Here is a 51,801-nt window from a genome sequence, read left to right on the forward strand (position 1 = left end):
GTCCGCTGTCCGGGCCCGGTGCGGTCCGGTGCGGTGTGGCTGCCCGGCCCGGTGCGGTCCGGCGCGGCGTGGCTGCCCGGTGCGGGGACGGCGGCCGGGTGACCGCGGTCGCCGCGCTGCGCCGCGAGTACCTGCGCCTCGGCGTCGGCGAGCTCGCCGCCGCAGCGGTGTTCGCGGCGGTCGCGGTCCCGGTGGCCGGGCGCCTCGCGACCGGCCCGGCGCTGGCGGCCGCGCTCGCCGGGCTGCTCGCGGTGCTGCTGCACGCCGGGACGTACTGGCTGCTCGCCCGCCGGCGGATCCCCGGGGGCCGGATGCGGCCCCGGGAGGCGGCAGCACACCGCGCGGTCCGCGCGACCAGCGCGCTGCTGCTCGTGCTCGGCCTCGCCGGGATCGCGCTGTGGTGGCCGCCGGGCCCGGGGGCGGCGCTGCTGTGCCTGGCGGTGTGGCTGTTCGGCGTCGCCGAGTACGTCAACTACCACCTGGTGCGGCTGGCCCACCCGCCGCACCGGTGGCTCGACGGGATCCGCCGCTGCAGGTCGCCGCGCCTGCGCCGCGACCTGCAGCGGGTCAGATCTTGACCGGGTAGGTGGGCGTCGGGACGTCCGGCACGATCCGGCGCTCGACGAAGATGCCGTGCCAGATCAGGAACACCAGCACCGCCCAGATCCGCCGGGAGTGGTCCACCGGACCCTCCCGGTGCGCGTCCAGCATGCGGTGCACGGCCTGCAGGTCGATCAGGTGCCCGGCACCGGAGTTCTGCAGGATGTCCCGCGCCCAGGCGTACATCTCGTCGCGCAGCCAGTGCCGGATCGGCACCGGGAAGCCCAGCTTCGGCCGGTTCAGCACGTGCGGCGGGATGATCCCCTCGCAGGCCCGGCGCAGCGCGTACTTCGTCGTGCCGTTCGAGCCGTGGGTGATCTTCTGCGACTGCGGCAGCGACGACGCGATGTCGAACACCTCGGGATCGAGGAACGGCACCCGCAGCTCCAGCGAGTGCGCCATCGTCATCTTGTCGGCCTTGACCAGGATGTCGCCGCGCAGCCAGGTGAACAGGTCCACGTGCTGCATCCGGGCGACCGGGTCCCAGTCGTGGCTGGCGAAGTAGTGCGGCGCCGTGACGTCCTGGTGCGACACCCGCGGGTCGTAGCCGCGCAGCACCTCGTGCAGCTGGTCGTCGCGGAAGATCCGCGCGTTGCCGTAGTAGCGCTGCTCCAGGCTCAGCGAGCCGCGGCGCAGCAGGTCCTTGCCGCGCATGCCCTCCGGCATCCGCCGCGACGCCCGGCGCATGATCGGCCGCAGCGTGCCGGGGACCTTCTCGAACGGCGCCAGCGACAGCGGCTCGCGGTAGATCGAGTACCCGCCGAACAGCTCGTCGGCGCCCTCGCCGGACAGCACGACCTTGACGTGCTCGCGGGCCTCCCGCGCGATGAACCACAGCGGGACCAGCGCCGGATCGGCCACCGGGTCGTCGAGGTACCAGATGATGAGCGGCAGCGACTCCATCATCTCGTCCGGCTTGACCGTCCGGACCACGTGCCGGACGCCGATCGCGGCGGCCGACTCCGCGGCCACGTCGACCTCGGAGTAGCCCTCGCGCTCGAACCCGGTGGTGAACGTGATCAGGTTCGGGTTGTGCTCCTTGGCGAGCGCCGCGATCGCGGTCGAGTCGATGCCGCCGGAGAGGAACGCGCCGACGGTCACGTCCGCGCGCATGTGCTTGGCCACCGAGTCGCGCAGCACGTCGGCGATCTCGCCGTGCACGATCGCCTCGGCCTCGGCGCTCGCCGGGGCGTGGCTGGGCAGCGAGATGAACTTCGGCGCGAAGTAGCGCTGGTGCAGCGGCTCCTCGCCGGGGCGGACGGTCACGTGCGTGCCGGACTCCACCCGGGAGATCATCCGGTGCAGCGACATCGGCTCCGGCACGTACTGCAGGGTCAGGTAGTGCTGCAGCGCGGCGGGCTCCAGGTCCAGCCCGATGCCCAGCTCACCGGCCAGCGCGAGCAGCGACTTCTTCTCGCTGGCGAAGGCGGTGCCGGTCGCAGTCGTCGCCAGGAACAGCGGCTTGATGCCGAACGGATCGCGGGCGAGGAACATCTCGCGCTCGACGGCGTCCCAGATGGCGAACGCGAACATCCCGCGCAGCCGCTGCACGGCGTCCGGGCCCCAGTAGTGGAACGCGGCCACGATGACCTCGCCATCGCCCTCGGTGGCGAACGCGGCATCGTAGGTCTCGATCAGCTCCTCACGGAGCTCGAGGTAGTTGTAGATCTCGCCGTTGAAGACGATCGTGTACCGGGTGTCCTCGCCGGGCACCGGCCCCCAGTGCAGGGGCTGGTGTGAGTGGTCGACGTCGATGATGGACAGCCGATTGAACCCCAGCACGAGATCGTGGTCGTTCCACGTCGCGCTCTCGTCGGGGCCGCGATGCCGCGCACAGCGCAGCGCGTCGGCGATCGGCTCGACCCGGTTGGCGGCGTCCGCCCCGGCGGTCAGCAGTCCCAGCAGTCCGCACACGAAAGTCAGTATGACGAGTCATCCGGACGCGTCGTGCGCGCCCCGGGGCGAAGCGGTCTTCTTCCTGCGAGACTGCCTGATTCCGCCCGCCCGGGTGATCCCGCGCAACGACCCCGGAGGACGCGCGGCGGGCGGCCTTCGTCTAGTCTCTACGCGAGGTCGAAGACGGTGCTCCATTCGAGTGCGGCGGAGCCCGTCGCGGCCGTTCCCGTGGTGACGGCAAGGCAGGAAAGAACGTGCTGGCAGTGCGGCTGACGCAGGAGACGACAGGAAGGCGGCGCGCAGTGGCCCGAACGGAAGGCCGCTCCCGGATCGCCCGGGCGGCGAAGGTCGGCCTGCTGGGTGTGCTGGTGGCGCCGGTGCTGTCCGGCTGCTCGGTGGAGGAGGTCATCCGGTTCGGATGGCCGGTCGGGGTCACCCCCGAGGCCGAGGCCATGCGGAACCTCTGGACCTGGTCCGCGATCGCCGCGCTCGTCGTCGGCGTCATCACGTGGGGCGTCATGTTCTGGGCGATGATCTTCCACCGGAAGCGCAAGGACGACGACGGCTCGCTGCCGCGCCAGACGCAGTACAACCTGCCGGTCGAGCTGGTCTTCACCGCCATCCCGACGGTCATCGTCGCGGTGCTGTTCGGCTTCACCATGAACGTGCAGAACTACGTCGTCAAGGACGAGGCCACCGCCGGCGGCCCGGCCGACGTCCGCGTCGACATCGTCGGATTCCAGTGGAACTGGGAGTTCTCCTACCCCGACGAGGTCGGCCCGGACGGGCGGCCGGTGAGCACGCTGGGCACCAGCGACGTCATCCCGATCATGGTGCTGCCGACCGACCGCTCGATCGAGTTCACCCAGCGCTCGCCCGACGTGATCCACTCGTTCTGGGTGCCGGAGTTCCTGTTCAAGCGCGACGTCTTCCCGTTCCCGGAGCGCAACGACCAGGACAACACCTACGTGATCGACAACATCGACACCGAGGGTGCGTTCGTCGGCCGGTGCGCCGAGCTCTGCGGCACCTACCACTCGCAGATGAACTTCGAGGTGCGCGCGCTGCAGCCCGCCCTCTACGACCAGTACATCCAGCTCCGCAAGGAGACGAACCCGGTCACCGGCCGGCCGTACAACGCCGGTGAGGCGCTGCAGGAGCTGAACTGCGGCGAGTGGTGCGCCCCCGAGGCGATCACGACGACGCCGTTCCCGACCGACCGTGGCCAGCTGGCCGCGCAGGCCACGGGCTGAGGGGAGAACGACTCATGAAGATCGAGTCCCGGATCTTCGAGATCTGCACCGGGTTCTTCGTCATCGCCGCGCTGGTGTACATGTTCCTCACCCAGGAGGTCGTGGGCACGACGGCGCTCTGGCTGACCGCCGGCCTGTCGCTGATCATCGGCACCTACTTCCGGTTCGTCTCGCGCCGGCTGGAGGAGCGCCCCGAGGACAACCCGGAGGCCGAGATCTCCGACGGCGCAGGCGACGTCGGCTTCTTCTCCCCGGGCAGCTACTGGCCGCTGGGCATCGCGGCCGCCGCGGCGCTGACCGCTATCGGGCTCGCCTTCTGGTACCCCTGGCTGGTCACCGTCGGCGCGACCCTGGTCCTGATCGCGGTGGGTGGGCTCGTCTTCGAGTACCACCGGGGTGTCGCACACCACTGATCCCGTTCCACCGAACGCCCCGCCCGGCACCCCCTGGCGGGGCGTTCGTCGTTCCGCGGCCCGGCCCGCGGGGCGGCGCGGTCCGGGGCGGCGCGGCCGCCGTTCGCACGGGTTCGTGGCGTTCGCACGGGATCCGATCCCGTGCGAACGTGATGATCCCGTGCGGATGTGGCGATCCCGTGCGGACGTGGGTGTGGCCCCCGCGCGCGCGGTGGTTCGCCGCGCTGGTGGAGTCGCCGCGCGTCGCGGCCCGCGGCGCGGAGGCGCGCCGCTCCTCGACCTGCGTCGCCTCGACCTGCGCCGCCCCGACCTGCGCCGCCCGGCCCCGCCCCGCGCCGCTCCGAGGCCCCGCTCTGCGGGCCCGGCCGGGTCAGGCCCGGGCGGCCTTCCCCAGCGCGTCCCGGGCGATGATCACCTGCTGGATCTGGCTGGTGCCCTCGTAGATCCGGAACAGCCGGGCGTCGCGGAAGAACCGCTCGACGGCGACCCCGCGCATGTACCCCGCACCACCGTGCACCTGGACCGCCCGGTCGGCGACCCGCCCCACCATCTCCGAGCAGAAGTACTTCGCCGTGGCGGGGCCGGAGACCTTGTCGGATCCGTCGTCGAAGCTGCGGGCCGCGTCGAGGACCAGGCCACGGCCGGCCCGGGCGTCGGTCACCGAGTCCGCGACGAGGCCCTGGACCAGCTGGAACCGGGCGATCGGCCGGCCGCCCTGCTCCCGGGTGCGCGCGAACTCGACGGTCTCGTGGACCAGCCGGTCGGCCATCCCGACGCACACCGCGGCGATGTGCAGCCGGCCGTGCGCCAGGCAGCGGGCGGCGGTGAGGAAGCCGCTGTCGATCCCGTCGGTGCCGCCGACGACCGCGTCGAACGGGACCCGGACGTCGTCGAGATGGACGTCGGCGGTCCAGGCCCCGAACTGGCCCATCTTGTGGTCCTTCGGCCCGACCGTCAGGCCCGGGGTGTCGCGCGGCACCAGGAAGGTCGAGATGCCGCGGTTGCCGGGGGCGTCCGGGTCGGTCCGGGCGAACACCATGATCACGTCGGCGACCGGGGCGTTGGTGATGTAGCGCTTCGAGCCGTTGAGCACCCAGGAGCCGCCGTCCCGGACGGCGCGGGTGGTCAGCGACGAGGGGTCGGACCCGGCGTCGGCCTCGGTCAGCCCGAACGACGCGGTCACCTCACCCGAGGCCAGCCGCGGCAGCCACCGCTGCTTCTGCTCGTCGGTGCCGCCCTCCAGCAGGACGTGCCCGGCGATGCCGTTGTTGGTGCCGAACAGCGAGCGCAGCGCGGGTGTCGTCCAGCCGAGCTCGAAGGCCATCCGGACCTCCTCCGACGCGCTTAGCCCCAGGCCGCCGTACTGCTCGGGGATGGTGAACCCGTAGAGCCCCATCTCCTTGCACTGGGCGACGATCCACGCGGGGACCTCGTCCTCGGCATCGATCGTCTCCTCCAGCGGCACCACCTCGGTGCGGATGAAGTCGCGAACCGAGTCCAGCACGTCCTGCAGGTCGGAGGGGTCCACCGGAAGATCCTCGCTCTCACGTCGGCGCCGTCGCGCGCCCAGCTCATCACGTCACACCCGGCATCGCGAGCGCATCGCCGCGCGCCGCCTATTCTCGACGCGCACCACCCGAACCGGAGGGGGCCGCGATGCCCGAGACCACCCGCGCGCCGGGGGACGACCCGGCGGCCGCCGGTGACCCGGTGGCCGGGCCGGAGCGGGTGCCCCCGGGCGGTCCGCTCGATCCGCACCTGGTCCGGGCGGCGGACGGCCGGGGCATCGGCGGGATGCGCGAGCACGTGTTCCGGGACGGTCCGCTGCACCTGCCGCAGGCGATGCACTGGCCGTCCGGCTGGCCCGGCCGGACCCGGCTCGGCGCACAGATGGCGTACCTGCTGGCAGGGCTCCCGCTGGCCGTGGTCAGCGGGCTGGTGGTGATCATCGGGCTGGTGCTCGGCGCCGGGACGTTCGTCATCTGGATCGGGATCCCGATCACCGTCGGCACGCTGGCCGCGGCCCGCGGCTTCGCCGAGCTGGAGCGCCGCGCCACCGAGGCGGCCACCGGGCTGCCGCTGCCACCGCACCACTACCGGCCCAACCGCGGCCGTCGGCTGATGGGCCGGCTGTTCCGCGCGCTGGTCGACCCGCAGAGCTGGCGGGACGTCGCGCACGCGGTCATCGCGCTGCCGGTCCGCGCGGTGACCGCGGCCGTCGCGCTGGTCTGGTCGGTGGTCGGCCTGGGCGGGCTGCTCTACGTGTTCTGGCAGTGGTCGATCCCGCGCGGCAGCGAGGACTGGACCCTGTTCCGGTCGGTGACCGGGGTGCACTCCGGCGTCGGGGACATCGCGCTGAACACCGGCCTCGGCGTGCTGCTGCTGGTCACCCTGCCGACCGTGGTGCGCTGGCTGACCGACGTGCGCGCCCTGCTGGCCCGCGGCCTGCTGACCAACCAGACCGCGGCACTGCGCGCGCGGGCGCAGGCGCTGGCCTCCGGCCGGCGGGCGGCGGTCGCCGCGGAGGCGCAGACGCTGCGCCGGCTGGAGCGGGACATCCACGACGGGCCGCAGCAGCGGCTGGTCCGGCTCGGCATGGATCTCGAGTCGGCGGTGCGGCGGCTCGACGACGATCCCGAACGCGCCCGGCCGCTGCTGCACGAGGCCCTCGAGCAGACCCGCGAGGCGCTGTCCGAGCTGCGCGCGCTGTCCCGCGGCATCGCCCCACCGATCCTCGCCGACCGCGGCCTGGGCCCGGCGCTGGCCGCCGCGGCCGGCCGCTGCCCGGTGCCGGTGGACCTCGACGTCGAGCTGGACCCGGGCGCCCGGTTGCCGGCACTCGTCGAGAACACGGCGTACTTCGTGGTGTCCGAGGCGCTGACCAACATCGCCAAGCACGCCGGTGCCTCCGCGGTCACGGTGACCGTCACCGTCGACGACACGGTCCTGCGGGTGGTGGTCCGCGACGACGGCCGCGGCGGCGCCCACCCGGGCAAGGGGCACGGGCTGGCCGGTCTCGCCGACCGGCTGGAGATCGTCGAGGGCAGCCTGGACGTGCACAGCCCGCCGGGCGGGCCGACGGTGCTCACCGCCGAGGTCCCGGTCGCCGGGCTGGGGGAGGGGTGAGCGCTCCGCGGCGCACCGGCGAGGATGCACGCATGACGATGCGCGTTGTCCTCGCCGAGGACTCGATGCTCCTGCGGGAGGGGCTGGTCCGGCTGCTGGAGGAGGCGGGTGCGACGGTGCTCGCCGCGGTCGGCGACGGGGCCGCGCTGGTCGAGGTGGTGGCCGAGCACCGCCCGGAGGTGGCGGTGGTGGACGTGCGGATGCCGCCGTCGTTCACCGACGAGGGGCTGCGCGCGGCGCTGGAGATCCGCAGGCAGTACCCGGAGATCGGGATCCTGGTGCTCTCCCAGTACGTGGAGGAGTCCTACGCCACCGACCTGCTGGAGGCCGGCGGCGGCGTCGGCTACCTGCTCAAGGACCGGGTGTCCAAGCTCGCCGACCTGTCCGACGCGCTCACCCGGGTCGCCGCCGGCGGCACCGTGCTCGATCCGGAGGTGGTGTCGGCGCTGCTCACCCGGCGCCGCCGCCGCGACCCGCTGGCGGAGCTGTCGCCGCGCGAGCGCGAGGTGCTGGAGCTGATGGCGCAGGGCCGCACCAACACCGCCATCGGACGGCTGATGGTGATCACCCAGGGGGCCGTCGAGAAGCACATCTCGTCGATCTTCACCAAGCTCGGGCTGCCGCCGTCGTCGGACGACCACCGGCGGGTGATGGCGGTGCTGACCTGGCTGGAGGGGTGAGGCGGACCAGCCGGTGAACCGCCCGGTGACGCTCGCCCGGTCGATCAGGCGCTGCAGCTCGGCAGCGTGGGTGGCGACCCGCGCGTGGTAGTTCGGGGTTGCCGGGCCCGGGTCGGGGCCCCAGGCGTTCACCCCCGCCGGCCGGCCGCCGCCGACGACCGGTGCTCCACTGTCGGTCCGCCGGATCCACCCGCCACCCGTAGAAGACGACCGGCCGCGCCGGGGTGGCGCCACCGGTCGTGTCGAGCGGCAGCGTCGGCTGTGCCAACGGCTCGGCGAGGAGCACCGTCCCGGGGTCGGGTGCCGCAGCCACCGGGCCGGACAGCCCGCCGAGGATCGGGTTCCCGTCGGACGCACCGGGCACCTCCCACAGGTCGGCCGCCGGGATCTCCACACCGTCGCGGGTCCGCAGATCGGTCCGAACGGCGATCACCGTCAGGTCGCCGGCTCCCGGTTCATCACACAGTGCGACGCCGTGACGACGACCGACGGCGCGACCAGCGTTCCCACGCAGTGCTTGACCGGAGGGTCGGCGGCGGACGCGAGCGCCACCACCCACGGCGCCCGCTCGGTGCTGACGGCACCGTGCCCCGGCACCGGTGGCGGCTCGGCCCGCGGCCGGTAGTTCCGTGCCACGAACCCGGCGAGCAGCACGAGCACGGCGAGCAGCGGGTAGGGCCATCGTCGGCTCCGCGAGGTCACCGAGCCGTGGTAGCGGACTCAGTGGACCGCGCGCAGGTCCAGGTCGAGTGTGGACGGCCCGTCCGGGGTCACGACGACCGGGATGCCCCAGTCCTGCTGGTAGCGGTGGCAGGCGGCGAACGTGGCGGAGGTGCCGTCCGGCGCGGCGTCGCAGGCCGCGGCGGCGACCGCGACCTGCAGCACCCCGGACCCGACCGCCGGATCGAGCTCGAGGGTCCGGACGAGGCCGGTCGCGGTGCCGGCGCCGGCGCGCAGCAGCCCGGGCGGGTCGGCGGCCACGGTCAGCGACGTCGGGTCGCCGAACCGGTCGTCGAGGTGCTGACCGGCGGGTGGGGTGAACCCGATCCGCAGGCTGACGCCGGCGGCGAGCGGCGTCGGGACCCGGCGCACCCGGTGCGCGTCCCCGGCGACCGGCGACCCGGCGGGAATCGGCAGCCGGACCAGCCGGTGCGCCGCCGACTCGACGACGACCAGGGTGTCGCCGTCGACCAGCAGGTCCGACGGCTCGGCGAGGCCGTCGGCGAGGGTGCTGACGGTGCCGCGGTCCGGATCGAAGCGGCGTACGGCGCCGTTGTAGGTGTCGGCGACGGCGACCGAGCCGTCGGGCAGCACGGTGACGCCGAGCGGGTGCTGCAGCAGCGCCTCGGCGGCCGGCCCGTCCCGGTGCCCGAAGTCGAACAGGCCCAGCCCGACGGCGGTGCCCACCTGCGGCCCGGTGACCGGCTCGGCCGACACCCGGCGCAGCGCCGACACTTCGGAGTCGGCGACCCACAGCGTGCCGTCCGGCCCGGTGGCGAGCCCGCTCGGCTGGGCCAGGACCGCCTCGTCGAACGCGCCGTCGCGCAGGCCCTCGTTGGTGGTGCCGGCGAGCACGGTCGCGGCCCCGGTGCCAGGGTCGACGATCCACAGCTGGTGCGAACCGGCCATCGCGACGACCACCCGGCCGTCGTCCCACAGCGCGAGGTCCCACGGCGACGACAGCTGTGCGGCGCCCGATCCGGGCGGGATCCGCTCGCGCAGCTGCTCGCCGGTCCCGGCGAGCGTGGAGACGGTGCCCGCGGCCAGCGACAGCGACCGGACGGCGTGGTTCACGGTGTCGGCGACCAGCACGGTGTCGCCGTCGGGCAGCACGAGCAGCCCCTGCGGCTCGGCGAACCGCGCGTCCGCGGCCGGTCCGTCGCGCAGCCCGCGGGTCCCTTCGCCGAACCGGCGCCGCTCGGTGACCAGGTCGTCGGCCAGCTCGACGAGCTGGTGGTGCGCGCTGTCGGACACCAGGAACCCGCCGTCCGGGAGCCGGGTCACCTTCCCGGGGAAGCGCAGCGCCGTGGCCGGGGCGGGCGGCGGCAGGTACGGGCCGTCGCCGCGGCGCAGCCGGTCGCCGTGCTCGGCGATCAGCTCCCGGACCAGGGCGGCCAGGCCGGGGCCGTGCCCCTCACCGGCCATCCGGGCGACGACGAACCCCTCCGGATCGACGACGGCCAGCGTCGGCCAGGCGCGGGCGGCGTAGGCGTCCCAGGTGGTCAGCTCCGGATCGTCGAGCACCGGATGGGCCACGCCGTAGCGTTCGACCGCCGCCTCGACGGCCGCCGGATCGGCCTCGTGCAGGAACTTCGGCGAGTGCACGCCGATCACGGTGAGCACGTCGCCGAACTCGTGCTCGACGGCGCGCAGCTCGTCGAGCGCGTGCAGGCAGTTGACGCAGCAGAAGGTCCAGAAGTCCAGCACGACGATCCGGCCGCGGAGCCCGGCCAGGGTCAGCTCCCGGCCGCCGGTGTTCAGCCACCGCCGCCCGCGCAGCTCCGGCGCGCGTACCCGCATCCGCTCGGTCACGATCACGACAACGCCGGTGCGGCGCGCGTGTTCCGCGTCCCGGGGCCGGTGGCATGATCTCGGCGTGCCGGACGACTCGGATGCCGCCCTGCTGTTCGTCGACCGCGGCCTGGTCCGGGCCGAGCAGGGCCCGCCGGACCGGGCGGCGCAGCATCGCGCCGTCGCGCTGGCCGGATGGACCCGACGGCTGCGGTTCGCGGTGCCGGTGGTCGCCGTGGCGGCGGTGCTCGGTGCGTTCCTCGGCACCGGCCCGGCGCTCGCCGGGGCGGCGCTGGTGCTGCTGACGCTGGTGGGGTTGCTGCTGGTGGCGCGGCGGGCGCAGGTCGCGCACGCGGTCGCCGGGCTGCCGGTGCCGATCGAGAACGTCGCCGAGGTCGCGAAGGCGATGCGTGCGGTCGGCGCGATGACCCGGGTGCTCGCCACCGACCGCCGGTGGCGCCGCTCGGACTCGGCGGGGGAGGCGACCGGGGTGCTGCGGACCTGGTCCCGGGGCGCGGACGCGCTGCGCGGAGCCTGGGTGCGCGACGACGTCGTCGGGTGGATCGAGACCGCCCGCGAGCTCGCCGCGACCCGGTCGCGGGCCGAGGCGGTCACCCGGGCCCTGGACCCGCCCGCCGACGAGGAGCGGTCCCCGGAGGGCTGACCCGCCCGGCCGGGCCGGCGAGGAGTCAGACCTCCGCGGCCCGGCGCGCCGTCACCGCGGCCAGCACCGCCACCCCGGCGAACGCCAGCCCGGCCCCCAGCGCCCAGCCGGCGAGCACGTCGGACAGCCAGTGCACGCCCAGGTAGATCCGGGTGATCCCGACCGCCACCACCCACAGCACCGCGAACCCGGCGAGCAGCGCGCGGCCCCGGGCCGCGCACCGCGGCCACAGCACGAGCACCAGCACGGTCCAGGCGGCGGCCGCCATCGCCGCGTGCCCGGACGGCAGCGACTCGTTCGCCACCGCCATCACCTGCAGTTCCTCCGGCGGCCGGGGCCGGTCCAGGACCCGCTTGAGCGCGGTGAACACGACGCTGGTCAGCAGCGGGACGAGCGCCACGCACAGCCCCTCGGCCCGGAACCCCCGCCAGGCCAGCGCGCCGCCCACCACCAGCGCGAGGCCCGCGCTCGCGGCGGTGTTGCCGATCTCGGTCACGACCAGCGCGGTCGCGGTCGCCGCCGGCCGCCGCTCGTCGGCCAGCCCGACCGCGGTGCCGACGTCCCGGCCGGCCAGCGCGCCGGAGCTCACGACGGCCATCAGCGCCACCGCCGCCGCGAGCAGGACCAGCGCGACGATCGCGAGCCGGCGGACGTCGCGGGCCGGGGCGGCCGGGCTCACCGCCCGCGCCACGCCCGGTACTGGCCGATCAGCGCGGCGGTGGACGGGTCCAGGCCGGCCTCCTGCGCCGACGGCGGCTCGGCCGCGGACAGCGCGGGCCCGAACTGCCTGGCCATCACCTTCCCGAGTTCCACACCCCACTGGTCGAAGGAGTCGATGCCCCAGATCGTGCCCTCGACGAACGTGACGTGCTCGTAGAACGCGATCAGCTGGCCGAGCACGGCCGGGGTCAGCTTCTCGGCGAGGATCGTCGAGGTCGGCCGGTTGCCGGGCATCACCTTGTGCGGCACCACGTCGGCCGGGGTGCCCTCGGCGGCGATCTCCGCGGCGGTCCTGCCGAACGCCAGCGCCGCGGTCTGCGCGAACAGGTTCGCCATGAACAGGTCGTGCATGTCCCCGGAGCCGCTGTCCCCCGGGTCGCTGTCCTCGCCGGGGAGCGCGTGGTGCGGCTGCGCGAAGCCGATGAAGTCGGCGGGCACGATCCGGGTGCCCTGGTGCAGCAGCTGGTAGAACGCGTGCTGGCCGTTGGTGCCGGGCTCGCCCCAGAAGATCTCGCCGGTGACGGTGCTGACCGGGGTGCCGTCGCCGCGGACGGACTTGCCGTTGGACTCCATCGTCAGCTGCTGCAGGTAGGCGGGCAGCCGGTGCAGGTACTGGCTGTAGGGGAGCACCGCGCGGGTCTCGGCGCCGAAGAAGTTCGTGTACCAGATGCCGAGCATCCCGGCGATGACCGGCAGGTTCTCCTCCGGCGGGGTGGTCCGGAAGTGCACGTCCATGGCGTGCATCCCGGCCAGGAACCCGGCGAAGTGCTCCTTGCCGATGGCGCACATCAGGGACAGCCCGATCGCGGAGTCCAGCGAGTACCGGCCACCGACCCAGTCCCAGAAGCCGAACATGTTGTCGGTGGAGATGCCGAACCCGGCGACCTTCTCGGCGTTGGTGGACACCGCGACGAAGTGCTGGGCGATCGCCTTCCCGTCGTCGGTGCCGAGCCCGTCGAGCAGCCAGGACCGGGCGTTGCGCGCGTTGGTCAGCGTCTCCTGGGTGGTGAACGTCTTGGACGACACCACGAACAGCGTGGTCGCCGGGTCCAGCCCGGTCAGCGCCTCGGTCAGGTCGGTCGGGTCGATGTTGGACACGAAGCGGCACTCGAGGTCGCGCCGGGCGTAGTCGCGCAGCGCCTCGTAGGCCATCACCGGGCCGAGATCGGAGCCGCCGATGCCGATGTTGACGACGGTGCGGATCGGCTTGCCGGTGAACCCGGTCCATGCGCCGGACCGGACCGCGTCGGTGAACTCGCCCATCCGGTCGAGCACCGCGTGCACGTCGGCGACGACGTCCTGGCCGTCGACGACCAGCGTCGCGTCCCGGGGGAGCCGCAGGGCGGTGTGCAGCACGGCGCGGTTCTCCGAGGTGTTGACCCGCTCGCCGGTGAACATCGCCTCGGTGCGCTCGCGGAGCCCGGCGGCCCGGGCGAGCGCACCCAGCAGCCGGACCGTCTCCCGGGTGATCCGGTGCTTGGAGTAGTCGAGGAGCAGGTCGGCGCCGCGTGCGGTCAGCGCGGCGGCCCGGCCCGGGTCGTCGGCGAACAACGCCCGCAGGTGGCGGGGCTCGACCTCCGCCGCGTGCTCGGTCAGCGCGGTCCACTCCGGAGTGGCGGTGATGTCGATGCTCGTGTCGGACACGGGTCCATCATTCCGCAGCGCGGATCGGGCAGCGCGCCGACACGAGCGCGAGCCGCGGTATCGGACGGTGCCGAAGGACGGTGCTGTCGGACGGTGCTGTCGGACGGGGGTACCGGCGACGGTCCGCACAGGTCCGGTCGCGCTGGGCCGCCCGGGGGTACCGCCCGTCGCGGACGGCGCCGTCCGCGACGGGCGGTACCGCACGGGCGACCGGCTGCCGGGTGCCGGAAACGGTCCGTGATGCCGTCCCAAGTTACCCGTGAGTACTGGGGCAGACGGGTGACCGGCCGCCGACACTGTGCACGTTCCGTGCCTGTGACCAGCGGCGATGCGGAACCGCCCGGGCCGCTCGGCGGCGTCCGGACCGGTCGTGGCGCCGAATCGCCCGGTCGTGGCGGGCGCCGCACGACGAGGTGTGAGTGCAACGACACTCGTCGCGCGATGCGGTCGGCTCGTCGCGCAGAGTCGCTGGACCGGGTGGCGCAAGGCGGTTGATCTCCTAGGCTCTTGTGCATTCAGTGATCACCGTGTCACCCGACGTGATCATGTCCGCACCCTGGAGGCACCGTGTACCGCTCCCTGACCGGCACCCCGCGCGACGTCGTCCTGCTCGTCGGCCGTGTCCTGCTCGCCTACATCCTGGTGATGCACGCCTGGATGAAGGTCGACGCCGGCCTGTTCGACACGGCAGCGGTGTTCAGCAAGTTCGGCATCCCACTGGCCATCGCGGCGGCCTCGTTCACGATCGTCGTCGAGCTGGTGCTGTCCGCCTCGCTGCTGCTCGGCCTGCGGATGGTCGTGCCGTCGGCGCTGATGGTGTTCGTGATGGCGGGCGCGATCTACTTCGTGCACGGCCAGCACGGCCTGTTCATGGCCGACAACGGCTGGGCGCTGGTCGGCGTGATCATCTGCGGGCTGCTCGCCTTCATGGTCTCCGGCCCGGGCCGGTTCAGCGCGGACGAGCTGCTCGCGAAGCACGCCGAGCGCCGGATCGAGCAGACCCAGGCCATCCCGCGGCAGACCGTCTCGGTCTGAGCACACCGGACCTCCCGGCCCGTCCGCGCACCCCGACGCCGGACGGGCCGGTGAACCACCACCCGCCCGCACCCCGACGCCACGGGGTGCGGGCGGTCGCGCATCTGGATCGCGACCGCCCGGCGCGCCGCACTACCCTCGCGCCGTGTCCTCCCCACCGGCCCCGCCCGAGCGGGGCCTGCGTCATGTCACGGCGATCCGCTACGTGCTCCCGCTGCGCGAGGGCGGATCGCTGCCCGGCCTGATGGAGGCCGACGATCTCGGCAGCTACGCGGTCAAGTTCACCGGCGCGGGCCAGGGCCGGGCGGTGCTGGTCAACGAGATCGTCGCGGGGGAGCTGGCCCGCGCGCTCGGCCTGCCGGTCCCGGAGATCGCCACGATCACCGTCGACGGCGGCCTCGGCCGCTCCGAGCCGGACCAGGAGGTCCAGGAGCTGCTCCGGCGCTCCGCCGGGCTGAACCTGGCGATCGACTTCCTGCCCGGGGCGCTCGACCTGGACCCGCTGGCGTTCGACGTCGGCCCCGGGTTCGCCGGGCGGGTGCTGTGGTTCGACGCGCTGGTCGGCAACGTCGACCGGTCCTGGCGGAACTCGAACATGCTGCTGTGGCACCGCAGCCCGTACCTGATCGACCACGGCGCGACGCTGACCTTCGCCCACGACTGGGGCTCGGTGGCCCGGTTCCCGGCCCGGCCGTTCGACGCGGGCGACCACGTGCTGCTCGGCGCGCACCCGGACCTGGCCGCCGCCGACACCGCACTCGCCCCGCTGGTCACCGCCGAGCTGCTCGACGGCGTGCTGGCGCTGGTGCCCGACGAGTGGCTGGACGGCACCGACGGGTTCGGCTCGCCGGACGCGGTCCGGGCCGGCTACCGCGGCGCCCTGCTCGACCGGGTCGCGCAGCGCTCCGCCTGGCTGCCGGGGGTGGCCGGGACGGTCGCGGCCGGCCGGCCGCGACCGGTGCAGCGGGAGCCCCGGCACCCGTCGTGGCTGCGGATCGGCGGGGCCGGCCGGTGAGCGGTCCGGTCGGCTACGAGTACGCGCTGCTGCGGGTGGTCCCGCGGATCGAGCGCGGCGAGACGATGAACGCCGGGGTACTGCTGTACTGCCGCCCGCACGACGCCCTGGTGGTCCGGGTCGAGCTGGACCGGGCCCGGCTCGCCGCGCTGGACCCGCACTGCGACGCCGACGCCGCCGACGACCTGCTCGCGACGATCGCGGCGGTCGCCTCGGTCCCGGAGCCGCCGCGCTCGGACCGGCACGCCACCGGCGCGCTCGCCGCCCGCGGCCCGGGTGCGGGGGAGGACATCGGGCGCCGGTTCCGCAGGCTGACGACGGCGCGCAGCACCATCGTCGCCCCCGGCCCGGTGCACGCCGGCCTCACCACGGATCCGGCCGCGGAGGCCGACCGGCTGCTCGACCGGCTGGTCCGCCCGCCGGGCCCGCCGCGCGGCTGACCCGGCCGTCCTCGCCGAGATGCAGCTCAGCGGGCCGCGCAGCGCTGGCCGGCCCGCTGAGCTGCATCTCGGCGGAGTGGGGCCACGATCGGTGCGAGTCCCGCGGGTTGCCGGTACGGCTGGTTCCACGTTGCCGGGTCGCGGCGTAACGTGCCGGGCACGCCGGGTGATCACGCGTGCTCCGCACGGATGCGTCACACTCCTCGTGCGATCCACCCGCCCGATCCACAGACCAGCGCGACACCCGGGGGAGACGACGATGTCCGAGGACGACCGGACCCGTGAGATGAGCCGGGATCCCCACCCCCCGCGCCGGCCGGCCGTGCAGGCGGGCCGGCTGTGGGCCGGCGGCGTCGCGACCGCGGTGATCGCCGCGCTGATCGCGATGGTCGGGTTCCTGATCGTGCGGGTGCTGCTGCAGATCCCGTACCTGGCGCCGATCGAGGGCGACATCATCGGCGGCTGGGACGGCGCCGTCCAGCTCGCGATCGCCGCCGCGCTGGCCGCGCTGGCGGCGACCGGGCTCGCCCAGCTGCTGCTGGTCGCGGTGCCCAGCCCGATGGCGTACTTCGGCTGGATCGCGGGCCTGCTCACCGCGGTGGCCACGGTCTACCCCCTGGCGTTCTCCACCGAGCCGCTCACCGTCCGGATCGCCACCGGCGTCATCCACCTGGTGATCGGCATGGCGATCATCAGCCTGGTCACGACGACCGTGACCAGCGCGTCCACCCGGATCTGAGCCGGCTCAGGCGACCGGCTCCTGCACGTCGCTGCGGGCCTCGCCGAGCCGGACCGGCAGGCTGCGGTAGCCGCGCAGCACCCGGGTCCCGCGCAGCTCCGCCGGCCCGTCGGAGCGCAGGTCCGGATAGCGGTCGAACAGGGCCCGCAGGCCGACCTCGCCCTCCATCTTGGCCAGCGCGGCGCCCAGGCAGTAGTGGATGCCCTGGCTGAACGCGACGTGCCGGTCGGCGTTCTCCCGGCCGACGTCGAACCGCCCGGGATCGGTGAACACCGCCGGATCCCGGTTGGCCCCGCCGAGCTGGGTCAGCACCAGCGCACCCCGCTTGACCGGGAAGCCGCACACCTCGGTGTCCCGGGCGGCGACCCGGCCGGTGCGCTGCACCGGGGAGTCGAAGCGCAGGATCTCGTCGACGGCGTTCGGCCAGAGCGACGGATCGGCGCGCAGCCGCTCCAGCTGGTCGGGATGGGCCAGCAGCAGCCGGGTGCCGTTGCCGATCAGGTTGACGGTGGTCTCGAACCCGGCGGCGAGCAGCAGCAGCGCCAGCGACACCAGCTCGTCGTGGGTGAGCCGGCCCTCCTCCTCGTCGTAGGCCTGGACCAGCGAGGACAGGATGCTGTCGTTCGGGTTGCGGCGCAGGTCCTCGAAGTGGCCGGCCATCCAGTCGGCCAGCGCGTCGATGTCCCGCTCCGAGCGCCGGAACATCGGGTAGGTGAGGCCCATGTCGAGCGAGTAGGCGCCGCCCTCGCCCCAGCGCAGGAAGTCCTCGCGCATGGACAGCGGCGCACCGAGCATCTCGGCGATCACGGTGGCCGGCAGCAGCGAGGCGTACTGCGCCACGACATCGGCCCGCCGGTGCGTGCCGGAGCGGGCCCGGCCGGACTCCATGTCGTCGAGCAGCCCGGCCGCGACCTCCTCGGTGCGGCCGCGCAGCCGGGTGATCGCCTTGGCGCTGAACGAGCGGGTGACCAGCTTGCGGATCCGATTGTGGTCCGGCGGGTCGATCGCGAGCAGCGACGGCGGCTCGGCCGGTCCCAGCGGCCAGCTCCCACCGGCCCGCAGCGCCGCCTTGAGCAGCCCGGGTGCGTTCTCCGGCATCCGCAGGCCGACGCAGAAGTCGGGGCTGCGCAGCACCTCGGTGGTGATCTCGTGGTCGACGGTGGTCCAGCTCAGCGCCGAGCGCACCAGGCGGCCCTGCGACCGCAGGGCCTCGTAGTGCGGGTACGGGTCGCGCACCGCGTCCGGCTCGATGATCATCCGGGCGCCCAGGTCACCCCTGGCGGCCTGCCGGGACACCTCCCGTCGCACCGCCCCGTGCCGCAGCACCCACCGGACCCAGCGCCGCGCCCCGCGTGATCCCGCCATGCCGACCTCCCGCGTCGTGTCCTCGTCGTCGATCTCGGGACCGACGCTACCGGCAGTAAGCTACTCGCGGTAAGGAACTTTTCCGCCGGCCCGGTCCGATCCGGGCCGGCCCGGCGGGTACTACTGGTGAGGTGTCCGCCCCGGATGGCCCGCGCCTGCTCGCGGTGAGCGACCTGCACGTCCGTCACGCCGAGAACCGGACGATCGCCGACACGCTCGCCCCGGCGCACCCGGACGACTGGCTGATCGTCGCGGGCGACGTCGACGAGCGCATCGAGGGCGTCGCCGGCACCCTGGCCGCGCTGCGCGAGCGGTTCGCCACGGTGCTCTGGACGCCCGGCAACCACGAGCTCTGGACCCGGGCCAGGAACGCCCGCGCCGAGGAGGTCGAGCAGCTCGCCGGCGTCGCCCGCTACGACGAGCTGGTCCGCCGCTGCCGCGAGATCGGTGTGCACACCCCGGAGGACGCGTACCCGGTGTGGGACGGGCCGGGCGGGCCGGCCGTCGTCGCACCGCTGTTCGTGCCCTACGACTACTCGTTCCTACCGGCCGGCACGTCCACCTCGGCCGAGGGGCTGGCCGCCGCGTACGCGGCCGGGGTGGTGTGCACCGACGAGCACCTGATGTACCCGGACCCGTACCCGACCCGGGAGGCGTGGAGCGTCGCCCGGGTGGCGACCACGACGGCCCGGCTCGACGGGCTCGACGAGGACCTCCCGACCGTGCTGGTCAACCACTGGCCGCTGGTCCGCGAGCCCTGCAACGTGCTGCACCATCCCGAGTTCGCGCTGTGGTGCGGCACCACGGCGACCGCCGACTGGCACCGGCGCTACCGGGCGAAGGCCGTCGTGCACGGGCACCTGCACATCCCGCGGACGGTGACCGTCGACGGCGTCCCGTTCGTCGAGGTCTCGCTCGGCTACCCGCGCGAGTGGCGGCGCCACTCCGAGCGGGTCGGCGGCCACTTCCCGGACCTGTTGCCGCGCATCGTGTTACCTTCGTCATAATAAGGTAAGGCTTACCTCATCTACGCTCGGGTCGTCGACCCCGAGGAGAACGATGAACGCGCTGCGCGTCGCGGTGGTGGGTGCCGGCCCGGCCGGGATCTACGCCGCCGACACCCTGATCAAGTCCGACGCCGAGGTGGCGGTGGACCTGTTCGAAAAGCTCCCCGCGCCGTTCGGCCTGGTGCGCTACGGCGTCGCCCCGGACCATCCGCGGATCAAGCAGATCGTCAACGCCCTGCACCGGGTGCTGGACAACCCGGCCGTGCGGCTGTTCGGCAACGTCCACTACGGCACCGATCTCACCCTGGACGACCTGCGCGAGCACTACGACGCGGTGATCGTCGCGACCGGCTGCGAGCGCGACCGCGACCTGGACGTCCCCGGCATCGACCTGCTCGGCAGCCACGGCGCCGCCGAGTTCGTCCGGTGGTACGACGGCCATCCCGACGTCGGTCGCGAGTGGACCCTCGACGCGTCGTCGGTCGCCGTGATCGGCGCCGGGAACGTCGCGCTCGACGTCGCCCGGGTGCTCGCCAAGTCCGCCGAGGACATGCTCTCCACCGAGATCCCGGACTCGGTGCACGCCGGTCTCGCCGTCAATCCGGCGACCGACGTGCACGTGTTCGCCCGGCGCGGTCTCGCGCAGGCCAAGTTCAGCCCGATGGAGCTGCGCGAGCTCGATCACGTGCCCGGCCTGGAGGTGGTCGTCGATCCGGAGGACGTCGAGTTCGACGACGGCTCGATGGCCGACATCCGCGCCACCAAGCACGTCCAGATGGTGGTGAAGGTCCTGCAGGACTGGGCGATCCGCGACCGCCGCGGCGATCCGCGCCGGGTGCACCTGCACTTCTTCGCGCGGCCGGACCGGGTGCTCGGCACCGACCGGGTGACCGGTCTGCGGGTCGAGCGCACCGAGTACACCGGCGACGGATCCGTGCGCGGGACCGGGGTGTACACCGAGTACCCGGTCGGTGCGGTCTACCGGGCCGTGGGCTACACCGGGTCCGAGCTCGCCGGGCTGCCGTTCGACGCCGCGCGCGGCGTCGTCCCGCACGAGGCCGGCCGGGTGGCCGGCCATCCGGGCGTCTACGCCGTCGGCTGGATCAAGCGCGGCCCGGTCGGGCTGATCGGGCACACCAAGGGCTGCGCCTCGGAGACCGTCGGCAGCCTGCTGGCCGACGCCGACGGCCTGCCCCGCGCCGCGCAGCGCGATCCGGAGGCGGTCGACGCGCTGCTGGCCGGGCGCGGCGTCCCGTTCACCACCTGGGACGGCTGGCTCACCCTGGACAAGCACGAGCGCGGTCTGGGCGAGGCCCGGGGCCGCGAGCGGATCAAGGTCATCCCGCGCGAGGAGATGACGGAGATCAGCCGGGCCGGCTGATCCCGGGCAGGACCACCCGGTGCGAGACCGGGCTCAGGGACGGGCGGTCGCGGAACCCCGCGGCCGCCCGTCCGGCCGTGCTCAGCGCTTGCGCTCACCGAACCGGCGGCGGAACTTCTCGACCTGCCCGGCGGCGTCGAGCACCCGGGTGTTGCCCGTCCAGAACGGGTGCGACGCCGCGGTGATGTCGACCCTGACCAGCGGGTAGGAGTTGCCGTCGGACCACTCGACGGTCTCCCGGGACGTCTCGGTGGACCGGGTCAGGAACCGGTCGCCGGTCGACATGTCCTGGTAGACGACCGGACCGTACGAGGGGTGGATGCCGGGCTTCACGGGGTTCCTCCTGCGTCGACGACTGCTACCGTGAACTCTAAACGACAATGGTTCCGGTTTGCAGGAGGTGTCCATGGACGGCTTCACGGTGGTCCGGTGCGGGTCCTGTGCGCACATGCCCTCCGGCTTCGACGACGACGGCGATTCCGGTCCCGGTCCCGGCCCCGGTGTCGGCGGGTGCGGTGGTGTCGGCGGCGGCGTCGTCGCGGCGCTGCCGGGGATCGACGAGGTGTTGTTCGAGGGCCTGCGCGCGGTGGTGCGGGACAGCCCGCACGGCATGCTCGTCACCGCCGGCTGCCGGCTCGGCCCCGCCGTCTGCGCCGGCCGCCGGCCGGGCCTGATGCTGCTCGTGCAGGGCTGCGTGCCGGACCGGAGCCGCGCGACGTCGCCGGTGGTCGCGGTCGGCCCGGTCCGCAGCACCCTCGACGTGCGGGTGGTGACCGGCTGGCTGCAGGGCGGCGGGGCGCCCGACCCGATGGCGCTGCCCGCCCGGCTGCGCTGCGCGATCAGCCCCGCCCCGGCCGGGCGGTAGCCGGACCAGCGGGCGCCCGTCGCCCCGGCCGGAGCGTCGCGCGGGGCGGCTCCGCCACCCGTGGTCGCACCCGGGTCGCCGCCCGGGTCGCCGCCCGGGGTCGCCGCCGCCCAGGCTGCCGCCCGTGGTCGCCGGCCGTGGTTGCCGCCCGTGGTCGCCGCCCCGGGTCCCCGCCCGTGGTCGCCGGCCGGGTCGCCGCCCAGGCTGCCGCCCGGGGCGTCGGCGGAGGGCGCCGATGCCGGATCAGCCGGTCCGGTACCCCGCCGCCTCCACCGCCCACTCGGTCCCGATCCGGCCGGTCGCGGCCGCCAGCTCGGCACCGAGCTCGGCGACCCGGTCCCGCCGGAACCGGACGGTCGGCATCGCGATCGCGACGGCGGCCGGGACCGCGCCGGGCGGACCGTCCACCGCCCGACCGATCGCGGTCACCCCGGACTCGGTCGCCTGCTCGTTCAGCGCGTAGCCGCGGCGCCGGCACCGGCGCAGCTCCCGCAGCAGCGCCTCGACGTCGACCGGGCCTGCCTCGGCCGCGTCCGGGCCGGCCAGCCGGGCCCGGACCTCGTCGTCGGGCAGGGTGGCGAGCGCGGCCTTCCCGCCGGACGCCAGATGCGCCGGGAGCACCCGGCCGGCCCGGTCGCCGACCCGCAGCACCTGGGTGCACTCCACGGTCGCGACGAACCGGGTCCGCTGCCCGACCGTCACGGTGACGCTGGTGGTCTCGCCGGTCCGCGCGGTCAGCTCGCGCAGGTGCGGCTCCGCGATACGGCGCAGGTCGGCGACCGGCTCGGGCGCCGACGGATGCCGCAGCGCGGGCCCGGCGAGGTAGCGGCGGTCGTCGTCCTGCTCGGCGAAGTCGCGGTAGACCAGCATCGCGAGCAGCCGGTGTGCGGTGGAGCGGGCCACGCCGAGATGCTCGGCGGCCTCCATGACGCGCAGCGGTCCCTCCTGCTTGAGCAGGGTCGCGAGGCGCAGGGCGTGGTCCACCGAGTCGATGCCGTACGCGGGCCGATTCTTCATGTCAGAATCTTATCGCCCGTCTTGCAGAATCCCCATACCGTCCGGGGCATGACAGTGACGTCTCGGCACGGGGCGGCGGCCACGGTGACGCTGCTCTGCTGGCTTCTGATCGTCTTCGACGGTTACGACCTGATCGTCTACGGCACCGTGCTGCCCGCGCTCCTGGAGGAGCCGGGCTGGGGGCTCGATCCCGGCAGCGCCGGGCTGATCGGCAGCCTCGCGTTCGTCGGCATGCTCGTCGGCGCGCTGCTGGCCGGTTTCCTCACCGACCGGCTCGGCCGCCGGCGCACCATCCTGGCCTGCACCGTGGTGTTCTCGGTGTGCACCGCGATCTGCGGCCTGGCGCCGGGCCCGGTCGTGTTCGGGCTGTTCCGGCTGCTGGCCGGGCTCGGGCTGGGCGGGCTGGTGCCCGCCGCGAGCGCGCTGGGCGCCGAGTTCGTCCCCGCCCGCTACCGGCCGGTGGTGGCGACCCTGATGATGTCCGGGATCCCGATCGGCGGATCGATCGCGGCGCTGGTCGGGATCGGCGTGCTGCCGGCCGCCGGCTGGCGGCCGATGTTCGGGATCGCGCTGCTCGCGCTCGTGCTCGTCGTCCCGGTGTGCCTGTTCCGGCTGCCCGAGTCGCCCGCCTGGCTGCGCGGGCGGGGCCGGATCACCGAGGCCGAGATCGTCGAGGCCCGGTACGGCGTGCCACCCGAGCCCGCCATCGCCACCCCGGCGGCGGCCGGCCCCGGTGAGCTGTTCCGTGGCCCCTACCTGCGCCCGACCGTGCTGTTCGCGGTGGCCACCGCGGCCACCCTGTTCACCTGGTACGGGCTGGGCACCTGGCTGCCGCAGCTGATGCGGACCGCCGGGTTCGAGCTCGGGCCGGCGCTGGGCTTCCTGCTCGCGCTCAATCTCGGCGCGGTCGCCGGCTCGGTGCTCGCCGCCGCGGTCGCGGTGCGGTTCGGCGCGGCCGGGACCGGCGTCGCCGCCTGCCTGCTCGCCTCGGCCGGGCTGCTGGTGCTGCTCACCGGCCCGGGGGTGGCCGGGTCCTACCTGGCGCTGGTGCTCGCCGGGATCGGCACGCACGGCACCCAGTGCCTGATCATCGCGATGGTCGCCGGCCGCTACCCCGCCGCGATGCGCGGCACCGCGCTCGGTGTCGCGCTCGGCGTCGGCCGGATCGGCGCGGTCGCCGCGCCGCAGGTCGGCGGCCTGCTGCTGGCCGCAGGGCTGGGCGTGAACGCCAACTTCCTGATCTTCGCCCTGGCCGCGGCGGCGGCCGGGGCCGTCCTCCTGATGATCCGCCGTCCGGTGGGCGAGCCCCGCCCGGAAGGAGTCCCCGCATGACCGTCCACGCCTCGCCGGTGTCCCTGCGCGCCACCGGCGGACCCGGTCAGCCCGAACCGGGCCCCGCGCTCTCCGAGCTCTACCGGGGCTTCGAGCGGCAGTCGCTGGTCCCGCTCTGGACCGAGATCGGCGACCTGATGCCGCCGTCGCCGCGGCCGCGGGCGGTGCCGCACCGGTGGTGCTGGTCGGAGCTGCTGGGTCTGGCGCAGCGTTCCGGCGATCTGGTGCCGGTCGGCCGGGGCGGCGAGCGCCGTGCGATCGCGCTCGCCAATCCGGGGCTGGGCGGGGCGCCGTTCGCGACGCCGACGCTGTGGGCGGCGATCCAGTACCTGAACCCGCGCGAGGACGCCCCGGTGCACCGGCACGCGCAGAACGCGTTCCGGTTCGTCGTCGAGGGCGAGGGTGTCTGGACCGTCGTCGACGACGACCCGGTCGCGATGCGCCGTGGCGACTTCCTGCTGACCCCCGGCTGGCGCTTCCACGGCCACCACAACCGGTCGGACGCGCCGATGGCCTGGCTGGACGGGCTGGACATCCCGTTCGCCCACCACATGGGCTCCGGGTTCTTCGAGGACGGCCCCGAGGAGGTGCCGGACCGGTCGGCGCCGGCCCGCTCCCGCTCGGAGCGGCTGTGGTCCCATCCCGGCCTGCGGCCGGTCGGCGTCACCGGGGAGACCCGGTGCTCGCCGATCGCGGCCTACCGCTGGGAGCACACCGACGCCGCGCTGCGCGAGCAGCTGGCGCTGGCCGACGAGGGCCGCCCCGGCGTGCTGGAGGCAGGCCACGCCGCGGTGCGCTTCAGCAACCCGGTCACCGGCGGCGACGTGCTCCCCACCATCCGCGCCGAGATGCACCGGCTGCGGGCCGGCACCCGGACGGCGACCCGCTGCGAGGTCGGCTCGTCGGTCTGGCAGGTGTTCGACGGCGAGGGCACGGTGCGGGTCGGCGACCGGGAGTGGGCGGTGCACCGCGGCGACCTGGTCACGGTCCCGTCCTGGGTGCCGCTGACGGTGACCGCGGTGACCGGACTGGACCTGTTCCGGTTCTCCGACGCGCCGATCCTCGAACGCCTGCACCTCGACCGGGTCGAGCTCGGCAACCCCTGAGAACCCACCAGAGAAGGAAGAGGAACATCCCATGCGACTGACCACCCTGCGGACCGCCGCCGGAACCCGGGCGGCCCGGATCGACGGCGACACCGCCGTCGAGATCGGCGCCCCCGACCTCGGCGCGCTGCTCGCCGACCCGATGTGGGAGGCGCGCGCCGCCTCGGCCGACGGGCCGCGGCACGACCTGGCCGGCGCCGACCTGGCCCCGGCCGTCCCGCACCCGGGCAAGATCTTCTGCGTCGGGCTGAACTACCGCTCGCACATCCTGGAGATGGGCCGGGAGCTGCCCGAGTACCCGACGCTGTTCGCGAAGTTCCCGGAGGCGCTGATCGGCCCGGACGACGTGATCGAGCTGGACGCCGCCTCGTCGGCCGTCGACTGGGAGGCCGAGCTGGCCGTCGTCGTCGGCCGCCGGGTGCGCCGGGCGTCGGAGGCCGAAGCGGCCTCGGCCGTCGCCGGGTTCGCCGTGCTCAACGACGTGACCATGCGGGACTGGCAGTACCGCTCGGTGCAGTGGCTGCAGGGCAAGACGTTCGAGGCGACCACCCCGCTCGGCCCGCAGCTGGTCACCCCGGACGAGCTGCCCGGCGGCGTCCGCCCGGCGCTCGACCTGAGCTGCACCGTGGACGGCGAGACCGTGCAGCGGGCCGACACCTCGGACCTGGTGTTCGACCCGGTCGCGCTGATCTCCTACATCTCCTCGATCGTCACCCTGAACCCGGGCGACGTGATCGCGACCGGCACCCCGGGCGGCGTCGGGCACGCCCGCGAGCCGCGCCGCTACCTGACCGGCGGCGCTGTCCTGGGCACCGCGATCTGCGGGCTCGGCGCGCAGCGCAACGCGGTCGCCGCGGCCGCACCGGTGCCGGCGTGACGGCGGCGACCGCGTCCGCCGACCGCACCTGGGCCGACGAGGGGACCCGGCTGCTGCTCGGCGCCCTCGACACCCTCGACGACGCCGCGCTGGACCGGCCGTGCGCGCTGCCCGGCTGGAGCCGGCGGCACCTGCTGGCCCACGTCGCGTCGAACGCCGAGGCGCTCGGCCGGCTGCTGGACTGGGCGCGCACCGGGGTGGAGAACCCGATGTACGCCTCCCCGGAGCAGCGGGCCGCCGAGATCGAGTCCGGTGCGCTGCGCGCCGACCTGCCCGACCGGGTCCGGGACACCGCCGAGCGGCTGTCCGCGGCGATGGACACGATGCCGGCGGACGCCTGGTCGGAGCCGGTGGTGACCGCCCAGGGCCGCACGGTCCGGGCGGCCGAGACGATCTGGCTGCGCGCCCGGGAGACCTGCATCCACGCCGTCGATCTCGACGCGGGGGTCCGGTTCGCCGACCTCCCCGGGGACTTCCTGGTCGCGCTGATCGAGGACGTGGTGGCCTGGCGGTCGACGCGCAGCGGGCCGCCGGCGGTGCTGCGCACCCCGCGCACGCTGCACGAGCTGCCGGGGAAGGGGGAGCGGCACAAGGTGGAGCTGCCGGTGCCGCTGGCCGCGGCCTGGCTGGTCGGCCGCGCGCCGCACTGCCCGGACCTGCCGGAGCTGCCCCGGTGGCTGTGACGGCGTCGCACCACACCGGGCCGGCGGCGCGTCACGCCGGGCCGGTCCCGGGTCGGCCGGGCCGGCGAAACCGGGTCGCGGGCGCCCGCCGGGTCCGGTAAGCCGGTGTGGTGAGCAGTCTGCGGCGGGACCCGATGCCCCTGCGCCGCCGGGCCGCGCTCGTCACCGGCGCCGGCCGGCGTGGCGGGATCGGGCACGCGACCGCGTGCCGGCTCGCCGCGTACGGCGCGAGCGTCGTCGTGCACCACTTCGCGCCGCACGACGCGGCCCAGGAGTGGGGCGCCGACGACGTCGGCGCCGCCGTCACCGAGGTGCGCGGCCATCGCGCGGCGGACGGCGCGGTGGTCGCCGACGTGCACGCCGACCTGGCCGATCCGGCCGGGCCGCAGCGCCTGGTGGACGCCGCCCGGGCGCTCGTCGGACCGCTGGACGTGCTGGTCGCGAACCAGGCGCTGTCCGGGTCCGACGGCCCGCTGGGCGAGCTGGGGGAGGAGCTGGACCGGCACTGGGCGGTGGACGCGCGGGCGTCGATCCTGCTGGCCCAGGCGTACGCGAACGCGCACGACGACGACCGCCCCGGCGGCGCGATCGTGCTGCTCACCTCCGGCCAGGCGGAGGGCCCGATGCCCGGCGAGGTCGCCTACGCGGCCGCGAAGGCGGCCGTCGCCGGGATCACGCCGACCCTGGCCGATCAGCTGGCGGACCGGCGGATCCGGGTGAACACGGTCAATCCGGGGCCGGTCGACACCGGTTACCTGGGGCCGGAGGCGTTCCGTGCGATGGCGGAGATGTTCCCGTTCGGCCGCTACGGGGAGCCGGACGACCCGGCCCGGCTGATCTCGTGGCTGTGCACCGACGAGGCCTACTGGATCACCGGGCAGGTGATCGCCTCGGAGGGCGGTTTCGCCCGGCACCGCAACGGATGGCGGCCCTGACCGGTCCCGGGATGTGGAGCGGACGACGGGACTCGAACCCGCGACCCTCACCTTGGCAAGGTGATGCGCTACCAGCTGCGCTACGTCCGCACGCCTCGCACCGTGCCCGGTGCGATCTGCGTGGTGAACCGTAGCGCACCCGGCAGGCGCCCGGACCCGTGGGGGCCCGGGCGCGGTCGCTCAGGGGGTGCCGCCGTGCCCGACCTCGACCCGGACCGCCACCACGGCACCCTCCCGGGCGTTGCGGCGGGCCTCCTCGTGGAAGTCCGGCGCGACGCTGGCGAACAGGGTCTTCCCGTCGGAGCCGCCCAGCATGCAGGCGAACACCCCGGTGCCGGTCTCGATCGTGTCGACGATCTCGCCGCCCTCGCGGACCCGGATCAGCCGGGCGTTGAGCGCGTCGGCGACCCACAGGGCGCCCTCGGCGTCCAGCCCGCAGCCGTCCGGCGCGACCGCGATCTGGCCGAGCGCCTTCTCGACGTCGCGGTCCGGCAGCTCGCCGAACGAGGCCCACACCCGGCGGCCGCTCAGCGAGCCGTCCTCGGCGATGTCGAACGCGGTGATCCGGTTGCCGAAGGTCTCGTTGACCAGCAGCGTGCCGTCGTCGGTGATCACGCTACCGTTGGGGAACCACAGGTCGTCGGCGACGACGGCGACCGAGCCGTCCGGGTCGATCCGGACCAGTGACGCGGTCTCCAGCGGCGCGCCGCCCATCAGGTCGAAGCCGAAGTTGCCCGCGTAGGCGCGCCCCCGGGCGTCGACCACCATGTCGTTGAGGTGCCCGCCGGTGTGCGCGGAGACGTCGGCGTGGGTGACCAGGGTGCCGTCGGGCTCGCGGCGGAGCACCCGGGCGTCGCGCATGGACACCACGAGCAGCCTGCCGTCGGGCAGCCAGCCGAGCCCGGAGGGCTGCTCCGGGACCTCGGCCTCGAGGCGCTGGTCACTGCCGTCCTCGGCGACCGAGAGCACCTGGTGGGTGTAGAAATCGACGAACCACAGGCGGCCGTCGTGCCAGCGCGGGCACTCGGTGTAGGTCAGGCCGCTGACGATGGTGCTGATCTCACGGGGCATGGGGGATTCCTCCGGCGGCGACGGCGCTGATGACTGAGCGCATAGTCAGTGGATCTGCTAGATGTGTCAAGGAACACGGTGGGTACGTGCGGTGGAGGGGGCGACATGACGCGGAACGCCGCGGATCCGGCGGCCGGGCTCTGGGGGGACGATCTCGCGCCGGTCGCCCGGACGCTGCTCACCTCCGCCGTGCACTGCTTCGCCCGGCGGGGCTTCACCGGCACGACGACCCGGGACATCTCGACCGGCGCCGGGCTGAGCCCGGCCGCGCTGTACGTGCATTTCCGCTCCAAGGAGGACGTGCTGTTCGAGATCGCCCGGCGCGGCCACCTGCGGGCGCTGGAGGCGGTCTCCGCGCCCGAGGTGACGGCCGGGCTCGACGACCCGCCGGCCCGGCTGCGGGCGGTGGTGGCCCGGTTCGTGTCCTGGCACGCCCGGCACCACGTCGCGGCGCGGGTGTGCCAGTACGAGCTGGCGGCGCTGGGCCCGGAGCACCTGGACGAGATCGTCGCGATCCGCAGGCAGTTCCCGGAGCTGTTCCGGTCGGTGATCGCCGAGGGCGTCGACCGGGGCGACTTCGCCCCGGTCGACGCCGGCCGGGTGGTGCGGGCCCTGCTCTCGCTGGGGGTCGATCTCGTGCGCTGGTACCGGCCGGACGGCCCGGACTCGCCCGAGCAGCTCGGCCGGTTCTACGCCGATCTCGCCGTGAGCATGGTCTCCGCGGTCCCCGGCCCGCAGCCGGGCTGAGACCCGGCTCAGACCGTCGCGACCGCGCGTGCGGCCTCCAGGAACCGCTCCAGCTCGGAGCGGGTGTCCGGCCCGCAGGGCTGGAAGACGATCTCGGTGACACCCTGCGCGCCGAGGTCCTCGATCTTGCGCCGGACCTCGTCGCGGGTGCCGCTGATGGTGGCGTCGCGCAGCAGCACGTGTCCGCCGGCGGCCCAGGCGGCCCGGTCGGCGTCGTTGAGCTCGACGCAGTGGCCCGCGTGCACGGCCAGGTGCCGCTCGCCGCCGGCGGTGCGCTCGACGGTGTCCATCCAGGCGTCGCCGCCGGGCAGTGCGCGGACGGCGTCGGGGCCGCCGAACTCGTAGGCGCCGTGGTAGGCGAGTGCCCAGCCGGGCCCGCCCGCCGCGCGGACGCGGTCGGTGTCGACGCCCTCGTCGTCGTCCAGCACGGTGCCCCACACCAGGAACGCCGCCCACGGGTGGTCCTTCATGAACTCCGGGGCCTGCAGGGTGGCGTACAGGCCGTCGCCGAGCTCGCGGGCGACCGCGTCGCCCTTCGGGCCGAGCGCGCCGACGAGCACCGGGACGTCGACCGGGCGGGCGGGGGAGTGGCCGTCCGGGTGCAGCATCTGCATCCGGGCGCCCTCCCACTCGACGACCTCGCCGCGGAGCAGGCCGCGGTAGGCGCGGATGTAGGAGTCCATGAAGGCCCAGGTGATCGCCCGGTAGCCCATCGCGCGCCGGCCGGTGAACCCGGTGCCGAAGGAGACCGCGACCCGGCCGGGGGCGAGTGCGGCGAGGGTGGCGGTGCCCGCCGCGTTCACCATCGGGTGCCGCAGGCTCGGGACCAGCACGCCCGGGCCGAGCCCGATCCGCTCGGTCCGCTCGGCGGCGAGCGCGAGGGTCATCCACACGTCCGGGCTCTGCTGCGGGGTGTCGTAGACCCAGGCTCGGTCGTATCCCAGCTGCTCCGCGAGCGCGATGTCGTCCGGCGAGCCCAGGCTCGTCGGGAAGGCGCACGACACCTCCATTGGTGTCCTCCGTTCGTTCCGGGGTGGGCCATGTCACGACCGCTGACTAAGCGCATAGTCACCGCCGGACGGGGTCGTGTCAAGCGGGCGGCGCAGCATGCCCCCGGAACGCCGAGAACCCCCTGACCGACGCCGTCGATCAGGGGGTTCTCGCTGGTGGTGCGCGATACTGGGATTGAACCAGTGACCCCTACCGTGTCAAGGTAGTGCTCTCCCGCTGAGCTAATCGCGCGAGGCGGCGGCGGGAATCGAACCCGCGTACAGGGCTTTGCAGGCCCTTGCCTAAGCCACTCGGCCACGCCGCCGGATTCCCGACTCGTTCCGAGACCGGCCGAGCGGACGACGGGACTCGAACCCGCGACCCTCACCTTGGCAAGGTGATGCGCTACCAGCTGCGCTACGTCCGCACCGCACCGTTCCCCGGTGCGTTGGGAGAACACTAGCGCACGGTCCGTGGCGGGGTGCGAGGGGGGGCGGTCATGATCGACCGGCCGCGACGGGGCCCGGGAAACGACGAGGTCCCCGGGTCGTGGCGACCCGGGGACCTCGGATGGTGCGCGATACTGGGATTGAACCAGTGACCCCTACCGTGTCAAGGTAGTGCTCTCCCGCTGAGCTAATCGCGCGAGGCGGAGGCGGGAATCGAACCCGCGTACAGGGCTTTGCAGGCCCTTGCCTAAGCCACTCGGCCACTCCGCCGGAACCAGTGCGATCCCGCTGGAAGGTCCCGGCTCAGGGGCCGATCTTCCGAGCGGACGACGGGACTCGAACCCGCGACCCTCACCTTGGCAAGGTGATGCGCTACCAGCTGCGCTACGTCCGCACGAGCACCGCATCTCCGGCTGGTAGCCGGTCCACGGTGCGGTGAGAGGACACTAGCACCCGCCCCGAGGGGGGAGCGGTCACCCCCCTCTCCACCACCGGATGTCCTCTCACGTGCGGAGTTCGACTCCGCCCGGTGGTGGGGTGCGTCGGCTCAGTCCCGGGCGGTCGTGTCGAGCAGGTCCGCGAGCGCGGCGTCGAAGTCGAGCCAGGAGTACTCGGCGGCGGCCGGGACGGCGTCGTAGGTCGCCTGCAGGAACTCCGAGAGGGTCTGCGCCGAGGTGGTGAACAGCGCGTGCCCGGACGGCGAGGTGAGCTCGAGCTCGATCCGGGTGGGGTCCTCGCTCATCGGCTGGACCCGGACGTCACCGGTGCCGGCCGAGTCGACCAGGCCGTCGGCGAGCAGGTCGCGGGCGAAGACCCAGTCGACCGTGGTGTCGTGTCCGGTCCGGAACGAGGCCTGGACGGCGTAGGGGTCGCGGCTCGTGTAGGACAGTTCGACCTTCACGGGCACGACCGGCGCGTCCGGAGCGATGAGCTCGAACATGGCCGTCGCCCGGATCGTCTTGGACTCGTCGCGCATCGGTCATCCTCTTTCGTGGGGCGTTGCGTGGGGCGTCAGTCGGGAGAACGAGCAAGCGGCCCCTGGGGTGACGGGTCCGGTACGCATCAACGTGGATCACCACGGGATGACGCCCGATCGAGTCACAACGGTGTAACTCCCCGCTGCGGACACGCGGCTGAACGGGCACTCTGCCGTCCTGGCGTGTGAGGCGGACGGCCGCCGGCGACTACTCTCGCCGGAGTCCGAACCGTTCGGACACAGATCCCGAAGACTGCAATGTGAGGACAACGCTGGTGGCAGGCATCGCCGACCCGCCGGAGCGTCCGGAACACGGGCGGCCCGGTGACGGTGCCGCGCGCCGCGAGCCACCGCGTCGTGACGACGCCGGCGACGCCCGGCTCGTGGAACGGATCGTGGCCGGGGACTCGACCGCACTGGGTGAGCTCTACGACCGGTTCGGGCGGCAGTCGTACTCGTTGGCGCGACGGATCTGCGCGGACGAGGGACTCGCCGAGGACGTCGTGCAGGAGGTGTTCCTGGCCTTCTGGCGGGACCCGTCCCGGTTCGACCCGAACCGCGGACGGTTCGGCACCTGGCTGCTCACCCTCGTGCACCACAAGTCGGTGGACGCGGTCCGCCGGGAGAGTGCGATCCGGCGACGGAGCGTGCCCGCCACCGAGGACGGCGCCGAGTGGAACGCCCCGCCCGGCCCGGGCGCCGACGAGGACGCGATCGGCTCGGTGGTCGCCGGCCAGGTGCGGGACGCGCTCGGCAGGCTGCCCGCCGAGCAGCGGCAGGTGCTCGCGCTGGCGTACTACGGCGGTTACACCCAACGCGAGGTGGCCGCGATGACCGGGGTGCCGCTGGGCACCGTCAAGTCCCGGATGTTCACCGGGGTGGCGCGGCTGCGGAACCTGCTGGGACCTGCGGTCGCGGACGCCGGTGGCGATCTCTCCGGAGGAATGTCGTGAACGGGAACGAGAGGAGGCACTGTCCGATGGCCGAGCAGACGGTCGGATGGGCCCTGCACGCTCTCGAGCCCGACGAGGAGTTCGAGGTCGTCGAGCACCTGCCCGGCTGCGCGGAGTGCCGCCGGACGGCCGCCGAGGTCGCCGACGTGACGACCGGGCTGGCCACGGCGCTCCCGCAGTACGAGCCGCCGCCCCGGCTACGCGAGTCGATCGTCGAGCAGGCCCGGCGGACGCCGCAGGTCGGCCGGGGCGCCGGTGAGCGTCCGGTGCCGGGGGACCGGATCGGCCCTCCGCCGCAGGCCCCGCGGCACGCACGCAGGCAGCCCGGCCCGCCCGCCGACCCGGCGTCCGGCCGGTTCCCGCCGCCCTCGGCCGTGCCGCCGCCGGTGCCGGCCGGGCCGCCGCGCCCGGAGCCGGTCGGCGGGCCGCGCCAGGGTCCGGCGCCGGGGCCGGGGCCGTCGCGGCCCGGGCGGCCGGACGGCGGTGCCGGGAGCGGTCCCGGACGGGCCGGCCGGAAGCCGCGCCGCGCCGGACGGGTGCTGGTCGCGGCCCTGGCCGCGCTCGCCGTCGTCGTCGGCGGGGGTGTGGTGCTCACCGAGTTCCAGAGCATGCGCGCCGAGCGGGACGCGAGCGTCGCGCAGGCCCGGCAGATGGAGGGCGTGCTCACCGCGCTCGCCCAGCCCGGCACGTCGCACGCGTTCCTGGCCCCGGAGGCCGGCGGAGCGGCGGTCGCGGCGGTGCTGGTGCACGACGGCGGCCGCGAGATCGTGCCCATGGGACTCGAGCCGAACCAGGTCGACGACCAGACCTACGTGCTGTGGGGGCTCGAGGCCGACGGGACCCCGCGGGCACTCGGGACGTTCGACGTCCGGTCGGGGACCGTCGGACCGTTGTCAGTAGCATCGGTCGACGGAGAGGCGTTCGGTACGTACGCCGTCTCCCTGGAGCACGGAAGGGAGGCCCCTTCCGAGCCCACGGCAGTAGTCGCGGCTGGGCAGGTGGGGACCTGAGTACGACGGAACAGAACGACGCCGGTGCGCCGGTGGCCGGGCAGCAGCCCCGCCGCCGGTACACCGGGATCCGCAAGTGGTTCCGGCGGACCAAGGTCCGCTACCGGGCCTTCCGGGCCGAGGTCGCCTGCCGGCCCGTGCTCGACCTGAGCTACCGGATCACCGCGGGTGTGCTCGGCACCGCGATCGTGGTCCTCGGGATCATCGCGCTTCCCGCACCCGGCCCCGGATGGGCGATCATCTTCCTCGGTCTCGGCGTGCTCGCCGCCGAGTTCCGCTGGGCCAAGCGGCTGCTGCACTGGGTGCGGGTGCGCTACGACGCCTGGGTGGCCTGGATGCACCGGCAGACCCGGCCGGTGCAGCTGCTGGTGATGACGCTGATCCTGGGCGTGGTCGCCGTGTGCGCGTGGCTGTTCGGGGTCTTCGACAGCGTCGGCGGGTGGGTCGGGATCGAGTGGGCCTGGCTGGAGTCGCCGCTCAAGCCGATGATGGGGCCGCCGGTCGGGCCGGCGCCGGGCGGGATGCCTGCGCCGGGGGTCGTGCCGGAGGTGCGGTGATCGGGACCGACCCCCCGCGGTCGGTGGGGAGCGGGCTGTGTAAAGTACGGGACACCGCTGAGGGCGATTAGCTCAGGGGGAGAGCGCTTCGTTCACACCGAAGAGGTCACTGGTTCGATCCCAGTATCGCCCACAGAAAAGCCCCAGGTCAGAGACCTGGGGCCTTCTTGTTTCCGGATGGCTTCCCGCTGTTGATAGCCAATCTGTCAGCCAACGGGCTTCTGACAGCCTGGTTTGGCTGTCAGCCGGTCGCACCGGCTGCCGGAGGTCCGAAGAGGGCTGCCGTTCCCAGCGCCGCCGACTGCGACGCCACGATCACGTGCCGGTAGACCTGGTCCGTAGTCCGCGTGCTCTCGTGCCCCAGGAGATCCGAGACAGCCGTAAGCGGGACGCCCTGGGCCACGAGGAACGACGTCACGGAGTGGCGGAGTTCGTGGGGGTGCCGGTCATCCGAGAGCCCTGCCGCGACACAGAGCCGCTTGAACCGTCGCCGGACGGCGGAGGGGTCCAGTGCACCGCCCGTGGCGTTCGTGAAGACGAGATCCGGCGTCTCATCCGCGAGTCCGATCCGCCAGTCGCCACCGGCCGCCATCCGAAGCTCACGCTGCCACCGTCGGTGTGCCCGGAGGGCTTCCGCGACGGGAGCGGGCATGTCCAGCCGTCGCCGTGACTTCGCCGTCTTCGTGGGGCCGACGTAGAGCGAGTTGGTCGCCTGGTCGCGGACTAGAGATCCGTTCACGTGCAGGACTCCCTTCCCATTGCCGTCTGCGTGCGCGGCGTCGAAGTCCACGTCGTCCCACGAGAGGGCAAAGCACTCTCCGGGCCGCAGACCCATACCCGCCATGACGCACCACGCGGCGGCAAGCCGGACAGCGTTGCCACGGGGGTTCTTCGCAGCCTGGTCGTCCACCTGGTTCACGACGGCGAGAAGAGACGTGATCTCAGCGGGCAGGAAAGCACGAGAGGGGCGACGTGCTCCGTCTACCGGGGTGTCGCACAGAGCGGCCACGTTGCGAGCGATACGGCCCCGACGTTCTGCCCATCGGAGAGCCACGGTCAGCACCCGGTGAAGCTGCACCAACGAACGGTGCCCAAGTCCGGAGTCACGCTTCTCCGTCAGCATGGCGTCCACGTGGTCGGGAGTGAGGTCACGAAGCCGGACCGCGCCGATGGCGGGGGAGATGTGCTTCTCAATGGCCCACACGTACCCGGCACGGGTGTTCGACGTCCGAACCGATCCCGGTAGGCCCTTCTCCAAGTAGTCGGCGAGAAGAGCGGCCACGGTGTCGTTCGCCGCCACGAGAGGCTTGCCGTCTTCGTGCTGCCGCTTCGCATCACGAAGAGCCTTCACGACGTCTGCACGCTTCACGGCGGTGAACGTCTTACGGCGACGACGGCCCTGGGCATCCTTCCCGAGATCCAACGTGGCAACCCAACGCTGCCGACCCTCGTGGAAGAAGACGGTGCCCTCCCCCTTCTCGCGTCGTGCACGGGGCTTCGTCGTCGGCTTCGTCATCTCGGTTCCTTCCGTGGTTTAGCTACGCGCGATCGTACGCGGCTTTTCCAACTCTGGCAAGCCATCTGGGCAGGGCAGACCTGTTCGCAGAGAGGGTTTTGCAGAGTTGATTAATGAATGTGAGAAATTGATTGCGGCAATTGCCCGAACGGGTGCGACACCATGCGCCGCCCCTCTACACTTATAGCACGCCGGAGAAGCGGTGAGACACCCATTCGTGAGGGAACGCAATGACCACATCTAATGCGCCCAAGACCAAGCCGGAGAAGATTCTCTACACGGTTCCTGAGGTCATGGAAGTCCTACAGATTAGCCGTGCGCAAGTCTATCGAATGACCAACTCAGGAAAGCTGCGTCGAATCAAGATGGGCGGGCTTACTCGGTTCAAGGTCTCGGAAGTTCACGAGTACATCGAGAAGCTAGCGGCATGAGTTAACCCGAACATGACGAACGGCCCGCAAACCCTGTCCCCAGGTTTCACAGGCCGCTCGTCAGAGGGTTGATACAGGTACTTCAAACGAAAAGCATGTTGCGTCGGCATAGTGACATTTGCTTTTCGGGTGACAAACACTCGATAAGGAAGACAATCGAATGACTGCTACGCATGATTCTACGCCGGGGACTGAGAATCCGCAACATCTCAGCCCCGTTCTGTCCGATCTTCTCGGACGGGGCTTGCATCTCTTTCCGCTGCATTCTCCGAATGCGCACACCGTTAGCGGGTGTTCGTGCTCGCGTAAGAAGTGCAGCGACGTGGGAAAGCACCCGGCTTGTAAGAAGCCGGACCAGGACTCGACGACTGACGCGAACCGTGTAGCCGGATGGGCTAAGCGTGGTCGCAACATCGGCATTGCGTGTGGGCCGTCCGGCATCGTCGTCATTGACGAAGATGAGCACGGTGAATATGAGCGCTTCTGTGATGCTCATGGGATCTCGCTTCCTGAGACGTTCACCGTGTCCACAGCTAAGGGCCGCCACTTCTACTTCAGTGCACCCCATGTGCCCATTGGCAACTCGCACGTCTTCCGCTCACTCGACTACGCAATCGACGTGAGGGGCCAGGGCGGCTACGTCGTCGCCCCAGGGTCTGAGCACGAATCCGGGCACGTCTACATGGTCATTCGAGACTGTGAGATCACGCCGCTTCCCCGTCCGCTTATCGATGTCCTGACTGCCCCGGGCATTTCGGCCGGCCACCCCCCACTTCCTCAATCTAAAACCCACGTGAGCACTACGAACCGGATTGGTATTGCAAGAAGCGAAGAGCAGGGTGGTACGGGGGTAAAGAAGATGCCTACGAACCACCGTGGTTACGGACTAGCTGCACTGCGGGAAGAGATTGAAAGAATTGAACAGCTCACAGAGGGCAACAGGAACACGCCTGCCAACACGGCGATTGTGAAGCTAGGAAAGCACGTGGGAGCCAGGAACCTGACACGGCAGGAAGTAGCGGAAGCGGCCATGAGTGCACAGATTAAGAACGGGCGGGTGGATAAGGATGGCTTGGACAAAGTGGCGGCTGATATCGAACGCCAGATCGACGACGGTATTGCGCTACACGAAGCCGATGCCGAACACCCGGTGACTAAGACGGGTGGTCGATCGTCGTGGGCGCCCGTGGACGTGACGGCCCATCTCGACGGCACGTACGAAGCCAAGAAGCCGACGGTGTTGCTACGCACGGATGGTCAGCCGCTCTTGTACCCGGCTGCAATGCACGCCATCTACGGGGAGCCGGAGTCCGGCAAGTCCTGGGCGTTCCTACTTGCCGCGAAGGAGATCCTGCAACGGCCAACACGTGAGCGTGTGCTCTTGGTCGATTTCGAGTCGGACCCTAGCGAGATCATCGGGCGGCTCACTGCTCTGGGGGCTTCTCCCGACGCGATCCGAGAGCGGTTCGTATACGTGCAACCTGAGCACCGACCCCGGCAAGGCGATCAGCATTTCGAATCCCTGGTGTCTGCCGGATTCACGCTAGTCGGGATCGATGGCATTACGGCTTGCCTCGCGCTGTTCGGTTGTAAGGGTGACAGCGGGGATGACTTTGCTAGTTGGACTAACGAGTTCCCGAAGCGCTTCTCTCGTGGTGGTTCGTCGGTGCTGATGATGGATCACGTCACGAAGTCTCAGGATGGTCGTGGGCGGTTTGCTATTGGCACTCAGTACAAGCTAGGTGCTATCGACGGTGCTGCGTTCACTATCGAGATGGTAAACGCATTCGGTCGGGGCATTCGCGGCGAGGCTGTCATCCGACTGGCGAAGGATCGGTCGGGTGCACTGCGCGCGAATGCGGGTGACTTCCGGAAGGGAGATCGGACCCAAGAGATCGGACGGCTAGTCATCGATGCAACAGACCAACACAACATCTCCGGTGAGATGAATCCTCCTACTCGGACCGGACCCGGTGTCGAGATCGCAAACGAGAATTCCGAACTGCGTGAGCTGATTAGTCGCTACATCGAAGAACATCCCGGCATCCGCAAGCGTGCTCTAGAGGATGCGATTCCGGGTACGGCAACACACTTCCGCATGGCTCTTGACGTGCTTATTGCGGATGGATACGTGACTAGAAAGGTCGTGAAGAATGCTCAAGAGCACAAGAGCGTAAAGCCGTACCGGCAGCCATCCGGCTATCGCATCTCGAATGGTGGCACATCGTGAGCCAGGGGTCCGGGGAACAAGTCGTGTCGGAATGCGTCGGCATCGTGTCGGCCGGGTCGTGTCGGAATGCGTCGGAAGTCGTGTCGGCTGTTTTTGCTGGTCAGCGGCTTGTGTCGGAATGCGTCGGAATGCGTCGGCGGCCCCCGTGAGAAGTCGTGTCGGTCGTGTCCCCCGCCTATAGGCGGGGACCGACACGATCACCCGCCCCGACCAGCACAGACATGAACAATTGAGATGGGAAACGAGATGGTCTATCCGGAAGAGCTCTACAGATTCTTGGACTGCCAACGCACCACGGGATCTATCGATCTCTGGTGGGGATACAGCGTGGCTTACCACGAGGGAAGCCGCTTCTTCACTATCCGCACGAAGAATGACAACGAGAGAGCCGTATTTAAGTCGGTTTTCCCGGCCAGGATCATCCGTGAACTAGACCGGCTCTATGCACTCCAGGTCCGCCAGGGTGCTCTTGACATCACCAAAAATCGGGGGGTGGCTGGCCGCAGGACCAGGGGGACGGTCACGGGAACAACGAAGGGGACAACAGATGCGCTGTGAATACTGCGATACCGCGACCACGCGATCGGTTTGTCAGATGTGCACGACGGCCCGCTACTTCCGCGACCATCCGATTGTTGTGGAACCGGTCCCGTACAACGAAATTGAGGTGACGACCAATGGTGATTCGTAAGAACACGCCAGTCTGTACGACATGCGGAACCCGGATGCCAGAAGCGCGCCGCTTTGTCCGCGATAGCGAATGGCTGAAAGAAGCCGTACTGGAATGTGGGGAATGCGAGATCGAGAGGAAGTGGAGTCCGCCACCTCCGGAACCGCAACCTGATCCACTCACTCCTGAAGAGGAAGCCGAAAGGGATCGCAGACAGAAAGAGAAGTTGGCAAACCTGTTCACGCTGAATGAGCCCGCAAAGCGCGACATTTCAGCAGAAATGACAAACGGCATCGCACGATTGCGTGCGAAGATTGGATTCTAAAATGAGAAGTGAATCGCAGAGAAGTCGTGAGGGATATGTCACGCGTACCTGCGCGCAGGAGACCTTGACATCTCATGATCGTTTTGGGGGCAGCACTCCCTTTGCGGGTGATGACACTCCAGTTTCGCGCTGGAAGCGATGGCACAAATACACCCTTGGTGTCACGTGTTCGCTCTTCATGGCGCTATGTGCATTGATGATTCTCTCACCTGATCCACCGAAAGCCCCTCAGCGGGATCCGATAGTCACGGTCAGCACTACTAATTCGTATGTTCCAGCCCCTATGTCGGAGCCCACGACTACCACCACTACTACATACGATCCGCCATCTGTGAATATCAAGAAGCCGCATCTGAAGTCTCATTGCATCGGAAAGGGTTGGTACCGTGTTTGCCTTTGACGGCCACCACTCGCGAGAGCGAATCGGTCGGCACATTCTGCCAACGGATGACGAGATCCGCGGACGGCTCTACCAAGTCGTCATGGATTTCGCTGCCGCAGACGCCCGTCACCATAAGCCGTTCCGGCCACACACTCCGGCAACCGACTACATCTCCGGGTGTTGTCCACATCTTCGTGACCGCATCCGTTCGCGGCCCACGACCGACTACGGACCCGACCTGTACCTGGGGCCCGCGGGTGTCTACGTGCATTCTATGAGTCCAGATATCCGGTACTGCCAATCGTGTTCCGGACGTGCGTTGCGTGAGATGGGAGATGCACGGGTGTGTACGACGTGTGCGCTTCCGCGCGATCCTTCACGTAAGGGCAAGCGATTCCAGATGAACCCGGTGATCCGCGTACACAACGAAGCACTGTCGACGATCCATTTCGTCGTCCCGATGTGTGACCGGTGTCGTCAGATCCTCTTCGGTTCCCGGGAAGATTTCGACGTCGTGCTAGGCGAGATGCGTAATCACGCCGCAGTAGCGGCAGCCGCAGCCACGGCCGCCTGATCCGTACACCCGAAAGGAACCTGACATGACTAGCTCTGTCGATCACGACTGCGAACGCGCTATGCGTATCCTCGCGGATCTCGTCTGGAATGCACCCGGACGCGAGATCCCGGCACGTGAGGCGCAAGAGCAGTGCGAGGAATTCGATGTCCCGGCGTCCGTGCTCATGCGTGCCAAGAAGCGGCTTGGGATCACGTCGGAGAAGGCGAAGGGTGAGAACAACGGTCCGTGGATCTGGCGACTCCCGGACGACTATCGGCCACCGGCTACAACCTCTCGGACGCGACGCAGTGAGCAACCCAAGAACCCGGGCAGGGACTACACGCCGTGCCCGCAGTGCACGAAGGCTGTGTATAACCCGCAGCCGGATACAGAAGTTCCAGAGATGCAGGGGGCCACTCGATACGTCCACTGCGACGAGTGCCAAACCGCGAATACGGCGGCCCGGAGGGCTCAGCTGCAACGGCGACTGCGTGAATTCAAGACGGAGTTGCGCCGCGTCACAGCAGATGGACTCACTCCAGGTTGGGAGAAGGTAGACCTTGAACAGCGAATTGCAGCTACCGAGAAGAAGCTAGCCGCACCCGGAGTTTGACACAGAACGTCAACGAAGGAGAAAATGTCATGCCGGCCGATCGCTATATCTTGATGCCCTACGTGGTCTCTGAGTGGGAACCGGTGACGCTCACCGATACCCCCCACCCATCTAGCGACACGATCGATCTCTCAGACGATCCGGACAGTTCGGAACGTCGTCGGGAGAAGATGGACGGAGCCACAGACGAAGAACGGTTTTGGGGTCATCGTGGTGAATACATGGGCAGTGATGCCGAGAACCACGAACGTTACACGCGGAAGCTAGACGAGCCGTGGCCCGACGTCTATGCGCGGGAACTTGAACAGGATAGGCGAGAACAGGAAGGCCCCGCACCTACCGAAGACGAGATGCGCACTCTTCGCGAACAGTTTGGGATGCTCTGAGCGAACCTATTGGAGACTGCATTTTCGCTAGCGGAGGGCCGTCCGGGAGCCGGACGGCCCTTCGTCGTGCCTGCCACCCCCCACATAGCGGCTTCCTGCCCGCTGTCTTCCTCGCTCGCGGCCTCTGGCGGCTTCCTGGGGTAAGGAGATGGGCACGGCTCTCCGGAGCTTCCTGGGGGCTCTCAGGGCTCTAGGTAGGGATCGGCCCGTCGGAACGCAGTGGATTGCGAGATGCCGGTCATGCGAGCGATCACCGGCCACGAGTGGCCGCGTCGGTGAAGCTCCGCGAGAAGACGACCTGTGAGGCCCGGGGTCTCAGCGCGCAAGCGTTCCGAGTGCTGCGCACCCGACACCAGATCGTCAGTATCCACTTCAGACAGTCCAGAGTGGAGAGCGTCAGCGAGCGCACGAAGTGCGGAGACGATCTCCGCATCCGTTGGCCCGGTCGGCTCGCTTGCCACGGTTGGCAAGGTAGGTCACTCTGGGCTTTCCAGTCTTGGGAAGCCGGGAGGGCGTTCGTGAGTCCGAAGCACGCGGGGCGGTTCCCGTACCCGACTCACCGTCGGCGGTGCCCGTGGCTCTCCTGTGTTGTAGTTCTGTCGTCGGCTTTCGTGCTCGCGCTCGCGGTGTTCGGTGCGCTTGTGCTTCTCGGAGTCCTCCCGGCCCGCTGGTGATCTACCCCCCCCCCTGGGGTGGTGGCTGGCCCGGCGTGCGCGGGCGCATCCTGATCTCGGGACAGCCGGGGGAGTGGTCGGGATGGCATGGCGGATGACGTTGGGCGACGTGATCGACGCCTACGGCGGCGGGTGGGACGACGCAGAGCGAGATGGCGAGATCGGACCTGGACACCGGATCGTGAAGCCGTCTGTGGACCCGGAAGGGATCTACGGACAGTTCTGTCGTGGGTGTCTGCGGGAACACTTCTCGGTACGCATGTGTAGCCGGTGCGCGACATGCGAAGCGGAGCTTCCGCGTGACGGTTCCGAGTGTGATGGGCAAGGCGGGGAAGTCGGCACGTGGCGTGAGTCTGTCCGGCGAGACCGGGACCTGTACGGGGATCGATTGCACTAACCAACGGGGTTGAACGAAGCGGAAAAGGCTCCCAGGTCCGGAAAACGAAAATTTCTGTGCGTCCGGACTCGCACCCGAAAGTGGATCTCTCGAAATTCTTTGCAAGATCGTGAGATCACTGCACGTCAGCAGTGTGGTTCAAGTCACGCTCTCAGATGCTCTGTGAGCGACGATCTCTGACCAGCGAAGGTCAGCACACCTGAGACGTAGGTTCGCGGCTCAGCGTGCAGCTCAGGACCAGCACGAGCCTCGCACTTGGACGGCACGTCTCAGAGCACATCATTCATGAATGTTTGTGTCTTTAGAATCCAACAACGAAGACACTTATTGTTGTCAACATATCAACTTGAACAACACACAATGAATGACTAAATGATGTAATCACATCATGTTGTCTTGTGTTGTTGAACTTAGATGATGAACACAATGTTGTGATTGTTAATGTTGTTGTTAGTAGATAACACACACAACACATCACTACTTCTGTGCAAGTAAGCAATGTGTCACATCAATCTAGATGTAGTACATAATCAGCAAAAGGTTCTAAGCTCTAAACTTGCACACACTTCTGTGAGTCAATAGATGCATCGTTGTGCAGGAACTCTGGCATATTTGCGCTTTACTACTTATGCTTCTTACTTAATGATATGCACTTTACAAATGTGTGCTCTGAGCTGAGATGCATGTCAGAAGCTAACCTCTGAGATCCACGCTGAGAGCCGGGGAGGGTGGCAGGCATGGCAGACAGCCAACCTGACAGCCAACACACGTACAGACGTTCTGAGACAGCATGGAACGAAGAGGAACATTTGAGCAGGTCAGAGCACATGCAAGAGCAACTTCTAGATCCATGATGGAACAGTCGATGTTGCTTCACACCGAAGAGGTCACTGGTTCGATCCCAGTATCGCCCACGCAGGTCAGAGGCCCAATCCGAGCAATTCGGGTTGGGCCTCAGTCGTTCCCGGGGAACAGTCAGGGAACATTCCCGGATCACCGCAGCACCGCCATTCCTGCGGCCGGGCCGTCGTCCGGGTCCTCGTCGTCGGGGCCGTCGGCGCCGAGCATCGAGCCGCCCAGGGCGTCGAGGATGCGGTCGTGGTTCTCGGTCCGCCGTGTGTAGAGCTGCAGCGTCGTGGTGACGCTCTCGTGGCCCATCACCCGCTGCACCATGTTCGGCGGCACGCCGTCGTCGACGAGCCAGGTCGCGTACGAGTGCCGCAGGTCGTGGAACCGCAGTCCGGTGCCCGCCGCGCTGGCCACCGCCTTGACGGCCGCCGCGTAGGTCTCGCGGACCAGCGTGTTCGCGCGTCCCTCGTCGTCGATCCAGCGGCCGGTGAACTCGTGGGAGCCGGTGTGTTCGACCGAGCCGAGCAGCCCGGCCCGGACCAGCGACGGCCGCCAGATCCGCGAGCGGAACAGCGTGCGCCGCAGCGGCTTGCCGACAGCGTTGGCGAACACCAGACCCCGCTCACCGAGCCCGTAGCGGGCGACGTGATCACGCAGCTGCGGCACGAGCCAGCGGGGGAGCGGCACCGTCCTGCGGCCGGCCCCGGTCTTCGGGTACGGCTTGTAGCCGGTGTTCCCGCTGACCTCGACGACGGTGCGGATGACCCGTAGCGTCCCTCCGGCCAGGTCCAAGGCGTCGCTCTGCAACCCGACGGCCTCACCCCAGCGCAGCCCCGTCCACGCCGTCGTGGCGACCAGCATGCGGTACCGGACCGGGACGGCCGGGAGCAGATCTCCCGAGAGCTGGTCACGGGTGATCACCCGGTCGTCGTGGTCATGCTTGCGGCGGCGGGGGAGAGTCACGTCCTCGCACGGGTTGTACGGGATCAGCCGGTTCCGCACCGCCGAGCGCAGAACGCCGGAGGTCAGCCGCAGCGCCTCGGCGACCGTCGCGGGGGAGCGGCGGCGGCCGAGCTCGCTCACCCAGCCCTGCACGGACAGGTGGTCGATCTTGCCGAGCTGCCAGTCGCCCCACTGCGGGAGAACGTGGGTGCGCATGACGGAGGCGTCCCGGGCCCGGGTGGTGGACTCCCCGGACCTGCTCGCCAGCCATGCCTCGGCGTGCTCGGCGAAGCGCAGGCGCCCGGCCTGCGGGTCGACATAGGTGCCGTTCGACGCCGACGTCCGCACCGTCGCGAGGAAGTCCCGCGCCTCCCGCTTGGTCGCGAAGTTCTTCGACCGCTGCCGCCCGGACGGGTCGCGCCACTTGGCCCGGTACTGCCCCTGCGGCGTGAGGTGGATGCTCACGACGCCGACGCCATGTCGAGCAGCCAGGCGTGGAACGACTCACGCGGCACGAGCCACCGTCGGCCGAGCCGCTTGGCGGGGATCTCGCCCTTGCGGATCAGGTCGTAGGTCATGCCCAGGTTGAGGCCGAGCAGGCCGGCGACCTGGCGCACGGTGTAGACCTGCGGCGCCGGGACGTCGCGCAGCGAGACCGCGTCATCGCTCCGGTCCGGTAGCCGTAGGACCGAGTGGTTGTCTGTCATCTCCATTCCTTCCTCATCCGGCCGTGCTGGTCAGTTCCTCGCGGGCGGCACGCCTCCTGGCCCGGGCCTGGGCGGCGGCGGTGTTGGCCAGTAGGGCGTCGGCGGTGGTGTGCCAGCCGATTCCGGCGAAGTGCAGCGAGGAGATGACGACCTCGGTGGTGTCCTCGGCGTCGTCGAGGCGCTCGACGTCGTCGGCGGCGGGGCGGGGGTTGGCGTGGTCGCGCTGCCAGTCCCGACGCGCCTGCCGCAACGCCGTGAGCGTGGTCGAGTAGCGCCGCGAGCGGGTGGAGAAGTGGCCGGCGAAGCCGAGCATGTGCGCCCACCGCCACAACCGCCCCCAGGACGTCGACCACTCCTCGGGGTCCCAGCCGCCGGGGCGTTGACCGAGCCGCCAGCAGGCGTCGATCTGACGGCCGGAGTGGGTGGCGTGGTCGGTGTAGGAGCGCACCGTGTCCGGCCGTAGCCGGGTCGACAGGTGCCCGGCGGTCTCGGTCGCCTTCGTGGCGTACTTCGCCAGGTAGGCGGCGACGGCGGTCGTGGTGATCTCCGCAGCGTCGTCGAGGTCACGGGCGGCGAGCCGGACCGGACGCGGGTCGACCTGCTCACCCCACACGATCGGCCAACCCTGCGGCCGGTAGGGGTGCGAGGCGGTGGTGAACGAGGTCTCGGTGACCGCTCCACGGAGCAGCAGGGCGACCTGCGCGGCGGAGATCCCGGGCGGCGGCGACAGCGTCAGGTGCGACAGAGCCGGGTCGGGATCGCGGCCGTCGAGGCGCACCAGGGCATGCAGATGGACCGCGCCGCGGGCCTGGAACTCCGCGACCTTGGTGTAGGAGAGCCGCAGCTTGTGCCCGGTGAGCTTCTCGAGCTGCCGCAGGTTGCGCGTGGCGGCGATCATCGTGCGCCGCCAGAGTTCGCCGACGTGCAAGTTCCACACCGCCTGATGCGGATGGTCGTAGCAGTCCAGACACAACGGCCGGCCCACCCGCGGGTCGTCGGCGGCGTGGCGCTCCCAGCAGGCGTGCCCGGTCCCGTGCTCGCAGCTCGTCTCCTCGCGACGGGGGCGGCACGGAAGAGGCCGGCCTTTCCGATCGGTGCGGTGGGCGTGGACCGGCCCGAACGACGGGGCGGTGACGGTCAGGAACACGCACGGATGCCCGGCCACGCTCGCGGGGGTGCCCTTGCCGCCGACCAGCCCGGCCGTAACGAGCTGGAAGGTGTCGGCCCGGTAGGTCTCCGCGCACGAGGGGCAGACGCTCGCGCGGCGGTTGCCGCAGGGGGTGTAGATCAGGCCGTCGGGCATCTCGGCGGTGTGGCGCTCGCTGGTGATGCGGCCGGTGGCTTCCTCGACCCGGAACACGGTCCCGGACAGTCGGATGGGGTGGGCGCACCCGGCGGCGGGGGTAACGTGGCGCAGCCACCCCGCGAAGTCGTCCCGGCGTCCGGTGGCGGCGACGAGATCGGCGGCGGGGGTGGTTCCGGCCAGGCGGGACAGCCGTCGGGCCGCGAGGCTGTCGACGGTCGCGGAGCCGTGGCCGGTGCCCATCACGCCACCCGAGCCACAGCGGTGCCGGTGTACTCGCGGGCGGTATGAGCCCAGTCGGCGGCAGCGCGCAGGGCGCCGGCCTCGGCGTCGGACACGGCCTCGATGTAGACGAGTGGGATCGTGTGATCGGCAACGGCGGTGCAGGCGAGCACAGACCACCAGCGGGCGTCGCGGGCATGCAACGCAGCGAGGGAGTCGGCCCACTCAGCGGCGGTGACGGCTCCGCGCTCGTAGCGGGCGCTGACCTGACGGCGAGCAGCCGCGCACCGACGCAGCCCGGCATAGACCAGCTCGGCCGTCGTCGGGCGGGCGGTCATGCGGCACCACCGGTGGTGTCGTCGAGGTCCTGGCCGTGAGCGATCCCGGCGGCGAGCCGTCGCATGGCGGCACGGTCGGCCAGGGCGTAGACCTGCTCGTCGGACAAGTGCGCAGCCTTGATCCGCCGCGGGATACCGCCCTCGGCGAGCAGGAACCCAATGCCCTTCGTCTCCGGCGCCACGCTCGCCGCGGAGTGGCCGCGGGAAGCCCAGCCGTGGCCGAGCACGATGTCCGAGCTGGCGTCGGTGGTGCAGCGGAACGCCCACCGATACCCGAACAGATCCCTCAGGCTCGTCGGGATGATGTCCGACGACGGACGCTGTGTCGCCGCGACGACGATGATCCCCGCCGCGCGGCCGCGGGCCACGAGATCGCGGACCAGGACCGAGAACGCTTCCTGCTCGCGTTTGGTGCCGACGGTCGCGGAGAAGTACGCCAGTTCGTCGAGGACGACCACGATCGGCGGGACGCCGTCGGCGGGGGCGATCTTGCGACGGCGCTCGTCGTCGAGGACGGCGTAGCGCTGATCCATCTCCGACTGCAGGTCCAGCAGCGCTGAGATGGCGTCGTCGAGGCTGTTGGCGACGAACCGGTCGGCGCACGAGCGCCACAGGCCGAGTTCGACGATCTTCCCGTCGAACAGCCACAGGCGGCAGTCCGTGGCGAGGGCGGCGTGGGCGACGATGTTGTTCAGCCCCACCGACTTCCCCGCGCCGGGCTCCCCGGCGAGCAGCATGTTGCGGTAGATCAGCGGGACCCGGACCGGACGGCCGTCCTCGCCGGTGCCGAGGTGGATCGGCTCCCAGATCGACGGGCCCTCGTCCGTACGACGTTCGCGGCGGTGGGCGCGATACTCATCGGCCCAACGGCGCAGGACCAGCAGCGGGCGCACGAGCCGCCCCGGCGCCTTCTCGTCGTCGGTGATCAGCGGGAGGGGCTGTGTGGGCGGGTGCTCAGACATAGTCCGACCAGTCCCCACCCCGACCGCTGTCGGACGGGCCGTCGAACGCGGGCTGTGGGGCCGCGGGCAGCACGGGGCGGGACGGCTCCCGGCGCGGGGCCGCGAGGTCGGAGTCGGGGCCGTCGTGGGTGGGCCAGCCCGGGTCGTGGATGTCGCCGGAGGCGTAGCGGAACAGATCCGAGCGGATCAGATTCGGGGCCAACGGGTCACGGCGGATGATCTCGACCCGCACGACGTTGGTGAACCGCGGCCACACCACCACCCGCGCCTCACGAGCGAAGCACGCCGACGCCAGCTCCTCGGCCTGATCCGCGACGGCGTGCGGGGCGATCCCGGCGCGCAGCACTACCCACACGACCTCACCGACCCGCGTCGGACGGGCCCACACCGTCAGCGGGCACGCCCGGGAGCGGGAGTTCAGGACTCGGCACTCAACGAGGACCTGACGGACCCGGTGGCGGGTGAGCACGGCTTGGGCGCGGTGGAACAGGAATCGCCGCGTCCACGGCAGCCCCGCCAGTACCAGCGCGGCCGTGACAAACAGCGCGACCCGCGTGCTGGTCTCGAAGCCGGTGCCCGGGACGGCGACGAATCGGCCGGCCTCGTCGCGGACGTGGTCCGGGCCCAGCGCCACCCACGCCCACACTCCGACGGCGAGGACGAACAGTTCCGCGCGCAGCCGCAGCAGCAGGGCGGCGACGCGGACGGCGGGGTTGGCGGGCGGGGCGGAGATGATCTCGAAGGAGTCCACACGGGACTTCCCGGCACCGAAGGTGCGGGCAGGAGCGGCGTTGCGAGCCATGACAGGGCCTTCCGGACGCGGGGCGAGCGACGAGGCGGGAAGCGCGAACAGCGACGGAGCGCCGGAGTGCGGGGCGGGACTCCGGGGAAGACAGCCCCGACCCGCACCACCGACCAGACGAGTGGTCAGGACGCCTTGGACGCCGGCGCGTGCGCGGGCTCGATCCGGTCGGCCTTGAACGCCACACCGGCCCGCTGGCCCTGCTGCCACGGAATCGCCACCAGACCCACCGGACGCACCTCCGCGCCCTGCTCCACCTGAGGAGCACCCGGGGTCGTGATCGTCAGAATCTCCGCGCCCTCGGCGTCGACCTTGACCAACTGCGTGGTGAACAGCGGCGTCCCGGTCTGCCGGTCGGTGCGCTGACGGCCGTCCATGTCGTTCTTCGGACGCGGAGCCGCGCCCACGGTGTAACGGGTGCCGCTGGTGTCGACCTTGATCGTTGCCATGACCGTCCTCCAGGGACTGAATCGGGATGGCCCTCGTAGCGGGGCAGGTTTAAGACTCCGGAAATCACCGGGACGGCCCGACCACACAGAGGGACATCTCAGGACGTCTCCGCTAGACTCAAGACGTCCCAGCTCGTGTCCACGGAGGGGTACGGCGATGGCGAACGAGCGACTGCGCGACGCACTGATGAGGGCCGGCCTCACGCCCGCGACGGCGGCCGAGCAGATCGGCGTCGACGCCAAGACCGTCGAGCGGTGGGCCACCCAGGGCCGCACCCCGTACGCACGGCACCGGGCCGCGCTGTCCGCGCTGGTCGGGCAGAGCGAGTCCTACCTGTGGCCCGCAGCGGTACCGCCCGAGCGGCAGGCGAAGATCGCGGCCTCGGAGATCGTCGCCGCCTACCCGCACCGCGGCGCTGTCCCCGCCGAGCTGTGGGACGAGCTGCTCGCCTCGGCGACCGACCGGATCGACGTCCTGGTCCACGCCGGCCAGTTCCTCATCGAGCGTCCGGACTTCATTCGCACCGTGGCTGAGAAGGCTGGCGCCGGGGTGACCGTGCGGATCAACTTTGGCGACCCCGACAGCGACGCCGTCGAGCTGCGCAGCCAGGAAGAACGCCTCGGGACCGGGACGCTGGCCGCGCGGATCCGCTATGGGCTGGCCGCGTACCGGCCGCTACTGGACACCCCGGGCATCGAGTTCCGGTTCCACACGACCACGCTCTACAACTCGATCTTTCGGTTCGACGACCAGGCCATCATCAACACCCACGTCTACGGGGTCCCCGGCGCCCACGCCCCGGCGCTGCATCTGCGCAAGCTCGGCGCCGGGGACCTGTTCGACACCTATGCGCGTAGTTTCGTCGACGTGTGGAGCACCTCGACCCCAGCGCGTTGGTGACCGGCACGTGGCCCGGACCGACCACTTCCACGACCCGGACGCCCCGAAGGCGACCAGCATCGTCATCGCCGTGAGCGCGTTCGTCACCGACAAGCGCGACCGGCTGCTGATGATCCGCCGCACCGACAACAACCTCTACGCGCTCCCCGGCGGACGCCACGAGCTCGGCGAAACCATGACCGAGACCGCGGTCCGCGAGACCGACGAAGAGACCGGAATCCGCATCGAGGTCACCAGCCTGGTCGGCATCTACAGCAACCCCGACCACGTCATGGCCTACACCGACGGCGAGGTCCGACAGGAGTTCTCGATCTGCTTCCGCGCCCGACCGGTCGGCGGGGAACCGAGAACGAGCGACGAGTCCTCGGAAGTGCTGTGGGTCGAGCGGGCCGAACTGGACGGCATCGACGTGCACCCGTCGATCCGACTGCGCATCGAGCATGGATTCAGCCGGCGGGACCCGTACTACACCTGACCAGCCAAGCCGACGGACGACAGCCACGATTCGGCGCGGTCGACGGCGCCACGGCGGTCGGCCATGCTCCGGTCGAGAGCGCGGCTCACGTAGTGGTCGGCGGGATAGCGCTCCCGCACTTCAGCCATGCGGTCGTCGAACGAGACGCGGCCACCGTCCGGGCTCGTAGTCATGTCGAGGTACCAGAGCAGATCGCGCACCAGGCCCTGCGGATCGTCGAAGGCACGCAACTCGTCGAGCAGACCGAGGACGTCAGCCTCGTGAGCCGCAGCGGAGTGAAACGCGACCAGGCCACACATGAAGTCGTCGGCACCCCACTCCCGCAACGCACGGGCACCGTCGAGCGGGTGGAACCGAGTCGTAACCAGGGTCGGGGCATAGCCCACGTCATGGAGCCAGCAAGAAGCGACGAGAAGATCCCCCTCCGCGAGCTGCGGACGGATCAAACTCGCTCTCCCGGCTACCCCTTCGACGTGGCGCCAGCGGCGGGGGAGGGAAGCAGCGAGGAGCTGCTTGGCTGTCGAGCGAGCCGCGTCTACAATCATCATTCTCGAATCTTGACTGTTGAATTAGTCATCTGACAGTAAGCGACCTGCCGCCAGCATCTTCGATACAGAGTTGATTCTGTAGCATAACGAGCTGTGATTGTTTGTCGACAAAGCTCCACCCGGCTTGCCGGTGCAGGTAGCGAGATCATACCCGAGAGGCAGAATGTCGAGGAAATCGAAGCCGCCCTATAAGTTCCTACTTCCCGGCCAGGGCGTCGAAGTTCGACCGACTCCGCCACCTGGCAGCCAGAAAGTGCGTGTCGATATAATCGGAGAGCTAGGTTACTTCGATTTCGGTATTTGCCCGATATGCGTGACAAATGCGGCAGATTCACGCGAGCATCTGCCACCGCAGGCTATGAATGGGCGAGTCCGAACGATGACGTGCACTCCCTGCAACAATCTTCTTGGGAGCCGCGTCGACGATGAGTTCTCTATGTGGTGTAACGGTGCGCTCGGTCGGGTGGAGATCTCTAATGAGGAGGCTGGAGTAAGAGGATCAAGGAGGCTGCCGCCGACATACTTCAGGCGGGCTACCGACGGTCAATTTGTCATTGTTATTATGGGTGAGGGAACGCCTGCCGAGAAGCAAATACTGGATAGTGGGGAGTTCGACTTGTTGGTCACCAAGCTAGACGAGCGTCGATATCGTATCGGCGCCCTGAAGCAGGTCTATCTGGCATATTGCCTACTCAAGCGGCAAGTTCCATATGATCCACTATCCATAGCAGTCCGCTCGGCGCTGGTCGCCGCTCGCGATGCTCCGAATAATCGGAGCGTTCCCAAGAGTCAGATCGCCGCCGACCTTGCAATGAGCCGCTCCCTGCTGGAACCAAGTGACCCAGCTGTAGCTCTATGTAAGGCATTCCCGGAATCTGGCAAACCATGGGAAGGCGCGATCTTTGCTCGCAGCGTCGCTATCGCCTGGCCCTCACTTGCTACTCGGACCGAGGGCACCCCGGCACCGCTCATGTCTGGGTTCAGATGATGCGGGACGGGTTGGCTTCAGATGATCGGTAACTGCTCCTAGCCAGTTGTTCGGTTTCGGACACCGTAGGCCTTGAAG

The 51,801-nt window shown here is 70.8% G+C and carries 50 protein-coding genes and 8 tRNA genes; 30 read left to right on the forward strand and 28 right to left on the reverse strand.

The genetic code is table 11. The features are described from left to right. Positions 1 to 68: 68 nt before the first annotated feature. The gene (locus ACVJO7_RS20055; protein ID WP_491674146.1) at positions 69 to 578 is read left to right on the forward strand and encodes a hypothetical protein; all 510 of its coding nucleotides are present in this window, start codon (positions 69 to 71) and stop codon (positions 576 to 578) included. Here ACVJO7_RS20055 and asnB read toward each other — a convergent pair. Beyond that, the gene (asnB, locus tag ACVJO7_RS20060; RefSeq protein WP_344023400.1) at positions 568 to 2,514 is read right to left on the reverse strand and encodes an asparagine synthase (glutamine-hydrolyzing); all 1,947 of its coding nucleotides are present in this window, start codon (positions 2,512 to 2,514) and stop codon (positions 568 to 570) included. The two genes, ACVJO7_RS20055 and asnB, sit on opposite strands and share 11 nt — an antisense overlap. A 284-nt stretch (positions 2,515 to 2,798) precedes the next feature. Between asnB and ctaC the strand changes: the two genes are divergently transcribed. Next, positions 2,799 to 3,749 (forward strand): aa3-type cytochrome oxidase subunit II, encoded by a 951-nt coding sequence (gene ctaC, locus ACVJO7_RS20065; RefSeq protein ID WP_491674147.1) that lies wholly within the window; start codon positions 2,799 to 2,801, stop codon positions 3,747 to 3,749. Positions 3,750 to 3,763: 14 nt separating this feature from the next. Further along, positions 3,764 to 4,162: a cytochrome c oxidase subunit 4 gene (locus ACVJO7_RS20070; RefSeq protein WP_491674148.1), complete on the forward strand. Its 399-nt coding sequence runs from the start codon at positions 3,764 to 3,766 to the stop codon at positions 4,160 to 4,162. A gap of 370 nt (positions 4,163 to 4,532) precedes the next feature. Here ACVJO7_RS20070 and ACVJO7_RS20075 read toward each other — a convergent pair whose 3' ends face one another. Beyond that, positions 4,533 to 5,690: an acyl-CoA dehydrogenase family protein gene (locus ACVJO7_RS20075; RefSeq protein WP_491674149.1), complete on the reverse strand. Its 1,158-nt coding sequence runs from the start codon at positions 5,688 to 5,690 to the stop codon at positions 4,533 to 4,535. 128 nt (positions 5,691 to 5,818) lie between these two features. Between ACVJO7_RS20075 and ACVJO7_RS20080 the strand changes: the two genes are divergently transcribed. Both ACVJO7_RS20080 and ACVJO7_RS20085 read left to right on the forward strand, forming a co-directional pair. Then, positions 5,819 to 7,288, forward strand: coding sequence for a sensor histidine kinase (locus tag ACVJO7_RS20080; protein WP_491674150.1), 1,470 nt, complete (start codon positions 5,819 to 5,821; stop codon positions 7,286 to 7,288). Between the two features lie 38 nt (positions 7,289 to 7,326). After that, on the forward strand, positions 7,327 to 7,968 hold the full coding sequence (locus tag ACVJO7_RS20085; RefSeq protein WP_344023447.1) for a response regulator transcription factor: 642 nt from the start codon (positions 7,327 to 7,329) through the stop codon (positions 7,966 to 7,968). 435 nt (positions 7,969 to 8,403) lie between these two features. Here ACVJO7_RS20085 and ACVJO7_RS20090 read toward each other — a convergent pair whose 3' ends face one another. Together ACVJO7_RS20090 and ACVJO7_RS20095 are read right to left on the reverse strand one after the other, a co-directional pair. After that, complete coding sequence (locus ACVJO7_RS20090; protein WP_491674151.1) at positions 8,404 to 8,670, reverse strand: trypsin-like serine protease; 267 nt, start codon at positions 8,668 to 8,670, stop codon at positions 8,404 to 8,406. A gap of 18 nt (positions 8,671 to 8,688) precedes the next feature. Beyond that, complete coding sequence (locus tag ACVJO7_RS20095) at positions 8,689 to 10,488, reverse strand: NHL domain-containing thioredoxin family protein (protein ID WP_491674190.1); 1,800 nt, start codon at positions 10,486 to 10,488, stop codon at positions 8,689 to 8,691. A 76-nt stretch (positions 10,489 to 10,564) separates the two neighbouring features. On the opposite strand from ACVJO7_RS20095, the gene ACVJO7_RS20100 reads away from it, so the two are divergent. Further along, a complete protein-coding gene (locus ACVJO7_RS20100; protein WP_491674152.1) occupies positions 10,565 to 11,143 on the forward strand; it encodes a hypothetical protein in 579 nt (192 codons plus the stop codon). Positions 11,144 to 11,168: 25 nt separating this feature from the next. On the opposite strand, the gene ACVJO7_RS20105 is transcribed toward ACVJO7_RS20100, so the two are convergent. Next, the gene (locus tag ACVJO7_RS20105; protein WP_491674153.1) at positions 11,169 to 11,834 is read right to left on the reverse strand and encodes a phosphatase PAP2 family protein; all 666 of its coding nucleotides are present in this window, start codon (positions 11,832 to 11,834) and stop codon (positions 11,169 to 11,171) included. Continuing rightward, positions 11,819 to 13,507: a glucose-6-phosphate isomerase gene (gene pgi, locus ACVJO7_RS20110; protein ID WP_491674154.1), complete on the reverse strand. Its 1,689-nt coding sequence runs from the start codon at positions 13,505 to 13,507 to the stop codon at positions 11,819 to 11,821. Before pgi ends, ACVJO7_RS20105 begins: the two co-directional genes overlap by 16 nt. Before the next feature lie 567 nt (positions 13,508 to 14,074). Here pgi and ACVJO7_RS20115 point away from each other — a divergent pair. The 4 genes from ACVJO7_RS20115 (at position 14,075) to ACVJO7_RS20130 (ending at position 16,736) form a co-directional block, all read left to right on the forward strand. Next, positions 14,075 to 14,542 carry a DoxX family protein gene (locus ACVJO7_RS20115; RefSeq protein WP_344023383.1) on the forward strand — a complete coding sequence of 156 codons (468 nt, stop codon included), beginning with the start codon at positions 14,075 to 14,077 and terminating at the stop codon, positions 14,540 to 14,542. A gap of 145 nt (positions 14,543 to 14,687) precedes the next feature. Continuing rightward, positions 14,688 to 15,557 carry a HipA family kinase gene (locus ACVJO7_RS20120; RefSeq protein WP_491674155.1) on the forward strand — a complete coding sequence of 290 codons (870 nt, stop codon included), beginning with the start codon at positions 14,688 to 14,690 and terminating at the stop codon, positions 15,555 to 15,557. Beyond that, complete coding sequence (locus ACVJO7_RS20125; protein ID WP_491674156.1) at positions 15,554 to 15,997, forward strand: DUF3037 domain-containing protein; 444 nt, start codon at positions 15,554 to 15,556, stop codon at positions 15,995 to 15,997. Before ACVJO7_RS20120 ends, ACVJO7_RS20125 begins: the two co-directional genes overlap by 4 nt. 259 nt (positions 15,998 to 16,256) lie before the next feature. After that, the gene (locus ACVJO7_RS20130) at positions 16,257 to 16,736 is read left to right on the forward strand and encodes a DUF6069 family protein (RefSeq protein WP_344023377.1); all 480 of its coding nucleotides are present in this window, start codon (positions 16,257 to 16,259) and stop codon (positions 16,734 to 16,736) included. Positions 16,737 to 16,742: 6 nt separating this feature from the next. Here ACVJO7_RS20130 and ACVJO7_RS20135 read toward each other — a convergent pair whose 3' ends face one another. Further along, complete coding sequence (locus ACVJO7_RS20135) at positions 16,743 to 18,101, reverse strand: cytochrome P450 (RefSeq protein WP_344023375.1); 1,359 nt, start codon at positions 18,099 to 18,101, stop codon at positions 16,743 to 16,745. 131 nt (positions 18,102 to 18,232) lie between these two features. Here ACVJO7_RS20135 and ACVJO7_RS20140 point away from each other — a divergent pair, with 131 nt between their 5' ends. Together ACVJO7_RS20140 and ACVJO7_RS20145 are read left to right on the forward strand one after the other, a co-directional pair. After that, entirely contained in the window at positions 18,233 to 19,108 is an 876-nt protein-coding gene (locus tag ACVJO7_RS20140; protein ID WP_491674157.1) for a metallophosphoesterase family protein, read from the forward strand. Positions 19,109 to 19,160: 52 nt separating this feature from the next. Beyond that, positions 19,161 to 20,489 carry an FAD-dependent oxidoreductase gene (locus ACVJO7_RS20145; protein ID WP_491674158.1) on the forward strand — a complete coding sequence of 443 codons (1,329 nt, stop codon included), beginning with the start codon at positions 19,161 to 19,163 and terminating at the stop codon, positions 20,487 to 20,489. Between the two features lie 81 nt (positions 20,490 to 20,570). On the opposite strand, the gene ACVJO7_RS20150 is transcribed toward ACVJO7_RS20145, so the two are convergent. Beyond that, entirely contained in the window at positions 20,571 to 20,822 is a 252-nt protein-coding gene (locus tag ACVJO7_RS20150; RefSeq protein WP_358488672.1) for a type B 50S ribosomal protein L31, read from the reverse strand. 73 nt (positions 20,823 to 20,895) lie between these two features. Here ACVJO7_RS20150 and ACVJO7_RS20155 point away from each other — a divergent pair, with 73 nt between their 5' ends. After that, complete coding sequence (locus ACVJO7_RS20155; protein ID WP_491674159.1) at positions 20,896 to 21,354, forward strand: hypothetical protein; 459 nt, start codon at positions 20,896 to 20,898, stop codon at positions 21,352 to 21,354. Positions 21,355 to 21,597: 243 nt separating this feature from the next. On the opposite strand, the gene ACVJO7_RS20160 is transcribed toward ACVJO7_RS20155, so the two are convergent. After that, positions 21,598 to 22,371: an IclR family transcriptional regulator gene (locus ACVJO7_RS20160; protein ID WP_491674160.1), complete on the reverse strand. Its 774-nt coding sequence runs from the start codon at positions 22,369 to 22,371 to the stop codon at positions 21,598 to 21,600. 48 nt (positions 22,372 to 22,419) lie between these two features. On the opposite strand from ACVJO7_RS20160, the gene ACVJO7_RS20165 reads away from it, so the two are divergent. The 5 genes from ACVJO7_RS20165 (at position 22,420) to ACVJO7_RS20185 (ending at position 27,304) form a co-directional block, all read left to right on the forward strand. Further along, positions 22,420 to 23,703 carry an MFS transporter gene (locus ACVJO7_RS20165; RefSeq protein ID WP_491674161.1) on the forward strand — a complete coding sequence of 428 codons (1,284 nt, stop codon included), beginning with the start codon at positions 22,420 to 22,422 and terminating at the stop codon, positions 23,701 to 23,703. Further along, positions 23,700 to 24,809: a cupin domain-containing protein gene (locus ACVJO7_RS20170; RefSeq protein WP_491674162.1), complete on the forward strand. Its 1,110-nt coding sequence runs from the start codon at positions 23,700 to 23,702 to the stop codon at positions 24,807 to 24,809. The genes ACVJO7_RS20165 and ACVJO7_RS20170 overlap by 4 nt, the downstream gene beginning before the upstream one ends. Positions 24,810 to 24,840: 31 nt before the next feature. Then, complete coding sequence (locus tag ACVJO7_RS20175; RefSeq protein ID WP_491674163.1) at positions 24,841 to 25,686, forward strand: fumarylacetoacetate hydrolase family protein; 846 nt, start codon at positions 24,841 to 24,843, stop codon at positions 25,684 to 25,686. Continuing rightward, the gene (locus ACVJO7_RS20180) at positions 25,683 to 26,369 is read left to right on the forward strand and encodes a maleylpyruvate isomerase family mycothiol-dependent enzyme (RefSeq protein ID WP_491674164.1); all 687 of its coding nucleotides are present in this window, start codon (positions 25,683 to 25,685) and stop codon (positions 26,367 to 26,369) included. Before ACVJO7_RS20175 ends, ACVJO7_RS20180 begins: the two co-directional genes overlap by 4 nt. Positions 26,370 to 26,479: 110 nt before the next feature. Further along, entirely contained in the window at positions 26,480 to 27,304 is an 825-nt protein-coding gene (locus ACVJO7_RS20185; protein ID WP_491674165.1) for an SDR family oxidoreductase, read from the forward strand. Between the two features lie 14 nt (positions 27,305 to 27,318). Here ACVJO7_RS20185 and ACVJO7_RS20190 read toward each other — a convergent pair. Beyond that, positions 27,319 to 27,394: transfer RNA gene (locus ACVJO7_RS20190), tRNA-Gly, on the reverse strand. A gap of 90 nt (positions 27,395 to 27,484) precedes the next feature. Beyond that, the gene (locus ACVJO7_RS20195; protein WP_344023353.1) at positions 27,485 to 28,375 is read right to left on the reverse strand and encodes an SMP-30/gluconolactonase/LRE family protein; all 891 of its coding nucleotides are present in this window, start codon (positions 28,373 to 28,375) and stop codon (positions 27,485 to 27,487) included. A gap of 105 nt (positions 28,376 to 28,480) precedes the next feature. Between ACVJO7_RS20195 and ACVJO7_RS20200 the strand changes: the two genes are divergently transcribed. Continuing rightward, positions 28,481 to 29,122 (forward strand): TetR/AcrR family transcriptional regulator, encoded by a 642-nt coding sequence (locus ACVJO7_RS20200; protein ID WP_358488663.1) that lies wholly within the window; start codon positions 28,481 to 28,483, stop codon positions 29,120 to 29,122. A gap of 8 nt (positions 29,123 to 29,130) precedes the next feature. Here the strand turns inward: ACVJO7_RS20200 and ACVJO7_RS20205 are convergent, their stop codons facing one another. From ACVJO7_RS20205 to ACVJO7_RS20240, 8 genes are all read right to left on the reverse strand, one after another. Next, positions 29,131 to 30,132: an LLM class flavin-dependent oxidoreductase gene (locus ACVJO7_RS20205; protein ID WP_344023349.1), complete on the reverse strand. Its 1,002-nt coding sequence runs from the start codon at positions 30,130 to 30,132 to the stop codon at positions 29,131 to 29,133. 157 nt (positions 30,133 to 30,289) lie between these two features. Further along, positions 30,290 to 30,364, reverse strand: a tRNA-Val gene (locus tag ACVJO7_RS20210). Position 30,365: 1 nt separating this feature from the next. Further along, positions 30,366 to 30,437 (reverse strand) — tRNA-Cys (locus ACVJO7_RS20215). Positions 30,438 to 30,466: 29 nt separating this feature from the next. Continuing rightward, a tRNA-Gly gene (locus ACVJO7_RS20220) sits at positions 30,467 to 30,539 on the reverse strand. 144 nt (positions 30,540 to 30,683) lie between these two features. Next, positions 30,684 to 30,758 (reverse strand) — tRNA-Val (locus tag ACVJO7_RS20225). A gap of 1 nt (position 30,759) precedes the next feature. Further along, positions 30,760 to 30,831 (reverse strand) — tRNA-Cys (locus tag ACVJO7_RS20230). 51 nt (positions 30,832 to 30,882) lie between these two features. Beyond that, positions 30,883 to 30,955, reverse strand: a tRNA-Gly gene (locus ACVJO7_RS20235). A gap of 153 nt (positions 30,956 to 31,108) precedes the next feature. Beyond that, the gene (locus tag ACVJO7_RS20240; RefSeq protein WP_344023347.1) at positions 31,109 to 31,537 is read right to left on the reverse strand and encodes an SsgA family sporulation/cell division regulator; all 429 of its coding nucleotides are present in this window, start codon (positions 31,535 to 31,537) and stop codon (positions 31,109 to 31,111) included. A 275-nt stretch (positions 31,538 to 31,812) separates the two neighbouring features. Here ACVJO7_RS20240 and ACVJO7_RS20245 point away from each other — a divergent pair, with 275 nt between their 5' ends. The 4 genes from ACVJO7_RS20245 to ACVJO7_RS20260 all read left to right on the forward strand — a co-directional run bounded on the left by ACVJO7_RS20245 (position 31,813) and on the right by ACVJO7_RS20260 (position 34,190). Next, the gene (locus tag ACVJO7_RS20245) at positions 31,813 to 32,490 is read left to right on the forward strand and encodes an RNA polymerase sigma factor (RefSeq protein ID WP_491674166.1); all 678 of its coding nucleotides are present in this window, start codon (positions 31,813 to 31,815) and stop codon (positions 32,488 to 32,490) included. A gap of 26 nt (positions 32,491 to 32,516) precedes the next feature. Further along, positions 32,517 to 33,500, forward strand: coding sequence for an anti-sigma factor (locus ACVJO7_RS20250; protein WP_491674167.1), 984 nt, complete (start codon positions 32,517 to 32,519; stop codon positions 33,498 to 33,500). Between the two features lie 32 nt (positions 33,501 to 33,532). Then, on the forward strand, positions 33,533 to 34,057 hold the full coding sequence (locus ACVJO7_RS20255) for a TIGR02611 family protein (RefSeq protein WP_491674168.1): 525 nt from the start codon (positions 33,533 to 33,535) through the stop codon (positions 34,055 to 34,057). A 61-nt stretch (positions 34,058 to 34,118) separates the two neighbouring features. Further along, positions 34,119 to 34,190: transfer RNA gene (locus ACVJO7_RS20260), tRNA-Val, on the forward strand. A gap of 108 nt (positions 34,191 to 34,298) precedes the next feature. On the opposite strand, the gene ACVJO7_RS20265 is transcribed toward ACVJO7_RS20260, so the two are convergent. Beyond that, the gene (locus ACVJO7_RS20265; protein WP_491674169.1) at positions 34,299 to 35,573 is read right to left on the reverse strand and encodes a tyrosine-type recombinase/integrase; all 1,275 of its coding nucleotides are present in this window, start codon (positions 35,571 to 35,573) and stop codon (positions 34,299 to 34,301) included. A gap of 230 nt (positions 35,574 to 35,803) precedes the next feature. Between ACVJO7_RS20265 and ACVJO7_RS20270 the strand changes: the two genes are divergently transcribed. The 5 genes from ACVJO7_RS20270 to ACVJO7_RS20290 all read left to right on the forward strand — a co-directional run bounded on the left by ACVJO7_RS20270 (position 35,804) and on the right by ACVJO7_RS20290 (position 41,166). Further along, on the forward strand, positions 35,804 to 36,004 hold the full coding sequence (locus ACVJO7_RS20270; protein ID WP_491674170.1) for a helix-turn-helix domain-containing protein: 201 nt from the start codon (positions 35,804 to 35,806) through the stop codon (positions 36,002 to 36,004). 160 nt (positions 36,005 to 36,164) lie between these two features. Beyond that, positions 36,165 to 38,234 (forward strand): bifunctional DNA primase/polymerase, encoded by a 2,070-nt coding sequence (locus ACVJO7_RS20275; RefSeq protein ID WP_491674171.1) that lies wholly within the window; start codon positions 36,165 to 36,167, stop codon positions 38,232 to 38,234. Positions 38,235 to 38,959: 725 nt separating this feature from the next. Then, positions 38,960 to 39,229, forward strand: coding sequence for a hypothetical protein (locus ACVJO7_RS20280; protein ID WP_491674172.1), 270 nt, complete (start codon positions 38,960 to 38,962; stop codon positions 39,227 to 39,229). A gap of 782 nt (positions 39,230 to 40,011) precedes the next feature. Continuing rightward, positions 40,012 to 40,185 carry a hypothetical protein gene (locus ACVJO7_RS20285; protein ID WP_491674173.1) on the forward strand — a complete coding sequence of 58 codons (174 nt, stop codon included), beginning with the start codon at positions 40,012 to 40,014 and terminating at the stop codon, positions 40,183 to 40,185. A 624-nt stretch (positions 40,186 to 40,809) separates the two neighbouring features. After that, positions 40,810 to 41,166, forward strand: coding sequence for a hypothetical protein (locus ACVJO7_RS20290; protein ID WP_491674174.1), 357 nt, complete (start codon positions 40,810 to 40,812; stop codon positions 41,164 to 41,166). A gap of 2,064 nt (positions 41,167 to 43,230) precedes the next feature. On the opposite strand, the gene ACVJO7_RS20295 is transcribed toward ACVJO7_RS20290, so the two are convergent. The 7 genes from ACVJO7_RS20295 to ACVJO7_RS20325 all read right to left on the reverse strand — a co-directional run bounded on the left by ACVJO7_RS20295 (position 43,231) and on the right by ACVJO7_RS20325 (position 48,811). Then, complete coding sequence (locus ACVJO7_RS20295) at positions 43,231 to 44,493, reverse strand: tyrosine-type recombinase/integrase (RefSeq protein WP_491674175.1); 1,263 nt, start codon at positions 44,491 to 44,493, stop codon at positions 43,231 to 43,233. After that, complete coding sequence (locus ACVJO7_RS20300; RefSeq protein ID WP_491674176.1) at positions 44,490 to 44,735, reverse strand: helix-turn-helix domain-containing protein; 246 nt, start codon at positions 44,733 to 44,735, stop codon at positions 44,490 to 44,492. Before ACVJO7_RS20300 ends, ACVJO7_RS20295 begins: the two co-directional genes overlap by 4 nt. 13 nt (positions 44,736 to 44,748) lie before the next feature. Further along, positions 44,749 to 46,281 carry a replication initiator gene (locus ACVJO7_RS20305; protein WP_491674177.1) on the reverse strand — a complete coding sequence of 511 codons (1,533 nt, stop codon included), beginning with the start codon at positions 46,279 to 46,281 and terminating at the stop codon, positions 44,749 to 44,751. Next, a complete protein-coding gene (locus ACVJO7_RS20310) occupies positions 46,281 to 46,598 on the reverse strand; it encodes a hypothetical protein (protein ID WP_491674178.1) in 318 nt (105 codons plus the stop codon). Before ACVJO7_RS20310 ends, ACVJO7_RS20305 begins: the two co-directional genes overlap by 1 nt. Further along, entirely contained in the window at positions 46,595 to 47,560 is a 966-nt protein-coding gene (locus ACVJO7_RS20315; RefSeq protein WP_491674179.1) for an FtsK/SpoIIIE domain-containing protein, read from the reverse strand. Before ACVJO7_RS20315 ends, ACVJO7_RS20310 begins: the two co-directional genes overlap by 4 nt. After that, positions 47,553 to 48,362 (reverse strand): hypothetical protein, encoded by an 810-nt coding sequence (locus ACVJO7_RS20320; RefSeq protein WP_491674180.1) that lies wholly within the window; start codon positions 48,360 to 48,362, stop codon positions 47,553 to 47,555. Before ACVJO7_RS20320 ends, ACVJO7_RS20315 begins: the two co-directional genes overlap by 8 nt. A gap of 125 nt (positions 48,363 to 48,487) precedes the next feature. Next, positions 48,488 to 48,811 carry a hypothetical protein gene (locus tag ACVJO7_RS20325; protein WP_491674181.1) on the reverse strand — a complete coding sequence of 108 codons (324 nt, stop codon included), beginning with the start codon at positions 48,809 to 48,811 and terminating at the stop codon, positions 48,488 to 48,490. A 157-nt stretch (positions 48,812 to 48,968) separates the two neighbouring features. Here ACVJO7_RS20325 and ACVJO7_RS20330 point away from each other — a divergent pair, with 157 nt between their 5' ends. Together ACVJO7_RS20330 and ACVJO7_RS20335 are read left to right on the forward strand one after the other, a co-directional pair. Continuing rightward, positions 48,969 to 49,712, forward strand: a complete 744-nt coding sequence (locus ACVJO7_RS20330) for a helix-turn-helix domain-containing protein (RefSeq protein ID WP_491674182.1) — start codon at positions 48,969 to 48,971, stop codon at positions 49,710 to 49,712. A gap of 7 nt (positions 49,713 to 49,719) precedes the next feature. Then, the gene (locus ACVJO7_RS20335; protein WP_491674183.1) at positions 49,720 to 50,187 is read left to right on the forward strand and encodes an NUDIX hydrolase; all 468 of its coding nucleotides are present in this window, start codon (positions 49,720 to 49,722) and stop codon (positions 50,185 to 50,187) included. On the opposite strand, the gene ACVJO7_RS20340 is transcribed toward ACVJO7_RS20335, so the two are convergent. Next, a complete protein-coding gene (locus ACVJO7_RS20340; protein ID WP_491674184.1) occupies positions 50,178 to 50,633 on the reverse strand; it encodes a phosphohydrolase in 456 nt (151 codons plus the stop codon). The two genes, ACVJO7_RS20335 and ACVJO7_RS20340, sit on opposite strands and share 10 nt — an antisense overlap. Positions 50,634 to 51,801: the final 1,168 nt, after the last annotated feature.

This window comes from Pseudonocardia sp. DxW, from assembly GCF_058448985.1.

Excerpts from the sequence above, each read along its gene's own strand:
- ACVJO7_RS20300 (WP_491674176.1), bottom strand. The coding sequence starts at position 44,735 with ATGACAGACAACCACTCGGTCCTACGGCTACCGGACCGGAGCGATGAC.
- ACVJO7_RS20165 (WP_491674161.1), top strand. The coding sequence starts at position 22,420 with ATGACAGTGACGTCTCGGCACGGGGCGGCGGCCACGGTGACGCTGCTC.
- ACVJO7_RS20275 (WP_491674171.1), top strand. The coding sequence starts at position 36,165 with ATGACTGCTACGCATGATTCTACGCCGGGGACTGAGAATCCGCAACAT.
- ACVJO7_RS20195 (WP_344023353.1), bottom strand. The coding sequence starts at position 28,375 with ATGCCCCGTGAGATCAGCACCATCGTCAGCGGCCTGACCTACACCGAG.
- ACVJO7_RS20310 (WP_491674178.1), bottom strand. The coding sequence starts at position 46,598 with ATGACCGCCCGCCCGACGACGGCCGAGCTGGTCTATGCCGGGCTGCGT.
- ACVJO7_RS20250 (WP_491674167.1), top strand. The coding sequence starts at position 32,517 with ATGGCCGAGCAGACGGTCGGATGGGCCCTGCACGCTCTCGAGCCCGAC.
- ACVJO7_RS20205 (WP_344023349.1), bottom strand. The coding sequence starts at position 30,132 with ATGGAGGTGTCGTGCGCCTTCCCGACGAGCCTGGGCTCGCCGGACGAC.
- ACVJO7_RS20175 (WP_491674163.1), top strand. The coding sequence starts at position 24,841 with ATGCGACTGACCACCCTGCGGACCGCCGCCGGAACCCGGGCGGCCCGG.
- ACVJO7_RS20160 (WP_491674160.1), bottom strand. The coding sequence starts at position 22,371 with ATGAAGAATCGGCCCGCGTACGGCATCGACTCGGTGGACCACGCCCTG.
- ACVJO7_RS20130 (WP_344023377.1), top strand. The coding sequence starts at position 16,257 with ATGTCCGAGGACGACCGGACCCGTGAGATGAGCCGGGATCCCCACCCC.
- ACVJO7_RS20280 (WP_491674172.1), top strand. The coding sequence starts at position 38,960 with ATGCCAGAAGCGCGCCGCTTTGTCCGCGATAGCGAATGGCTGAAAGAA.
- ACVJO7_RS20200 (WP_358488663.1), top strand. The coding sequence starts at position 28,481 with ATGACGCGGAACGCCGCGGATCCGGCGGCCGGGCTCTGGGGGGACGAT.
- ACVJO7_RS20320 (WP_491674180.1), bottom strand. The coding sequence starts at position 48,362 with ATGGCTCGCAACGCCGCTCCTGCCCGCACCTTCGGTGCCGGGAAGTCC.
- ACVJO7_RS20305 (WP_491674177.1), bottom strand. The coding sequence starts at position 46,281 with ATGGGCACCGGCCACGGCTCCGCGACCGTCGACAGCCTCGCGGCCCGA.
- ACVJO7_RS20325 (WP_491674181.1), bottom strand. The coding sequence starts at position 48,811 with ATGGCAACGATCAAGGTCGACACCAGCGGCACCCGTTACACCGTGGGC.
- ACVJO7_RS20170 (WP_491674162.1), top strand. The coding sequence starts at position 23,700 with ATGACCGTCCACGCCTCGCCGGTGTCCCTGCGCGCCACCGGCGGACCC.
- ACVJO7_RS20270 (WP_491674170.1), top strand. The coding sequence starts at position 35,804 with ATGACCACATCTAATGCGCCCAAGACCAAGCCGGAGAAGATTCTCTAC.
- ACVJO7_RS20265 (WP_491674169.1), bottom strand. The coding sequence starts at position 35,573 with ATGACGAAGCCGACGACGAAGCCCCGTGCACGACGCGAGAAGGGGGAG.
- ACVJO7_RS20330 (WP_491674182.1), top strand. The coding sequence starts at position 48,969 with ATGGCGAACGAGCGACTGCGCGACGCACTGATGAGGGCCGGCCTCACG.
- ACVJO7_RS20290 (WP_491674174.1), top strand. The coding sequence starts at position 40,810 with ATGCCGGCCGATCGCTATATCTTGATGCCCTACGTGGTCTCTGAGTGG.
- ACVJO7_RS20145 (WP_491674158.1), top strand. The coding sequence starts at position 19,161 with ATGAACGCGCTGCGCGTCGCGGTGGTGGGTGCCGGCCCGGCCGGGATC.
- ACVJO7_RS20070 (WP_491674148.1), top strand. The coding sequence starts at position 3,764 with ATGAAGATCGAGTCCCGGATCTTCGAGATCTGCACCGGGTTCTTCGTC.
- ACVJO7_RS20085 (WP_344023447.1), top strand. The coding sequence starts at position 7,327 with ATGCGCGTTGTCCTCGCCGAGGACTCGATGCTCCTGCGGGAGGGGCTG.
- ACVJO7_RS20285 (WP_491674173.1), top strand. The coding sequence starts at position 40,012 with ATGAACCCGGTGATCCGCGTACACAACGAAGCACTGTCGACGATCCAT.
- ACVJO7_RS20315 (WP_491674179.1), bottom strand. The coding sequence starts at position 47,560 with ATGTCTGAGCACCCGCCCACACAGCCCCTCCCGCTGATCACCGACGAC.
- ACVJO7_RS20080 (WP_491674150.1), top strand. The coding sequence starts at position 5,819 with ATGCCCGAGACCACCCGCGCGCCGGGGGACGACCCGGCGGCCGCCGGT.
- ACVJO7_RS20155 (WP_491674159.1), top strand. The coding sequence starts at position 20,896 with ATGGACGGCTTCACGGTGGTCCGGTGCGGGTCCTGTGCGCACATGCCC.
- ACVJO7_RS20135 (WP_344023375.1), bottom strand. The coding sequence starts at position 18,101 with ATGGCGGGATCACGCGGGGCGCGGCGCTGGGTCCGGTGGGTGCTGCGG.
- ACVJO7_RS20240 (WP_344023347.1), bottom strand. The coding sequence starts at position 31,537 with ATGCGCGACGAGTCCAAGACGATCCGGGCGACGGCCATGTTCGAGCTC.
- ACVJO7_RS20095 (WP_491674190.1), bottom strand. The coding sequence starts at position 10,488 with ATGCGGGTACGCGCGCCGGAGCTGCGCGGGCGGCGGTGGCTGAACACC.